This is a genomic window from Pontibacter sp. MBLB2868 (assembly GCF_051904785.1).
In the GTDB taxonomy this organism is placed as follows: domain Bacteria; phylum Bacteroidota; class Bacteroidia; order Cytophagales; family Hymenobacteraceae; genus Pontibacter.
In genome coordinates, this window is record NZ_CP196710.1 from 1 (window position 1) to 57,671 (window position 57,671).

At 46.5% G+C, this 57,671-nt stretch carries 42 protein-coding genes and 1 pseudogene (1 of these 43 running past the window's edge); 38 read left to right on the forward strand and 5 right to left on the reverse strand.

Annotation, left to right across the window (positions count from 1 at the left end; all coding sequences use genetic code 11):
* On the forward strand, positions 1-1,425 hold the full coding sequence (dnaA, locus tag ACSX1A_RS00005; RefSeq protein WP_439881547.1) for a chromosomal replication initiator protein DnaA: 1,425 nt from the start codon (positions 1-3) through the stop codon (positions 1,423-1,425).
* A gap of 90 nt (positions 1,426-1,515) precedes the next feature.
* On the opposite strand, the gene ACSX1A_RS00010 is transcribed toward dnaA, so the two are convergent.
* Entirely contained in the window at positions 1,516-2,025 is a 510-nt protein-coding gene (locus ACSX1A_RS00010; RefSeq protein WP_439883573.1) for a hypothetical protein, read from the reverse strand.
* Between the two features lie 299 nt (positions 2,026-2,324).
* On the opposite strand from ACSX1A_RS00010, the gene ACSX1A_RS00015 reads away from it, so the two are divergent.
* The 4 genes from ACSX1A_RS00015 (at position 2,325) to ACSX1A_RS00030 (ending at position 7,099) form a co-directional block, all read left to right on the forward strand.
* Positions 2,325-3,836, forward strand: coding sequence for a GH3 auxin-responsive promoter family protein (locus tag ACSX1A_RS00015; protein ID WP_439881548.1), 1,512 nt, complete (start codon positions 2,325-2,327; stop codon positions 3,834-3,836).
* Between the two features lie 40 nt (positions 3,837-3,876).
* On the forward strand, positions 3,877-5,028 hold the full coding sequence (locus ACSX1A_RS00020) for a 1-deoxy-D-xylulose-5-phosphate reductoisomerase (protein WP_439881549.1): 1,152 nt from the start codon (positions 3,877-3,879) through the stop codon (positions 5,026-5,028).
* Between the two features lie 56 nt (positions 5,029-5,084).
* The gene (gene rseP / locus ACSX1A_RS00025; protein WP_439881550.1) at positions 5,085-6,398 is read left to right on the forward strand and encodes an RIP metalloprotease RseP; all 1,314 of its coding nucleotides are present in this window, start codon (positions 5,085-5,087) and stop codon (positions 6,396-6,398) included.
* A gap of 197 nt (positions 6,399-6,595) precedes the next feature.
* Positions 6,596-7,099 (forward strand): DUF6702 family protein, encoded by a 504-nt coding sequence (locus ACSX1A_RS00030; protein ID WP_439881551.1) that lies wholly within the window; start codon positions 6,596-6,598, stop codon positions 7,097-7,099.
* Between the two features lies 1 nt (position 7,100).
* On the opposite strand, the gene ACSX1A_RS00035 is transcribed toward ACSX1A_RS00030, so the two are convergent.
* Both ACSX1A_RS00035 and ACSX1A_RS00040 read right to left on the reverse strand, forming a co-directional pair.
* The gene (locus ACSX1A_RS00035; protein WP_439881552.1) at positions 7,101-7,844 is read right to left on the reverse strand and encodes a DUF4184 family protein; all 744 of its coding nucleotides are present in this window, start codon (positions 7,842-7,844) and stop codon (positions 7,101-7,103) included.
* 10 nt (positions 7,845-7,854) lie between these two features.
* Positions 7,855-9,840, reverse strand: a complete 1,986-nt coding sequence (locus tag ACSX1A_RS00040; RefSeq protein ID WP_439881553.1) for an OmpA family protein — start codon at positions 9,838-9,840, stop codon at positions 7,855-7,857.
* Positions 9,841-10,061: 221 nt separating this feature from the next.
* Between ACSX1A_RS00040 and lon the strand changes: the two genes are divergently transcribed.
* From lon to ACSX1A_RS00205, 33 genes and pseudogenes are all read left to right on the forward strand, one after another.
* Positions 10,062-12,551, forward strand: coding sequence for an endopeptidase La (lon, locus tag ACSX1A_RS00045; protein WP_439881554.1), 2,490 nt, complete (start codon positions 10,062-10,064; stop codon positions 12,549-12,551).
* Between the two features lie 101 nt (positions 12,552-12,652).
* Positions 12,653-13,696 carry a type IX secretion system protein PorQ gene (gene porQ, locus ACSX1A_RS00050; protein WP_439881555.1) on the forward strand — a complete coding sequence of 348 codons (1,044 nt, stop codon included), beginning with the start codon at positions 12,653-12,655 and terminating at the stop codon, positions 13,694-13,696.
* Positions 13,697-13,758: 62 nt separating this feature from the next.
* A complete protein-coding gene (gene hslU / locus ACSX1A_RS00055; protein WP_439881556.1) occupies positions 13,759-15,153 on the forward strand; it encodes an ATP-dependent protease ATPase subunit HslU in 1,395 nt (464 codons plus the stop codon).
* Positions 15,154-15,640: 487 nt separating this feature from the next.
* Positions 15,641-16,372 (forward strand): SDR family NAD(P)-dependent oxidoreductase, encoded by a 732-nt coding sequence (locus ACSX1A_RS00060; protein ID WP_439881557.1) that lies wholly within the window; start codon positions 15,641-15,643, stop codon positions 16,370-16,372.
* A gap of 197 nt (positions 16,373-16,569) precedes the next feature.
* Positions 16,570-16,989, forward strand: a complete 420-nt coding sequence (locus ACSX1A_RS00065) for a transposase (RefSeq protein ID WP_439881558.1) — start codon at positions 16,570-16,572, stop codon at positions 16,987-16,989.
* Between the two features lie 337 nt (positions 16,990-17,326).
* Positions 17,327-18,664, forward strand: coding sequence for a hypothetical protein (locus tag ACSX1A_RS00070; RefSeq protein ID WP_439881559.1), 1,338 nt, complete (start codon positions 17,327-17,329; stop codon positions 18,662-18,664).
* Positions 18,665-18,696: 32 nt separating this feature from the next.
* Positions 18,697-18,960, forward strand: a complete 264-nt coding sequence (locus tag ACSX1A_RS00075; protein ID WP_439881560.1) for a DUF4212 domain-containing protein — start codon at positions 18,697-18,699, stop codon at positions 18,958-18,960.
* 29 nt (positions 18,961-18,989) lie between these two features.
* Positions 18,990-20,681, forward strand: coding sequence for a sodium:solute symporter family protein (locus tag ACSX1A_RS00080; RefSeq protein ID WP_439881561.1), 1,692 nt, complete (start codon positions 18,990-18,992; stop codon positions 20,679-20,681).
* Between the two features lie 118 nt (positions 20,682-20,799).
* Positions 20,800-21,018, forward strand: coding sequence for a hypothetical protein (locus ACSX1A_RS00085; RefSeq protein WP_439881562.1), 219 nt, complete (start codon positions 20,800-20,802; stop codon positions 21,016-21,018).
* Positions 21,015-23,738 carry an ATP-binding protein gene (locus ACSX1A_RS00090; protein WP_439881563.1) on the forward strand — a complete coding sequence of 908 codons (2,724 nt, stop codon included), beginning with the start codon at positions 21,015-21,017 and terminating at the stop codon, positions 23,736-23,738. The genes ACSX1A_RS00085 and ACSX1A_RS00090 overlap by 4 nt, the downstream gene beginning before the upstream one ends.
* A 4-nt stretch (positions 23,739-23,742) precedes the next feature.
* Complete coding sequence (locus ACSX1A_RS00095) at positions 23,743-24,126, forward strand: response regulator transcription factor (protein ID WP_439881564.1); 384 nt, start codon at positions 23,743-23,745, stop codon at positions 24,124-24,126.
* Between the two features lie 23 nt (positions 24,127-24,149).
* Positions 24,150-26,033 (forward strand): annotated as a pseudogene (locus tag ACSX1A_RS00100) (propionyl-CoA synthetase); the annotation flags it as partial.
* 75 nt (positions 26,034-26,108) lie between these two features.
* The gene (gene acs, locus ACSX1A_RS00105) at positions 26,109-28,007 is read left to right on the forward strand and encodes an acetate--CoA ligase (RefSeq protein ID WP_439883574.1); all 1,899 of its coding nucleotides are present in this window, start codon (positions 26,109-26,111) and stop codon (positions 28,005-28,007) included.
* Between the two features lie 522 nt (positions 28,008-28,529).
* On the forward strand, positions 28,530-30,557 hold the full coding sequence (locus ACSX1A_RS00110) for a DUF294 nucleotidyltransferase-like domain-containing protein (protein ID WP_439881565.1): 2,028 nt from the start codon (positions 28,530-28,532) through the stop codon (positions 30,555-30,557).
* Entirely contained in the window at positions 30,557-31,255 is a 699-nt protein-coding gene (locus ACSX1A_RS00115; RefSeq protein ID WP_439881566.1) for a 3'-5' exonuclease, read from the forward strand. Before ACSX1A_RS00110 ends, ACSX1A_RS00115 begins: the two co-directional genes overlap by 1 nt.
* 101 nt (positions 31,256-31,356) lie before the next feature.
* Positions 31,357-31,911, forward strand: a complete 555-nt coding sequence (locus tag ACSX1A_RS00120) for a hypothetical protein (protein WP_439881567.1) — start codon at positions 31,357-31,359, stop codon at positions 31,909-31,911.
* A 44-nt stretch (positions 31,912-31,955) separates the two neighbouring features.
* A complete protein-coding gene (locus tag ACSX1A_RS00125) occupies positions 31,956-32,471 on the forward strand; it encodes a hypothetical protein (RefSeq protein ID WP_439881568.1) in 516 nt (171 codons plus the stop codon).
* 95 nt (positions 32,472-32,566) lie between these two features.
* The gene (locus ACSX1A_RS00130; RefSeq protein WP_439881569.1) at positions 32,567-33,208 is read left to right on the forward strand and encodes a hypothetical protein; all 642 of its coding nucleotides are present in this window, start codon (positions 32,567-32,569) and stop codon (positions 33,206-33,208) included.
* Between the two features lie 431 nt (positions 33,209-33,639).
* Positions 33,640-34,581, forward strand: coding sequence for a hypothetical protein (locus tag ACSX1A_RS00135; protein ID WP_439881570.1), 942 nt, complete (start codon positions 33,640-33,642; stop codon positions 34,579-34,581).
* Positions 34,582-34,599: 18 nt separating this feature from the next.
* Positions 34,600-37,113: an FAD-binding oxidoreductase gene (locus ACSX1A_RS00140; protein WP_439881571.1), complete on the forward strand. Its 2,514-nt coding sequence runs from the start codon at positions 34,600-34,602 to the stop codon at positions 37,111-37,113.
* 97 nt (positions 37,114-37,210) lie between these two features.
* Complete coding sequence (locus ACSX1A_RS00145) at positions 37,211-37,771, forward strand: NUDIX domain-containing protein (RefSeq protein WP_439881572.1); 561 nt, start codon at positions 37,211-37,213, stop codon at positions 37,769-37,771.
* A 178-nt stretch (positions 37,772-37,949) separates the two neighbouring features.
* A complete protein-coding gene (locus ACSX1A_RS00150; RefSeq protein WP_439881573.1) occupies positions 37,950-38,756 on the forward strand; it encodes a lysophospholipid acyltransferase family protein in 807 nt (268 codons plus the stop codon).
* Positions 38,698-38,985, forward strand: a complete 288-nt coding sequence (gatC, locus tag ACSX1A_RS00155) for an Asp-tRNA(Asn)/Glu-tRNA(Gln) amidotransferase subunit GatC (protein WP_439881574.1) — start codon at positions 38,698-38,700, stop codon at positions 38,983-38,985. The genes ACSX1A_RS00150 and gatC overlap by 59 nt, the downstream gene beginning before the upstream one ends.
* Before the next feature lie 15 nt (positions 38,986-39,000).
* Entirely contained in the window at positions 39,001-42,042 is a 3,042-nt protein-coding gene (locus ACSX1A_RS00160) for a tetratricopeptide repeat protein (RefSeq protein ID WP_439881575.1), read from the forward strand.
* Between the two features lie 11 nt (positions 42,043-42,053).
* Positions 42,054-42,782: an ABC transporter ATP-binding protein gene (locus tag ACSX1A_RS00165; RefSeq protein ID WP_439881576.1), complete on the forward strand. Its 729-nt coding sequence runs from the start codon at positions 42,054-42,056 to the stop codon at positions 42,780-42,782.
* A complete protein-coding gene (locus ACSX1A_RS00170) occupies positions 42,783-43,331 on the forward strand; it encodes a cob(I)yrinic acid a,c-diamide adenosyltransferase (protein WP_439881577.1) in 549 nt (182 codons plus the stop codon).
* A gap of 32 nt (positions 43,332-43,363) precedes the next feature.
* Positions 43,364-44,437, forward strand: a complete 1,074-nt coding sequence (locus ACSX1A_RS00175; protein WP_439881578.1) for a branched-chain amino acid aminotransferase — start codon at positions 43,364-43,366, stop codon at positions 44,435-44,437.
* A 23-nt stretch (positions 44,438-44,460) separates the two neighbouring features.
* Positions 44,461-45,538 (forward strand): peptide chain release factor 2 gene (gene prfB, locus ACSX1A_RS00180; protein WP_439881579.1). Its coding sequence is split into 2 segments (ribosomal slippage): positions 44,461-44,520 and positions 44,522-45,538, totalling 1,077 coding nucleotides; the frame shifts between segments, so codons are not numbered across the junction.
* Positions 45,539-45,903: 365 nt separating this feature from the next.
* On the forward strand, positions 45,904-49,092 hold the full coding sequence (locus ACSX1A_RS00185; RefSeq protein ID WP_439881580.1) for a SusC/RagA family TonB-linked outer membrane protein: 3,189 nt from the start codon (positions 45,904-45,906) through the stop codon (positions 49,090-49,092).
* A 17-nt stretch (positions 49,093-49,109) separates the two neighbouring features.
* The gene (locus ACSX1A_RS00190; RefSeq protein WP_439881581.1) at positions 49,110-50,543 is read left to right on the forward strand and encodes a SusD/RagB family nutrient-binding outer membrane lipoprotein; all 1,434 of its coding nucleotides are present in this window, start codon (positions 49,110-49,112) and stop codon (positions 50,541-50,543) included.
* 588 nt (positions 50,544-51,131) lie between these two features.
* Positions 51,132-54,293 carry a SusC/RagA family TonB-linked outer membrane protein gene (locus ACSX1A_RS00195; RefSeq protein ID WP_439881582.1) on the forward strand — a complete coding sequence of 1,054 codons (3,162 nt, stop codon included), beginning with the start codon at positions 51,132-51,134 and terminating at the stop codon, positions 54,291-54,293.
* Positions 54,294-54,311: 18 nt separating this feature from the next.
* Complete coding sequence (locus ACSX1A_RS00200; RefSeq protein ID WP_439881583.1) at positions 54,312-55,781, forward strand: RagB/SusD family nutrient uptake outer membrane protein; 1,470 nt, start codon at positions 54,312-54,314, stop codon at positions 55,779-55,781.
* Between the two features lie 85 nt (positions 55,782-55,866).
* The gene (locus ACSX1A_RS00205; protein ID WP_439881584.1) at positions 55,867-56,469 is read left to right on the forward strand and encodes a ribonuclease HII; all 603 of its coding nucleotides are present in this window, start codon (positions 55,867-55,869) and stop codon (positions 56,467-56,469) included.
* Between the two features lie 38 nt (positions 56,470-56,507).
* Here the strand turns inward: ACSX1A_RS00205 and ACSX1A_RS00210 are convergent, their stop codons facing one another.
* Together ACSX1A_RS00210 and ACSX1A_RS00215 are read right to left on the reverse strand one after the other, a co-directional pair.
* Complete coding sequence (locus tag ACSX1A_RS00210) at positions 56,508-56,942, reverse strand: response regulator (RefSeq protein ID WP_439881585.1); 435 nt, start codon at positions 56,940-56,942, stop codon at positions 56,508-56,510.
* Positions 56,943-56,986: 44 nt separating this feature from the next.
* Positions 56,987-57,671, reverse strand: the final stretch of a protein-coding gene (locus ACSX1A_RS00215) for an ATP-binding protein (RefSeq protein ID WP_439881586.1). Its footprint extends 794 nt past the window's final position; the window shows 685 of its 1,479 coding nt (coding positions 795-1,479); its start codon lies off the right edge, out of view — the gene reads right to left on this strand; it ends in the stop codon at positions 56,987-56,989.

Here is a 57,671-nt window from a genome sequence, read left to right on the forward strand (position 1 = left end):
ATGATTAAAGACTGTTCTACTGTATGGAGTAACTGCCTGCAGGTGATTAAGGAGAACATTGGAGAGCAAAGTTTTAAGACTTGGTTCGAGCCAATAAAACCTGTTTCACTGCGCGACAGCGTACTGACAATACAAGTGCCCAGCCAGTTCTTTTACGAATGGCTTGAGGAGCACTATGTGCAGCTTCTAAAGAAGGTCATCTACCAGGAACTCGGTAGCGAGGGCAGACTGGAGTATTCTATTATTGTAGACCGGGGCAATGAGGTGAACAAGCCTCAGACGGTAAACCTGCCAACGAAGAAAATTCCGCAGGCTGTAGTTAACTCTTACAGACCAGAGCAGAACTTTATCAAGAGTCCGTTCGAGTCGAAAACGATTGACCGGAATTTCCTGAACTCGCAGCTCAACCCGGCTTATACTTTCGAGAATTATATTGAAGGTGACTGTAACCGCCTGGCACGCTCTGCTGGATATGCTGTAGCCAACAAGCCCGGTACAACATCCTTTAACCCGCTTATGGTTTATGGTGGCGTAGGACTGGGTAAAACACACCTGGTACAGGCCATTGGTAACCAGATAAAGAATAGCAACCCGGAGAAGTTCGTGCTCTACGTTTCGTCAGAGAAATTCGTGAACCAGTTCATCGAGTCCCTGAAAACGAATAACGTACAGGATTTTGCCAACTTCTACCTGCTGGTGGATATCCTGATCATCGACGATGTGCAGTTTCTGAGCGGAAAAGAGAAAACGCAGGAAATGTTCTTCCACATCTTCAATCACCTTCACCAGTCAGGCAAGCAGATCGTAATGACCTCTGACTGTCCGCCACGTGACTTAAAAGGACTTGAAGAGCGCTTGTTATCACGCTTTAAGTGGGGCTTAACAGCTGACCTGCAGAGCCCGGATTTTGAAACGCGTATGGCCATCATCCAGAAGAAGATGCAAGGCGACGGTATTGACATTCCGGACAATGTGGTAGAGTATCTCGCCTACAGTGTAGACACCAACGTGCGTGAGCTGGAGGGGGTATTGATCTCCCTGATCGCACAGTCTTCCCTGAACAGAAAAGAAATAGACCTGGAGCTTGCCAAGCAGGCCCTGAAACATATCATCGAGGATGTTGAGACAGAGGTTAACCTCGACTTCATCCAGAAAACCGTAGCAGAGTACTTCCAGGTGAGCTTAGACTCCCTGAAGGCAAAGACGCGTAAGAAAGAAATTGTAACGGCGCGGCAGGTGGCTATGTATTTTGCCAAAGAGTTTACCAGCCATTCCTTAAAGTCGATCGGTTACCATTTTGGAGGCCGCGACCACAGTACGGTGATCCACTCCGTGCAAACAGTGTCAGATTTGATCGATACCGACAAAAAATTCAAAGCCAGCATACAGGAGCTTCAGAAAAAGTTTAAGTCTAAGGCAGGTTAAAGCGCTTCTGAAATTTTAGCTGCGGCATAAAAAAGGTAAGGGCCATACTTTCTACAAGTATGGCCCTTACCTTTTTTATAATTACTACTATTAAGGTCTGTTGCTGAGAGACTCTGATAAAGCGAACCCCGCATGTGAGGCTAACTCCTTTATTTTTGTCTTAATCTTGTCCAGGTCACGTTTCTTGCGCACTTGCTTAAGGTCAAGGTAGATCTTTGAGCCATCAGACTGGGTGATGCGTAAGGCAAGCGGCGATATGTGAATTGATTTTACATCCGTAATAGAAATTATGTGCTTCGTTCTAAAAACACCTGATTTCTGAACAATGTATTGTGGCGTGACCTCTATGTAGGATTGAACGCCAAAAACGGATGTATTTTGGAGCACCACATAGAAAAAGAATAACAGTGCAAGTCCGAAAAAGACGTAGTACAGGTAGTTCTGATCGCTGCTTTGATTATCGGTGATCAGCAGCATGCCGGCCCATGCTAACCAGAAAAGAGTTAAAATAATTTGTACGGTAAAAGAGAGTTTTGCACTTCGTGTTGGGCTTAGTTGAACGATTAATGTCGATCGTGCACTACTACCAGATACTGTCATGTTCAAAGAATTTGGTAAAACATAAGCGGTTTACAGAAAACCTTAATGCAATATAATGAATTATTCCATTATTGAGGTTTTCCTTTTGATCGCTGTTAGATTAAATAACATCAAAGTTAAAAGTACAACTCCGAAGGACTGGCTTTGGTTTTAACCACCTTCAGAGTTAAATAACTGATATATTAATTGTTGGCATTGCGTAGTAGCAGAAATTAAATCACTAAACTGGTGAAAATTGGGCATGATATGGCAATGCTGGTTATTCTGGCTATATTTACCATCTTTCAAATGCAAATTATATGGGTGTAAAGGCATTGTTAAGTAAACCGTTAGCTGCTTATGTGCATAAGAAGCACCAGAGTTGGATACAGAACCCGGTGGAGGCGCAGCAGAACGTTTTTAAAAGCATAGTCGATAAAGCACAGCATACCGTTTTTGGCCAGGATCATAACTTCAGCACTATCACTTCGCATGCTGATTTTGTGAAGGCAGTGCCTGTTCGCGATTATGAAGGCCTGTTGCCTTACTTTAATAAGGTAAAAGAAGGAGATAAAAATGTGCTTTGGCCCGGGAAACCACTTTACCTGGCTAAAACATCGGGTACTACCTCTGGCACCAAGTACATTCCTATTACCAAAGATTCCATCCCAAATCATATAAATGGTGCCCGCGACGCACTCTTAGCCTATATCTACGACACGGGTAAAGCGGCATTTCTGGATGGTAAAATGATCTTCCTTTCAGGGAGTCCGGCATTGGAGCAGGTAGGAGGAATACACACAGGACGTTTATCGGGTATTGCCAACCATCATGTGCCTGGGTACCTGCGCACAAATCAGCTACCGAGCTATGAAACCAATTGCATAGAAGATTGGGAGTCGAAACTGGACCAGATCATAGAGGAGACCATTGATCAGAATATGACGCTGATCTCGGGTATACCACCTTGGGTGCAGATGTACTTCGATAAGCTGATCCGGCAGACGGGCAAACCTATTAAAGATATTTTTCCAAACTTTTCTCTGTTCGTGTACGGAGGAGTTAATTTTGAGCCTTACCGGAAAAAACTGTTTGAGTCTATTGGCAAATCAGTTGATTCTATCGAACTCTTCCCGGCTTCTGAAGGCTTTTTTGCTTATCAGAACGAACAAAAGGATAATGGATTGCTTTTATTGCTGGATGCAGGAATTTTTTATGAATTCATTCCGGTGGATGAGTATTTTAATGAGAACCCAAGGCGCCTGACGATCGGTGAGGTAGAAACAGGGGTTAACTATGCTATGGTGATCAGCAGTAATGCCGGCTTATGGGGTTATTCTGTTGGAGATACGGTTAAATTCACTTCTGTTAAGCCTTATAAGCTGGTTGTGAGCGGAAGGATCAAACATTATATTTCTGCATTTGGTGAGCATGTGATCGGGGAGGAAGTAGAGAAAGCTATGAAGCTTACCATGGCAAAATTCCCGAATGTAGAGTTGATCGAGTTCACAGTGGCACCTTATGTAAGCCAGAATCAGGGGCAGTCGTACCATGAGTGGCTTGTTGAGTTTGCCACTGCACCTCATGACCCCGATGCTTTTGCGAAAGAGCTTGACGAGCAGCTGCAAAAGATTAACAGCTACTATGACGACCTGATAAAAGGTAACATTCTTCAAAGCCTGAAACTGATCATACTGCCGCTGGGCACCTTCAGGAATTATATGAAATCGCAGGGTAAACTTGGTGGGCAGAATAAAGTGCCCAGGTTAAGCAATGACCGAAACCTGGCAGATGGTTTGCTGAAGACCGCAAATACAAAGCAGGTAAAATAAAGTATAGCGCAGCGAGTTGCGTCACAGGAAAAACAAAAGCATGAAAAGAATTGCCATACTTGGCTCTACCGGATCGATAGGTACGCAGGCGCTGGAAGTGATCAAAGCAAATCCGGATAGTTTTGAACTAGAGGTAATAACGGCCAATAACAACGCTGACCTGCTCATTACACAGGCACTGGAGTTTAACCCGAACACTGTTGTAATAGCAAATGAAAACCTGTACGATACTGTAAAAGATGCGCTGCAGCATACGGATGTAAAAGTTTATGCCGGAGCTAATGCCCTTTGTTCTGTAGTAGAAATGGGCACCGTTGATATGGTACTTACGGCCATGGTTGGATATGCGGGCCTGCAGCCAACAATACGCGCTATAAAAGCCGGCAAGCAAATTGCACTGGCTAACAAAGAAACACTGGTAGTGGCAGGCAAACTGATTACAGACCTGGCTCGAGAGTACGGTGTGAATATTTATCCTGTAGACTCGGAGCACAGCGCTATATTTCAGTGCCTGGCTGGCGAGTTTCACAACCCGATTGAGAAGATCATACTAACGGCTTCAGGAGGTCCGTTCAGGGGGCGTACTGCCGCTGAACTTGCTCATGTAACCAAGGGGCAGGCATTAAAACATCCTAATTGGGACATGGGTGCTAAGATCACAATTGACTCAGCCTCTCTGATGAACAAAGGTCTGGAGGTAATCGAAGCAAAGTGGTTATTCGGGCTCAGGAATGAGCAGATAGAAGTAGTGGTTCACCCACAGTCTATTATCCACTCACTGGTGCAATTTGAGGATGGCTCCATTAAGGCACAACTTGGTTTGCCTGACATGAAACTGCCAATACAGTATGCTATGGGTTATCCGGAGCGGTTAAAGTCAGATTACCCCCGTTTCAACTTCATGGACTATCCGCAGCTGACATTTGAGCAACCAGACATGAAAACTTTCCGGAACCTGGCCCTTGCTTTTGAGGCAATGGGGAAAGGCGGGAATTTGCCTTGTACACTTAATGCAGCTAACGAAGTGGCAGTCAGTGCCTTCCTGGAAGATAAGGTTGGTTTCCTGGAGATGTCAGACATCATCGAAAGCTGTATGGCAAAAGTTGCGTATATTGCGAATCCTTCTTACGAAGACTATGTTAGTACAGACAAGGAGGCACGCCAGCGCGCTTCTGAATTAATTTTAAAGTAAACATTACCTGTAGTAACATAGCTGCAGGATTCAACAGAGTATATAATTTCTTTTTGATGGATATAGTAGTAATGGTAGGCCAGCTCATCCTGGGCCTTACAATTCTGGTAGGTTTGCATGAGCTTGGGCATATGCTGGCGGCCAAATGGTTTGGAATGCGTGTGGAGAAGTATGCCATAGGTTTTCCGCCTAAGGTTTTTGGTAAAAAAATAGGAGAAACAGAGTATATGCTCGGTATGATACCACTGGGCGGATTTGTAAAGATATCTGGCATGGTGGACGAATCAATGGATACGGAAGCCCTGAAGGAAGAGCCAAAGCCATGGGAGTTTCGTTCGAAACCAGCCTGGCAGCGCCTCATCGTGATGATGGGCGGTATCATTGTGAATGTGATCACTGGTATTGTAATTTACATCGCACTGACCTTTAACTATGGCGAAAGCTATCTACCGGCCAGCGAAGCAAAGTATGGTGTGGTGGCTAATGAAATCGGGAAGGATATTGGTTTCCAGACCGGTGACCGTATTATTGCTGTGAATGGACACCAGCTGGAACGCTTTGAAGATGTGTATTCTATGGATGCACTACTTGGGCGTGATGCTTTTTATACCGTAGAGCGCGATGGGCAGAAGGTAGATATTAAAGTGCCGGCAAACCTGATGGACCGTGTGGCAGACAACAAAGAGCGTATGTTTTTTGTGCAGCCACGACAGCCTTTTAAAGTTGGCCAGGTGGTGGCAGGCAGTGCCGCTTCCAAAGCAGGTTTACAAAAAGGTGACTTCATAAAGAAGGTTAACAATGAGAGCGTTATGTTCTTCCATGAGTTTCAGCAAGCCTTGCAGGCAAATGCCGGCAAAAAAGTGAGCATGATGGTTGAACGTGATGGAAAGCCAATTAAACTGCAGGTAGAGGTAAGCGAAGAAGGTACTATTGGTTTTGCACCTGTTCAGATGCTGCAGTATGCTACCCGCGATTATAGCCTGGGAGAATCAATTCCGCTAGGCACAGAGCAGGCATTTGGAGTGATCACAGCTAACCTGAAGGGCTTTGGAAAAATATTCAGGGGAGAGGTTTCCGCCTCAAAATCATTGAGCGGACCAATAGGAATAGCACAGATATTTGGCGATACCTTCAGCTGGTATAAGTTCTGGAGTATTACTGGTATGCTTTCTATGGTGCTTGCTTTTATGAACTTCCTGCCGATACCGGCACTGGATGGCGGACACGTAGTGTTCCTGACCTATGAAATGATAAGTGGCCGCAAGCCTTCTGACAGTTTCCTGGAGAATGCGCAGAAAGTTGGTATGGTGATCTTGTTGGGTCTTATGGCCTTTGCCATCTTCAATGATGTTTTCAAGATCATCTTCTAAAGAAATAGCAGGAAGTTTTATTCAAAATTCCTGAACAACACTGGCACGCTGTTCTCTTTGAGGGCAGCGTGTTCTGTTTAAAAGCTTGTTCACTTCCGGAATGGTAAAATAAATTATTTCGGAAGTGATTTATAGAAGTTGGCAGGCTACTTGCACTGAAAGTGAAGGTTCGTTACGGTTATAAATAAAACAAACACATGAAGTATAGAATTTTAAGCCTGCTCCTGGCATTTATAGTAATAGTTTCAGTGCCTGCATCAGCTCATGATTTTCACACCAGCATCACAGACATTCAGTATAACCCGCGTACCAAATCGTTGGAGGTAGCCTTAAAGGTATTTACCGATGACCTTGAAAAAGGGCTTTCCAGGTATGCCAAAAGTAAAGTGGTGTACGACAGCAATTCTGAAAAGCAACAGCAGTTATTGGCGGGTTATGTCAAACAAAATTTTACAGTGGCATTAGCCAAAGGTAAACAGCTGAACTACAAAGTACTGGGGTCAGAGGCTGAAACAGACGCTGTTTGGATTTACCTTGAGGTGCCCGTGCAGAATGCTTCGGTACAGCAGCTGTACGTGAAAAATGCAGTGCTTACAGATATGTTCGCCGATCAGATGAACATCGTTAACTTCAACTACAAAGGAAGCACAGAAAGTGTACTGCTCCAACGCGGCGATACGGAGAAGAAGATCAGCTTTTGATCTAGCTTTCCTGCTTTTGCGTTGTAAATTTTGCTAGCACGCCTAAAAGTAGTACTGCTGACAGGCAACCGGTTACAAACCTTACCACCAGCTCGTCAATTGTTTTCATAATCACGATGTCGGGCATGTACGCCTGTAACAGAAGCAGGCCACCAACAAGTACCAGTACCCAATAGCCAACCCAATTGTAAGCGCGTTTTAAAGGATATGCTGGCAGGCGCAGTGTATACAGCAAGATAACGATAAGCCCTACCACAGTGCTGGTATGCTGTATCAGCCTGCTCACCTGCATACCTATTCCGAATACCTCCACATGCTGCAGCAGAAAGGGCATGTGGTTAACTACGTAGCCATCGAGATGGGTAAACGAATCCCAGAAAAGGTGTGATACAATGCCTATCACTGCCGATGTTAAAAAGATGAGCCAGTGGCGGCGCAGATAACCAAACCAAGGCGTGCCTTCGGCAACTTCAGCCCTTTTTCTAAGCAAAGGCGGTAGGTGCCTGATGAGGTTATCTCTGACAAACCCATGAAAAAGTACTGTCAGCAGGACTGTGACCGGCAGGTTGAATATAAAGATGTCTTGTAGGTTGTGGCTGCTTATCCTTTCCTGTAAAAGGAAGCTTAGAAAATAACCAAAGTCAGGCGCAATACTCCCGATCACCAGCCCTGTTGTAGAGAACCAGTTACTTTTTATTTGTTTTAAAGGGAGTACAAGTGCAGGGTGTGCGGCAGTAAAGGGCATAAAATGTGTGTTATCTAAAGCCTCTCTCCGGTTTGGCAGGTTTAATTAATCGGAATTCTACACGCCTGTTGGCACGCCGGTCTTCCTCGGTTTTTTCTTTTCGGAGAGGCTTTGTATTACCATACCCGATCGCTTCTATTCTGCCGGGCTGCAATTTAGCTTTGTTTTCAATATAACGCCTTATCGCATAAGCTCTATCCTGTGATAAACTTAAATTAAAGTCAGGGTCACCGGCGGCATCTGTATGGCCGGCAATTTCTAACCGGAATGTTGGATGGTCTACGAGAAAAAGCGCTACTTCATCAAGTATAGGCTTCATTCCTTCCTTTATATCAGACTGGTTCTGATCAAATTCAATGTTCTCAAATACCATCGGGATGCTGTAGTCAATCAGGGTGGTCATCAATTGAAACGAGGTGTCTTGCTGTAATGATAGCTCCCGTTCGATTGTAAAAAAATCCGGCCCCTGGATAAGGATCATATAGTTAGAGTCCTCTATCAGGTCAAACTCAAATGAGCCGTCCGGACGGATGTATTTAGAAGAGACCTCGATGCCATTATCCAGGTCTATGATAGACACGATGCCAGCCAGAGGTTTGTTACTGATGGAATCCCTCAAGACACCTTCCAGTTTCGTAATAGCCAGCGGGTGTGCTTCCATTGGTAACGGAAAAGAGTAGAGGTTCAGGTTCTGTATGTCGTCGGGCTCGGAACGGGCATAGTATAGGTTTTTTGAATCAGCATCTATGGTAAAATAATATTCACTGCCCCGGCCATTTACCAAAGGGCCAATATTACGTGGCTCCTGCCACTGTCCGTTCACTTTATAGGTTTTATAAATATCAAAGTCGCCGAAGTTATAGAGCTGGCCCCTGGAGCTGAAGTATAGCACCTGGTAATAAGGGTGAAAAAACGGGCTTACCTCACTTTCACGTGTGTTGATTGTTGGGCCCAGGTTTTGTGCAGGAGCCCAGGCACCATTTTTCATTTTGTAAGTGAAGTATAGGTCCGACAGTCCGAAGCCCTCCAGTCTGTCTGATGCAAAGTATAGCGTATCCTCCCTGCTGGTAAGGGTGGGTTGCGAGTCCCAGGCATTGGAGTTTACATTTGGGCCAAGGTTGGTTATTTCTCCCCAGGTTCCGTCCGGCTGCATGGTAGCAACATACAAGTCGCAGTTGCCAAAGCCGTCCGGTGCTTCACAGCGGGCAAAGTATAATGTTTTGCCATCACGGCTAAGGCATCCTGAGCCTTCGTTGTAAATGCTATTGATCGGTTTGCCAAAAGACTTCGCTTGCTGCCAGATTCCATCAACACGCTTAGAGTAGAAGAGGTCCTCATTTTCACGACCGTTCAGGCCTTGCAGGTTTCGTTTGGATGTGAAGATGAAAAGCTCGTTCTCCTCATTCAGGGTGGGGCCATAGTCAGCGTAGGGCGAGTTGATCGCACTACCCATGTTCAGGTAAACTCCTTTGGGAGGCTTAAATGTGGCGATGGATTTCCGGTACTCAACCAACTCATAGTAATAGTCCAGTGGCACATAATAGTCCTTGGTATTCTGCTCCAGCGAGTCGTAGTATGAATAAATGTTGCGAACATCTGTCCGGTGATGTTTTAGTACCAGGCGGTATAGTTCTTTAGCTTCTTCCTGCTTTCCCTCACGCTCCAGCAACTGGCCCAGTCGCCAGAGTAGCTTGGTGTCCTTGTAAAAGTTCTCAACCCCAAACTTACTTACATAGGATTCTAAAAGTGGTAGTGCCTGGTCATACTGTTTCTTACGCTCCAGTTTTTGAATTGCCGCCAGCTCTTTATCATTCCGATAATGCTGTATTTTGTTTAAATTGGGGAAATTGAGATGAACATCTTGGTTAGGTGCCTGTTTTCTGAAATTTACAGGCTCTTCTCCCTCTTTCGCCATATGCCTCGACTGCTCGCAACCAAAGTATGGCAGCAGTATGAGGATAAGAAGAGGAATTAAAAGAAGAGACCTGCGCAGCATTATAGTTTAAACCATGTGTTGTTTTGCACTATTTGTATATAGCTTTGTAACGCTTTTCAATAAGGCTTTGTTCTTTTAAATGTTAACCCTAAATCCTTTTTAAGCAGTTACGACAATTATGCATATTACTTAAGAGTGGCATAGGTCTTGACTACTATAGTACGAATTGGAAATATTGCTTCATGAGCTGTATTTCTGTCATTTTGGCATTGAATTAAATTATGAATTATACCTTAAAAAACTTTTTGCAGAATCTTTTATTAAGCAATCTTTCAGAAGATGACGAGGATGATATGATCCCGGTTATCACCGCGGAGATAGAAGACGACATCCCTGTTGAAAGCTTGCCGGACGAATTGCCGATTCTGGCAGTTCGGAATACGGTATTGTTTCCGGGGGTTGTATTACCTATTACAGTTAGCCGTAAAAAATCGGTTAAGCTGGTACGCAAAGCGCATAAAGGGGATAAGATTATAGGCGTAGTTGCCCAAAAGAATACAAACAGCGATGACCCAACTGCTGAGGATCTTTTCGAGGTGGGTACTGTGGCTAAGATCCTGAAGATGCTGGTGCTGCCTGATGGCAACACAACGATCATCATCCAGGGGCATAGCCGCTTTAAGATTGAAGAGATCACTTCAGAGGACCCATACCTGACTGCCAAGATCAGCCAGTGTGCTGAAACCAAGCTTGATAAGAAGAGCAAAGAGGTAAAAGCCCTGGTGCAGTCCCTGAAGGATGCGGCTGGGAAAATGCTCAAACTCAATCCTGAGATTCCACAGGAGGCACAGGTAGCCCTTGATAATATTGACAGCCCAAGCTTTCTGACTCACTTCCTGTCGAGTAACCTGAATGTGGAGGTAGCCCAGAAGCAGCAGCTTTTAGAGGTAAATGATGGTGTGGAGCGTGGCACACAGCTGTTAGAGCTGATGTTACGCGAGATACAGTTGCTGGAGCTGAAGCAGGAGATACATACCAAAGTGCATACTGACATTGATCAGCAGCAGCGCGATTATTTCCTGAGGCAGCAGATAAAAGTGTTGCAGGATGAGCTTGGCCAGGAAGGCCCGGATCAGGAGATCGAGCGTTTCAGGTCCCGGGCGGCTAAAAAGAAATGGCCGGAGAACGTGGCGCAGCACTTTAAGAAAGAGATCGATAAACTGGCGCGCCTGAACCCACAGGCTGCAGAATATCCGGTTACGGTAAATTACCTTGAGTTTCTGCTGGACCTGCCCTGGAACGAGTTTACGAAAGATAACTTTAATCTGAAACGTACCAAAAAGATCCTTGATGCGGACCATTATGGACTAGAGAAGGTAAAGGAGAGAATTCTGGAGTACCTGGCAGTGCTAAAACTGAAGAAGGATATGAAAGCGCCTATTCTTTGCCTTTACGGACCTCCCGGAGTTGGTAAAACCTCCCTGGGCCGTTCTATAGCAAAAGCACTCGGGCGTAAATATGTCAGGATGTCATTGGGTGGCGTGCGCGATGAGGCTGAGATCAGAGGGCACCGTCGTACATATGTAGGAGCGATGCCAGGCAAGATCATCAGCCAGATAAAGAAGACAGGCTCCTCTAACCCGGTTATTATTCTGGATGAGGTTGATAAGCTTGCTTCTGACTTCCGTGGAGACCCATCTTCTGCGCTTTTAGAGGTGCTGGATCCGGAACAGAACCACACGTTCATGGACAATTACCTGGACGTGGAATACGATCTGTCCAAGGTGCTGTTTATTGCCACTGCTAACTCCCTGGAGACAATTCAGCCAGCACTCCGCGATAGGATGGAGATCATTGAACTCACAGGCTATACCCTGGAAGAGAAAACCGAGATTGCCAAGCGCCACCTGGTGCCGAAGCAGATTGAGGAGCACGGGCTGGAGCCGGATGATGTGAAAGTGCCAAAGCCTACAATTCATAAGCTGATAGAAGACTATACCCGTGAATCTGGCGTTAGAAACCTGGAGCGTAAGATCGGGCAGCTGGTGCGCAACACAGCCAAACAAAAAGCGATGGAAGAGGAGTTTGCCAAAACCATTAAGCCGGAGGATGTGGTGAAAATCATGGGCTCAGAGATATTTGATAAAGAAATCTATCAGGATATCGATACTGCCGGGGTAGTAACAGGCCTGGCCTGGACGTCAGTAGGTGGCGATATTCTTTTTATCGAGTCTATCCTGAGCAAAGGCAAAGGCAAGCTCACTTTATCGGGCCAGCTTGGAGATGTAATGAAAGAGTCTGCCATGACTGCTATTTCATACCTGAAGGCTCATGCGGAACTGTTAGATATTGATTACCGCCTTTTCGACCAGTACGACCTGCACATCCACTTCCCGGAAGGAGCTGTGCCGAAAGACGGTCCATCGGCTGGTATTGCCATATTTACTTCTATTGCCTCCGTGTTTACCCAGCGTAAAGTTAAGTCGAGGTTAGCAATGACAGGCGAGATCACGTTACGTGGTAAAGTGCTGCCAGTAGGTGGTATAAAAGAGAAGATACTGGCGGCGAAGCGTGCCGGTATTACGGATATCATTCTTTGCCAGAAAAACAGAAAAGATATTAACGAGATACCTGAGCAATACATTAAAGGGCTGCACATCCATTATGTTGACCGTGTAGATGATGTAGTGAAAATCGCCCTGCTTAAGGAAAAAGTAAAGCACCCCCTGAAGCTGACCCTAACAGAAGAAAAGGCGACAGTGGAGAACTAGGAAGAAATTTTGAATGAGTGACTGAATTAAATTTATTTCTGCAAAGTATAAGCACTTTCTATTCAGTTACTCCAAATTCAGGCATCCGAAATTAACTACCCATGAACAGAGGCGCTTTTATACTTTGCATGCTACTGGGCCTTACGCTCAGTGTGCAGGCGCAGGTGGGTGGCCAGAGAGGATTTCCTTTTCTGGAGTTACCGGTGAGCGCTAAGCAGGCGGCTTTAGGAGGAGTAAATGTAACGGCAGGTGCCCATGACGTGAACATGGTAGGGGCTAACCCTGCTTTGCTGAATGAAAAAATGGACAACCAGCTTAGCTTAAGTTATGTGGGCTATCTGGCCGATATCAAGCAGAGTTCGGTAGCTTATGCCTTCCACCATGCCCGGTATGGTCGTTGGGCGGCAAGTATAAATTACCTGAACTACGGCGACTTTATACAACGCGACGCCACAGGCATGGAAGAGGGCCGCTTCAATGTAAATGATTATGCCTTTAACCTAAGCCATGCCCGGCAGGTAGATGCTTTTACCATGGGGGCTACTGCCAGGGTAGCAGTGTCAAGCATAGCAGGCAACCAGGCAGTAGGTTTGTTGGCAGATGCCGGTGTAGCATTCAAACATCCTGAAAAGGACTTTACGGTTGGCCTTGCATTTAAAAATGTAGGATACCAGGTAAAGCATTTTGAGGGTGGACAGCGTCAGCAGATGCCCTGGGATGCGCAACTGGGTCTTAGTTATAAGCCGGAACACATGCCAGTAAGGCTGTCACTAACTGCGCATCGCCTTTACCAGTTTGATATCGTTTACCTCGACCCGAATGCATCAGGGCAGTTGGATGAGAATGGTGAAGAAGTAAAAGCAGAGAAAAAGCTGGGAGATAAGATTGCCCGTCACTTTGTGGCAGGTGCTGAGTTTGTTTTCAGTAATAACTTTCAGCTACGGGCTGGCTATAACCACCAGCGCCGTAAAGAGCTGCGCCTCGACAATGCAGGTGGCGGAGCTGGCTTCTCGGTAGGCGCTATGCTGCGGGTACGGGCCTTTGAGCTGAACTACAGCAGCGCCTTTTTCCATCCTACGGGAGCTACACACTATATTACCGTTAGTACCAATACAAGTACTTTCCTGAAAAAGAAGAGTAGTTAAAACTTATAGGCTACAGCCCTTGTATAGTAGCTGAAGCGCATATTTTTTTAAAGAGAAACAACATGTCAGATAATATAGCATCGCTTACACCAGCACAGATCGTTGAAGAGCTGGATAAGTATATCATAGGTCAGAAAGACGCCAAGCGGAATGTGGCTATTGCCCTCCGTAACCGTTGGCGCCGCATGAACGCTGATAAAAGTATTCAGAGCGATATTGTTCCTAATAATATTTTGATGATTGGGGCAACGGGGGTTGGTAAAACCGAGATCGCCCGCCGCCTGGCTAAAATTGCAGATGCGCCTTTCACTAAAGTTGAAGCATCTAAATTCACAGAAGTAGGTTATGTAGGCCGCGATGTGGAAAGTATGGTGCGCGACCTGATGGAGCAGTCTGTGAACATGGTGAAGCAGAAGAAAAAGGAAGAGGTAAAGCAAAAGGCGGCCGAAGTGGTGGAAGACATCATTCTTGATGCCCTTATTCCCCCAATTCAGGGTCGTGGAAGTTCACCTGTCAATGTTACTTCCGATCCGAACGTGATGCCGGAAACGGACCATGAACTGAACGAGCGTACCCGTGAGAAATTCAGGGATAAAATCCGTAACGGTGAGCTGGAAGACCGCAAAATAGAGATACGCGTGCAGCAGAGCGCCATGCCGGGCATGGGCGTAATGGGTCCCGGAATGGATGAGGCATCTATGATGAACATCCAGGAAATGATCAGTGGCATGATGCCTAAGAAAACCAAGAAACGCAAAGTAACGATTGCTGAGGCACGTAAGATCCTGTTGGAAGAAGAAGCATCCAAGTTGATCGATATGGACGAGGTGAAGGAAGAGGCCATTTTTAAGGCGGAGAACTCAGGTATCATTTTCATCGATGAGATTGATAAAGTGGCCAGCTCCAGCAAAAAAGGTGGCGGCGGCCCGGATGTTAGCCGCGAAGGGGTGCAGCGAGACCTTCTGCCTATCGTAGAAGGGTCAACCGTTAGCACCAAGTATGGTATCATCAATACAGATCACATCCTGTTTATTGCTGCCGGTGCGTTCCACGTGGCAAAGCCGTCTGATCTGATCCCGGAGTTACAGGGCCGTTTCCCGATTCGTGTGGAGCTGGATAGCCTGACGAAGGAAGACTTTTACCAAATACTTAAATTTCCAAAGAATGCCCTTACCAAGCAATATGAGGCCTTGCTTTCGGCAGAAGATGTAGAGCTGACTTTCAATGATGAGGCTTTGGATGAAATTGCTTCTATTGCTTTTGAAGTAAACTCAGAGGTGGAGAACATTGGTGCCCGCCGCCTGCACACAGTTATGAGCCGCTTGCTGAACGATATTCTTTTTGATGTTCCGGACAAGATAGGTGCAAACGCTCATATTTTAGTTGACAGAGCCATGGTACAGGATAAGCTGGCGAACATGGTTAAAAATCGTGATCTGAGCCAGTACATTCTTTAATTATCAAAAGATACATTAAGTATAAAAGTACAATGTAATTTCTTTTCCTGGTCCCGCTAGCTGAACAGTTATGTAGGGTGGGCAAGTAGCATAGGTTTATACGTTAGATCATACAAAAAACAGGATCATCGTTGTTGTAAACAGCGATGATCCTGTTTTTTTTTGTGTATGTCGGCAGATGCAGGGTTAGAGTTAATCGCGGAAGATGGGGTAACAGCGCAGGCAGCCACCAATCTGATGAGCATGTCGCATTCACTGTGCCCGCCACTACAGCTGTTTTTCGGGTAACTATTTCTCACCAGTAAACAGAGATAGTGAAATCGTAAAAGATGGTGCTTCTGCTTTAGCGGAGGCGCCATCTTTATTTTTGTAGTTACCGTAGTATTTTATACTTTGATAAATATAACGTGTAGCGCTTTTCCTGACACAAAATTGATTGTCGGGTCCGTTCGTTATTTCTAATTCTGCATTCATAATTCACCTATCTATGAACTACTACATCATAACCGGAGCCAGCAAAGGCATAGGCAGAGCATTAGCCGAGGAGTTGTTGAAAGATGAAAATAACCAGGTAGTCGGCGTTTCCCGCACCTGCAGCATCAAGCACCCTAATTACCGGCACCAGCCCCTGGATTTTTCTGACATAGAGGCCGTGGAGCATAACCTGCAGAAGGTGTTTCTGGCTTACAAAGATGCGTCGCAACTGGTATTGATAAACAATGCAGGTGTGCTGGGAGATATTGGGTATGTAGGGGAGAATGTGCCTAACGAACGGTTTGAGTTTGTTTTTGATGTAAATGTAATAGTACCTGCTATGCTGATGAACACTTTCCTGCAGGTGTACCAACAACACCCGGCGCAGAAAGTTATTGTTAATGTGAGCTCGGGCGCGGGGCAGTACCCGATAGACGGCTGGGCAAGCTACTGCGCTTCCAAAGCCGCCATTGACATGCTGTCACAAGTTGTGCAGTTGGAGCAGGATAAGCGTGGCTCGGGGGTAAAGGTGTATGCGTTGTCGCCGGGCATTGTCGATACAAACATGCAGGGACAGATAAGGGAGAGCGATGCAAGCCGTTTCAGCACAGTAGAGAAGTTCCGTCAGTATAAAGCTAATAACGAGCTGGCACAGCCGGAGGAGGTTGCCCGTAAAATGGTTAATTTCCTGAACAGTACGAACGAGTATAAAGAAGTGCTGGTATCGGTGCGGGACATGCCATAGCCAGTCTGAAAGCAAAACAAAGAGCCTTGCCGCCGTGGCAGGGCTTTTTTGTGAGTATGGCGCATCGCTCGTTTTTGAAACATTGAGACACGCCGGCCGATGCTTGACTTCTTTTTCAAGGGAATGTTGCTAATTTAATATATATATGCTAACTTAATATAGTTAAGTGTTTGCTCACTTTAGAACTATAGCTGCATATGAAGCATCCCATCTGCCCCCGCTGCGACAGCCAGGAAGTTGTAAAGAGCGGTATCGTGAATGAACGGCAGCGTTACCGTTGTAAAAACTGCTCCTATTACTTTACAGTAAACAAAATTGGCAAGAATATCGACAGCTACTATGTTACTAAAGCGCTACAGTTGTACATCGAAGGCATCAGTTACCGCGAGATTGAACGAATTCTGGGGGTAAGCCACGTGTCGGTGATGAACTGGGTGCGGAAGTATAAAATCAAAGCCCCGGAGCAGACAGAGTACCATCCTACCTATAAAGTCCTGAACCACACCGAGCTGGTAGAGTACCTGAAAAACGGTGGCAACCTGAAAGGCGCCGGTATGATGATCACCGAACTGGGTGATAAGTATATGATGATCAAGTGGAAGCGTTTTAGAGACTAGCACTGCAGTTATCCAAGACTATGCAGGCCGCTGGGTCCTTTTTGGCTCCTGTTCCGATCACCTCTGTCCCTCAAAGCTGCTCCGTAAGCCTAGAATTCACGTTCTAGCTTGTCTAAATAAGGGACCAGCATTATTGTCATGAACCCACCCCAAGCCCCGCCGAGGATGGGAATTTTACCTCACCCTGGCCCTCAAGTTAAAGCAGCTACTCTTTAGCTATATTAAATTACCAGAAAAGTACACTTGTTAACACTTTTTATTAACATTTCCATAAAATAGGGTAAAGATTCAGGGAACAGCTGTCCTCTTATTATTAACCTCAAATTCCTGAACATCAATGAAAAAGTTATTACTAAGCGTAGTAGCGGGGCTCGGCCTTTGCTGCTTCGGAGGGAGTGCCATGGCACAGGGCTCCGAGCTCTATGGTGCGGGTCTAAAGGTGCCCCTGAACGAGGACGGCTCAAAGTACTTTCGGCTTATTGCCTGGAACCAGGTGTGGATACGCTACAACGAGAACAACTCGGGCTCCATCCGCAATGGCGAAGCGGTAGATAACACATTTGACATAGGCCTGCGCCGTTCCCGTGTGCTGCTCTACGCCCAGATAAGCCCCCGCTTCCTGATCTTGACGCACTTTGGCATCAACAACCAGAATGCCGTGAGCGGGGGCCTCGCCAGCACCGACGGTAAAAAACCGCAACTCTACATGCACGACGCCTGGACAGAGTATCGGATCTTTGATAAGAGCCTGTCGATAGGTGCCGGTCTGCATTACTGGAACGGTATATCTCGCATGACCAGTGCCAGTACCCTTAACTTCCTGGCTTACGATGCACCCATTTCCAACTGGCCCACCATTGAGGCCATTGACCAGTTTGCGCGCATGATCGGCATGTACGCCAAGGGCAAGGTGGGAAAACTGGACTACCGCATGGCTATAAACGAACCGTTTCTTACAAACACAGGCGGTGCCATAGGTCCTGTTGCCAACTACAACCCCCGCCACAACAACAAAGTGTACCAGGGCTACTTCAACTACCAGTTCTGGGATCAGGAGTCTAACCTGCTGCCATACTTTGTAGGCACCTACCTTGGGAGCAAGAAGGTGTTTAATCTGGGCGCCGGCTTTATGCACAACGGAGATGGCATGTGGCGCGAGGAGGCAACACTTGGTGGAACACGGGTTGTGGAAGAGGATATCGACCTGTTCGGGGTGGATGCTTTTATGGACCTGCCCCTGAACCAGGAGAAGGGTACGGCCATAACGGCCTATGCAGTATACTATAACTATGACTTCGGGCGAAACCACGTGCGTAACATCGGCATTCTGAACCCGGCCACAGAGGGTGGCAGCCTGCGCGGCAATGCCTTCCCAACCGTGGGCACCGGTGATATGGTGTATGCCCAGGCGGGCTTCCTGCTACCCAAAGAAACACTCGGTGAGAAATCGCGCCTGCAGCCTTACGCCGCCTTTAACTACGGTAACTTCGATGGCCTGCAAGACAGTGGAGGCGACAAGGTGCCGGTAAAGGTGCTGGATGTGGGAGCCAACCTGTTTATGGAAGGGCATAATGCCAAGTTTACGCTGAACTACCGCAACCGCCCCGACTTCACCAACATCAACGATATAAAGTACAGGCCCGAGCTTACGCTGCAGGCCATGATATACTTATAACAGCATCAAACTAAACATCTAACCTTTAAGAAATGGAAAATAACAGACAAAAGATGCAGGAGTACTGGAGGCGCAACGTGCGCATCCTGCTCACACTGCTCGGCCTCTGGTTCGCAGTGTCGTACCTGTTCGGGATTCTGCTCGTGGACGAGCTCAACCGGTTCACGCTTGGCGGATTTAAACTGGGCTTCTGGTTTGCCCAGCAAGGCGCTATCTACTGCTTTGTCATCATCATTTTTGTATATGTGGTCTTGATGAACAAGCTGGATAAGGAATTTGACGTGCACGAAGATTAACCGTTTCTCACCATAAAAATCTACATGATATGAGCATTTTAGCTTGGACATACTTGATCGTGGGCATCACGTTTGCCCTCTACATCGGCATCGCCATTTGGTCGCGTGCCGGATCAACCAAAGAATTTTACGTGGCTGGGGGCGGTGTAAGTCCGCTGGCAAACGGCATGGCCACCGCCGCCGACTGGATGAGCGCCGCCTCGTTCATTTCCATGGCCGGCCTCATCTCCTTTATGGGCTACGACGGCTCTGTTTACCTGATGGGCTGGACGGGCGGCTACGTGCTACTGGCTCTGCTGCTGGCGCCCTACCTGCGTAAGTTCGGTAAGTTTACCGTGCCTGATTTCGTGGGCGACCGCTACTACTCCAGAACCGCGCGCCTGGTGGCTGTGGTGTGTGCCATCTTTATCTCCTTTACCTATGTGGCCGGCCAGATGCGCGGTGTGGGTATTGTGTTCTCCCGTTTCCTGGAAGTGGAGATCGAGACCGGTGTGATCATAGGTATGATCATCGTGCTGTTCTATGCGGTGCTGGGCGGTATGAAAGGCATTACTTATACACAGGTAGCGCAGTACTGCGTGCTGATCTTCGCCTACATGGTGCCGGCGGTGTTTATCTCTATTATGCTGACAGGCAACCCGATCCCACAGCTTGGTTTGGGGGGTGATGTGGCAGATGGTACGCCGCTGCTGGCCAAGCTGGACGGCATGCTGACGGAGCTTGGCTTTGCCCCGTACACCAGCGGTACCAAGTCTACCATTGACGTATTCTTTATTACGGCTGCCCTGATGGTGGGAACGGCCGGTCTGCCGCACGTGATCGTGCGCTTCTTTACCGTGCCGAAGGTAAAAGATGCCCGTATGTCGGCTGGTTACGCGCTGGTGTTCATTGCCATACTTTATACTACGGCTCCGGCCATCGGTGCCTTTGGCCGCTATAACATGATCAACAACATCAGCAACCGCCCTATCTCAGAAATGCCGCAGTGGGTGCAGAACTGGCAGAAAACAAAGTTGATCAGCATTGAAGATAAGAACAACGACGGCCGCATACAGTATGTAAAGGATCCGGCCGTGAACGAGCTGACCATTGACAAGGATATCATGGTGCTGGCCAACCCGGAGATCGCCAACCTGCCGAACTGGGTGATTGCCCTGGTGGCGGCCGGTGGCCTGGCGGCGGCGCTCTCTACGGCGGCCGGCCTGTTGCTGGTTATCTCCACCTCTATCTCGCATGACCTGCTCAAGAACTCCTTTATGCCGGATATCTCCGAGAAAAACGAGCTGATCGCGGCACGCATAGCGGCTACCCTGGCAGTAGTGGTGGCTGGTTACTTCGGTATCTATCCTCCTGGCTTCGTGGCCGAGGTGGTGGCCTTTGCCTTCGGACTGGCGGCAGCCTCCTTTTTCCCGGTTATTATCATGGGCATCTTCTCGACGCGTATGAACAAACAAGGGGCTATCTGGGGTATGGTGATCGGCCTGCTCTTTACTGTCACTTATATCTCATACTTTAAGTTCGTGAACCCGGAGGCCAATCTGCCGGAAAACTGGTGGTTCGGCATCTCTCCTGAAGGGATCGGAACACTTGGTATGGTATTGAATTTTATTGTATCTTTTGTGATATCAAGAATGACCCCTCCACCACCAGCGCACATTCAGGAGCTGGTAGAGGATATCCGTATCCCACGTGGAGCGGTGGCTGCTGCAGCACATCATTAACCAATACGGTTGATGGATTTTGAACAAGGTGAGAAATCCGGAGTGCGAGAAAGTCCCTGTAGTTGATCGTATCTCTTGATCTCACTTTGTTTTAAATAACCGATTAAGTTACCCCAATATGCGTGACAGAGTAAAAGGCAGGCGACTCTTCTTCATCAGCATTCTGTTTCTGGTGCTGCTGAGTTTCCCGGTGCTCTCCATTTTTAACCAGGGGGGCACAGTAGCGGGCGTACCTGTACTGTACCTGTACCTGATGGTGATGTGGCTGCTTTGTATTGTGGCGATTGGCTTGTTTGTAGAGCGTAAGCGTATCCGGAAACCAAAGCAGAAGGCATGAACTACTGGCTCGTTATCGGAATCTCGTTTCTGTACCTGGCTTTGCTGTTCGGGCTGGCCTCCTGGGCGGAGCGCCGTTCCACGGCCGGAAAAAGCTTTGTGAGCAATCCATATGTTTATGCGCTTTCTATGGCTGTGTACTGCACCGCCTGGACCTATTACGGAAGCGTGGGCCGTGCTGCCACCTCAGGCCTGGAGTACCTGGCCATTTATATCGGGCCAACGCTGATGGCACCGCTGTGGTGGGTCGTGCTGCGCAAGATCATCCGCATCTGCAAAGTGCAGCGTATTACCACCATCGCCGATTTCATCGCCTCCCGTTATGGCAAAAGCATTACGTTGGGTAGCATCGTAACCGTGGTCTGCGTGCTGGGGATCATTCCCTACATCTCTATTCAACTCAAAGCCATCGCCAGCAGCCTGAGCATACTTACAGGCACAGCCATACAGCAGGAACTGTTCCCGGACACCTCTTTCTTTATCGCCATAGGCCTGGGCCTGTTTACAATCGTGTATGGTACGCGGCATGTGGAGGCGACGGAGCGGCACGAGGGTATGGTAACGGCAATTGCCTTTGAGTCAGTGCTGAAGCTGGTGGTGTTTCTGGTGGCCGGCGTATTCGTGACCTATACGGTTTTCAACGGGTTTGATGACGTGATGTCACGGGCGCAAACACTGCCAAATTTTGATAAGCTGATGACCTTCAGCAGCGAAGGCGGTTACGGGGAGTGGTTCTGGATGCTGTTCCTGTCGATGCTGGCAATCCTTTTTCTGCCGCGCCAGTTTCAGGTGGCAGTGGTGGAGAACGTGAACGAGCAGCACCTGAACAAAGCCATGTGGCTGTTCCCGCTGTACCTGTTCGCCATTAACATCTTCGTGTTGCCGATTGCCTTTGGCGGTGATCTGCTCTTTACGCGTGGCACCGTAGATGCCGACATGTTTGTACTGGCCATCCCGCTGAGCGAGGGGAAAAGTATACTGGCGCTGCTGGTGTACCTGGGCGGTTATTCGGCAGCAACAAGTATGGTGATCGTGTCCACCATCGCCCTGAGCGTGATGATGAGCAACAACCTCGTGATGCCGTTCATGATAAACACGCCCTACTTCAAGAAGGCAAAGCAGGAGCGACTCTCGAACATATTGCTCAACAGCCGCCGCTTCTGCATTATGCTGGTGCTTTTGCTGGCTTACCTGTACTATAAAGGTGTGGCGGAGTTTTACTCTCTGGTAGAGGTGGGGCTGGTATCTTTTGCGGCTGTGGCGCAGTTTGCCCCAGCTATCATTGGGGGTATCTTCTGGAAAGAGGGCACAAAAAGCGGCGCGCTGGGCGGTGTTGTAGTAGGTTCGCTGGTGTGGTTCTATACCCTGGTTGTGCCTTCTATGGTGGGCGTAGGTATGCTGCCAACCAGTATTATGCTGGAAGGGCCTTTGGGCATCGAGTGGCTGAAACCGTTTGAGCTTTTCGGCTTGCAGGGTATGGGCTATATCTCAAACGCCATGTTTTGGACCATGTTCCTAAACACGGGCTTGTACATTGGCCTGTCATTGCTTAGCCAGCAGACCTCGCAGGAGCGGAACCAGGCAGAGGTGTTTGTGGATATCTTCCGGTATTCTACGATATATGAGTCCTCTATCGTTTGGAAAGGCACGGCTTACATACCAGATATAAAGTCGCTGCTGGTAAGTTTTCTGGGGGAGGAGCGTGCCGGGAAGGCGCTCAACACCTTTCGCCGCAAATACCCAACCCCGGAAGATGAAACCGGCAAGGCAGACCCAAAGCTGGTAACCTATGCAGAGAAGCTGCTTTCCGGTGTGATCGGGTCCTCCTCGGCCCACATCATGGTGGCCTCGGTGGTGAAAGAGGAGGAGATAAGTATAGACGAGGTGCTCAACATCCTGCGGGAGTCACAGCAGCTGATCAGCATCAACAATGAGCTGAGAAGAAAGTCGATGGAACTGCGCCGGGCAACCGAGCAACTGCGTAGCGCCAACGAGAGGCTAAAGCACCTGGATGAGCTGAAGGACGAGTTCCTGTCCACGGTAACGCACGAGCTGCGTACGCCCCTGACTTCCATCCGGGCCCTGTCGGAGATACTGTACGATAACCCGGAGATGGAGCGCGAGGATCAGGAACACTTCCTGCATACCATTGTGAAGGAGTCGGAGCGGCTGACGCGGCTGATCACGCAGGTGCTGGACCTGGAGCGGTTCGAGAGCGGCCGCCAGAAACTGAACATGGAGCAGGTGCAGCTGAAGGAGGTGGTACAGGAGTCGGTGGAGGCGCTGGAGCAGCTGATTCAGGAGAAGAAGATAGAGCTGGTAGTGGACGTGCAGCAAAGCCTGCCAGGCATAAACGCCGACCGCGACCGCCTGATGCAGGTGCTGGTGAACCTGGTCTCCAACGCCATCAAGTTCTGTAACCCGGAGCACGGCAGGATCATCGTGTCGGCCTACTACATCGACGGTGACGTGAAGGTGAACGTGGTGGACAATGGCAAAGGTATAGACCCGGAAAGCCAGAAGCAGATATTCGATAAGTTTTACCAGGCAAAGCACCAGAACATCCGCAAGCCGGAGGGCAGCGGACTCGGGCTGGCCATCAGCAAAAAGATAATAGAGTCGCACCAGGGGCGGCTGTGGGTAGAGAGTGAACCGGGAAAAGGCGCCAGGTTCTCCTTCACGCTACCGATAAAAGTGCAGGCCCCTGCTGCTAAAGTATAGAATTATGAGTAAGTCAAAAGAAAAACTGAAGGTGTTGGTAGTGGATGATGAACCGAGTATCCTGATGCCGCTGGAGTTCCTGATGCGGAAGAACGGCTTTCAGGTGTTCATCGCCCGAAACGGCACGGAGGCCATCGAGAGTGTGAACAGGGAGTTGCCGGAGGTGGTGGTGCTGGATATTATGATGCCCGACGTGGATGGCTACGAAGTATGCCGCCACATCCGGGGGAAGAAGGAGATGGACGGAGCGAAGGTTATTTTCCTGAGCGCCAAGACCAAAGACGCGGATATTAAGAAAGGGTATGCCGCAGGGGCAGATCTCTACATTCCAAAGCCTTTCTCCACGCGCTTTTTGTTGGAGAAGATCAAAGACCTGACAGCGAGTTGACGGTAAACTGAAAAACTGAAACTATGGAAACTTTAACCCAAACACCAAGAACATATGCCGAGGCATATGCCCAAAGTATATCCGACCCCGAGGCATTCTGGGGCGAGCAGGCCAAGCAACTGGCATGGTACGAAAAGCCGCAGCAGGTACTTAGTACTGACGAAAACGGCTTCTACCGCTGGTTTAAAGGCGGCAAGCTGAACACGGCTTACCTGGCCCTGGACTACCACGTGGAAAACGGCCGCGCCGACCAGACTGCCCTCATCTACGATTCTCCGGTAACAGGCACGGTTAAGAAGTATACTTACGCGGAGCTGCGCGATTTTGTAGCCCGCTTCGCCGGGGCGCTACAGAACGTAGGGGTAGGGAAAGGTGACACCGTGGTGATTTACATGCCGGTGATTCCGGAGGCCCTGGTGGCCATGCTGGCCTGTGCGCGTTTGGGTGCGATTCACTCCGTCGTGTTCGGAGGTTTTGCCCCGCATGAGCTGTGTGTACGCATCGATGATGCCAAGCCAAAGGTGGTGATCTCCGCCTCCTGCGGCATCGAGTTCGATAAAGTAATCCCGTACAAGCCGCTGCTGGACAAGGCCCTTGACGATAGCGCGCATAAACCGGAGCACACCATTGTTTTCCAGCGCCCGCAGATTCAGGCCGACATGCAGGAAGGCCGCGACCTGGATTACATGGAGGTGCTGCAGCAGGCCGAGCCAGCCGACTGTGTGCCTGTAGACGCTACCGATCCGCTTTACATTCTCTATACTTCCGGCACCACCGGCAAGCCTAAAGGCATTGTGCGCGATAATGGCGGCCACGCCGTGGCACTGAAGTATAGCATGAAAGCCGTGTACGATGTGGATCCGGGGGATGTGTTCTGGGCCGCCTCGGATGTGGGCTGGGCTGTAGGCCACTCTTACCTGGTGTATGGTCCGCTGATCCATGGCTGCACCTCCATCCTTTTCGAAGGCAAGCCGGTGCGTACGCCGGATGCCGGCACGTTCTGGCGCATCATACAGCAGCACGAGGTAAAAGTGCTGTTCACGGCCCCAACGGCTTTCCGCGCCATCAAAAAAGAGGACCCGGACGGGCTGTTCAAGAAAAAGTATGACACCCCATCTTTAAAATATTTATTTTTAGCTGGAGAGCGTTGCGACGTGTCCACTTACTACTGGGCCAGCAACCTGCTGCAGGTGCCGGTGATAGACCACTGGTGGCAGACAGAGTCGGGCTGGCCGATGGTTGCCAACATGGCAGGGCTGGAGCTGTTGCCTACAAAGCCAGGCTCCGCAGGCAAACCTGTGTGTGGCTACGATGTACAGATACTGAACGAGGAAGGCAAGCAGCTTATCCCAAATCAGGAGGGCTTTGTAGCCGTAAAGTTACCACTGCCTCCGGGTTGCCTGCCCACGCTGTGGGAGGATGACGAGCGTTTCCGAAAATCATACTTAGAGCGCTTCCCGGGCTACTACATGACCGGCGACGGCGGCTACATCGATGAGGAAGGCTACGTATACATCATGGGCCGCATCGACGATGTGATCAACGTGTCTGGCCACAGGCTTTCCACTGGCGAGATGGAGGAGATGGTGTCCTCGCACCCTGCGGTGGCAGAGTGTGCCGTAATCGGTATTGCAGACGACCTGCGCGGGCAGCGCCCTGTGGGCCTGGTGGTGCTCAAAGACGGACAGACGATTGGAGAGCAGCAGCTGGAGCAGGAACTGGTGGCCCTGCTACGGGAGAAGATCGGGGCAGTGGCCTATTTCAAAACAGTGGCCCTGGTTGAGCGCCTGCCGAAAACCCGCTCCGGTAAGATCCTGAGACGCATCCTGCGCCATATTGCCGATGGTACGGCTTATACCGTACCATCTACCATAGACGATCCGGCTATTCTGACAGAAATACACGAACACCTGAAGGAACGGCGCATCGGTAATGCATTTATCAACCTTAAAACGAAATCTAACCAAGAATTACACCTTGCCATGACAAACTATCAAGTAAGCACAAACGAAGAGTACCAGGAAGCATATAAGCGCAGCGTAGAGGACCCGGAAGGGTTCTGGGCTGACGTTGCCGATACCTTTACCTGGCGGAAGAAGTGGGATAAGGTACTGGAGTGGAATTTTGAGGAGCCAAACGTGAAATGGTTCCAGGGCGGTAAAATGAATATCACCGAGAACTGCCTGGACCGCCACCTGAAAACCCGCGGCAACAAACTAGCCCTGATCTGGGAGCCGAACGACCCGAAAGAGCGCTTTATGCGCCTGACCTACCGTGAATTGCACGAGCGTGTGTGCCAGTTTGCCAATGTGCTCAAGAAGAACGGAGCCAGGAAAGGTGACCGCATCTGTATCTACATGCCGATGATCCCGGAGCTGGCGATTGCCGTATTGGCCTGTGCCCGCATCGGCGCCATTCACTCGGTGGTGTTTGCCGGTTTCTCGGCTGTGGCTATGGCTGATCGTATCCAGGATGCGCAGTGTAGTATGGTGCTGACATCCGATGGTCTAAACCGCGGAGCCAAGCAGATCCCGGTGAAGCGTGTGGTGGATGAGGCGCTGGAAACATGTCCATCGGTAGAGAAAGTGATTGTAGTAGAGCGCCTGGGCTGGGCCGTGAACATGGTGGAAGGGCGCGATGTATGGTACCACGAGGAGGTAAAAACTGTAGGAAAAGACTGCCCTGCCGAGGAGATGGATGCCGAGGATATGCTCTTTATACTTTATACCTCAGGATCCACGGGCAAGCCGAAGGGCGTGGTGCATACCTGCGGCGGCTACATGGTGTACGCCCAGTATAGCTTCTGCAACGTGTTCCAGTACCAGGAGAGCGACGTGTACTGGTGTACGGCGGATATTGGCTGGATCACGGGCCATACCTACCTGGTATACGGTCCGCTGCTGGCCGGTGCCACTACTCTAATGTTTGAGGGCGTGCCTACTTACCCGGACATGGGCCGGTTCTGGCAGGTGTGCGATAAGTTTGGTGTAACGATCTTCTACACGGCTCCAACTGCTATCCGCGCACTAATGGCAGGCGATATTGATAACGTACTGTCTTACAGTTTAGACTCGCTGCGGGTGCTGGGCTCTGTGGGAGAACCGATAAACGAGGAGGCCTGGCACTGGTACCACATCCATGTGGGCAAAGAGGATTGTCCGGTAGTAGATACCTGGTGGCAGACGGAGACAGGCGGTATCATGATTTCTACGCTGGCAGGCGTAACGCCAATGAAGCCAAGCCATGCCGGCCTGCCGCTGCCGGGCATACAGCCAATATTGGTCGATAGTGATGGCAAGGAAATAAAAGAAAACGGAGTGGAAGGCTACCTGTGCGTGAAGTTCCCGTGGCCAAGTATGATCCGCACCACCTACGGGGATCATGAGCGTGCCCGCCTCAGCTACTTCTCGACTTACAAGGGCTTATACTTTACAGGCGACGGTGCCAAGCGCGACGAGAATGGCCTGTACCGAATCATTGGCCGTGTGGATGATGTGATCAACGTGTCAGGGCACCGCTTCGGAACAGCAGAGATCGAGGAAGCCATTAACCACAACGAGCACGTAATTGAGTCGGCTGTAGTGGGATATCCGCACGATGTGAAAGGACAGGGCATCTACGCTTTTGTTATTTTGAAAGACAGACCGGAGCGGGAGGATTGGTTGCGCGCCGAAATTATTGAAACAGTAGTGGAGAAGATCGGTAAAATTGCAAAGCCAGACAAGATTCAGATTGTGAGCGGTTTGCCGAAAACCCGATCAGGCAAGATCATGCGCCGCATCCTGCGCAAAGTAGCTGAAGGCGATACCTCCAATCTAGGCGATACTTCCACGCTGCTGGACCCAACCGTAGTAGACGACATAAAAGCCGGAGCCTTATAAACAGAAAGTTAGTTTAGATGTTCTAAAGCCCTGTAGCCACTGCTGCAGGGCTTTTTTGTGCCTGCCAGATGCTTGAATGAAACTTGCATGTTGCAGTCTTGGCAGTACCGGGTCCAACCACCCCTGCCCCTCCTTGTTTAAGGAGGGGAGTCTGTAATAGCCGCTGCTAAAGTTTAAATTGTATAGCTGCCGGTATGGTGCGGACAGGTCGCAAACTGTCGGCGCAGGTTTAAATCCCCTCCTCCTCCGAGGGGGAGCTGAAGTTCCGTCAGTATAGGCTATCGAGCTGATCCCAGTCGTTGGGTTGAGCGCCTTGTGAGATCCGGTGCCGCTTTAGCGGCAGCCGTAGCGCAGCGGAGGCAGGAGGGAACACAGCGCGATGCCCGAGGACGAGCCCTCCCGGGCTTGAGGGAGCCAAGGCAAGAGATGAAACTATGGGTGTATTAGACTGAGGATGAAAGGCAAATATAAAGTATAGCCAAGTGTGAAGCTAGGATCAGCAGTAGCTATAAAGTATAGCCAATGCTTAAGACACTTTTTACAAATCAAAGGATACCAAACCACCACTTGCACTACAACAAGAAAATACTTAACTTCAACAAGCTAAATACAACCCGTATGAAACCTGCCAACGCCATACAAGAGCGTGTATCTGAGTTCCTGAAGCAGTACCCGCCATTCAACCTGATAGCGTCGGAAGAGCTGCGGGGGCTGGCGGGGCAGGTGCGGGTCATGTACCTGGAGCCGGAGCAGGTACTGTTTAAACAAAGTGATACCCCGCACGATGTGTTTTACCTGGTGAGGCAGGGCTCTGTGCGCCTGGAGCAGGGGCCGGAGGAGGCAAAACGGCTGGTGGATGTATGCGACGAAGGCGATGTGTTCGGGGCGCGTGCCCTGATCGCGAAAAAAGACTATTCCTCTACCGCCACTGCCGCAGAAGAGACATTGGTGTACGGCATTCCGATAGATTTATTTGAGCCGATCCTGCATCATAACCCGGAGGTGGCACTCTACTTTGCCGCTGGCTTTGCCGCCGGTTCTCAGGTTCAGCAGGGGAGCATGCAGGAAACAAACCAGGCGCGCCGCGGTCTTGGTTCCTATACTTCAACGCAGGCGCTACACCTCGAGGATGTGCTCACCCTGGATACCAGCCGCAATAAAGTTACCTGCACCGGCCAAACCTCCATCCGGCTGGCAGCGCAGATCATGAGCGACAAAGACTCCAGCTTTATCCTGGTGGTAGATGCGCAGGAGCACCCCATCGGCATCCTGACCGATACAGATCTAAGAAAACAAGTGGTGGCGGGCCATCTGAGTATTGACGATCCGGTAACGGAGGTGATGTCTTCCCCGGTGATCAGTATACAGCCCAATCCGCACATGGCGGAGGCGCTGCTCCTGATGATGCACAAGCGCGTAAAACACCTTTGCGTGACCGCCGACGGCACCATCAATACTCCTGTAGTAGGAGTGCTTACGGAACACCACCTGTTGCTGGCGCAGGGCAATAACCCGGCTGTGCTGGTGCAGGAAATACGGGAGACGCAGAATATTGACAATTTACCCGCCATCCGCAACCGCGCAGAGGAGCTGTTGCAGAAGTACCTGGAGCAGGAGGTGAACATCGCCTTTATCGCCAACATCATCACCGAAGTAAACGATGCGCTGGTGGTGCGGGCGCTGCAGCATGCCGAAAGTATACTAGGCGAACCGCCTTTGCACTACTGCTGGCTCTCAATCGGGAGCGAAGGCCGTGAAGAGCAACTGCTGCGAACCGATCAGGACAATGCGCTGGTGTTTGAGGATGCACATGCCGCCGAGGAGAAAGAAGCACAGGCATACTTTGTGAAGCTGGCGGCGCAGGTAAATGAAGTGCTGGTAAAGTGCGGGTTTGAACGCTGCCCGGCCGACATGATGGCCAGCAACCCGAAATGGTGCCAGCCGCTGCATATCTGGAAGCAATATTTCCACGACTGGATACACGAACCCACCGAAGAGGCATTGCTAAACGCCAGTATTTTCTTTGACTACCGCCCGGTGTACGGCGACTTTAGCCTGGCTGAGAAGCTGACGGATTATATTTACGAGCATATTCAACAGGAACATGTTTTCCTTCCTTACCTGGCCAAACATGCGCTGCAGAGTCCGCCGCCGCTCAGCTTTTTCCGCAACTTTATTGTGGAGCGTGGCGGGGAGCACAAAGACCAGTTCGATATAAAGTTGCGTGCCATGGTTCCGCTTGTGGACGCAGCCCGCGTGCTGACGCTGGACAACCGCGTGACCGGGGAGAACAACACTTTTAAGCGTTTTGAAAAGCTGGCTGTGCTGGAGCCGCAAAATGCCGCACTCTACCGCGATGCTGCCATGGCCTACGAAATCATGATGCGCCACCGCGCCCTCAGCGGCCTGCGAAACAATAACACCGGGCGCTACATCAATCCGTCTGAGCTCAACAAACTGGAGCGGCAGACGCTGCGCAACACCTTCAAGCCTATCAGCGATGTACAGGAACTGCTGCAGGTGCGCTTTCAACTAAACTACCTGGGCTGATGCGGGGCTGGCTCAAAGAACTGCTGTCGGGCAAACCCCTGGCTGAGGCGCATGATCCCCCTTTCTGGAAAGCGTACATCCAGTGCATAAACAGCCAGCCTCCTTCCGAAACTGCCCTAAACGGGGCTGAGTTCGTTGTTTTTGATACCGAAACAACAGGCCTGGATGAGAAACAGGACAAGGTGCTTTCTATTGGGGCCGTGAAGGTGCGGGGCGGGCAGGTGCTGGTGCAGGACAGTTTCGAGTTTGTGGTGCGGCAGGAAATAGCAGCGGGAAACAAAAGCGCAGAGGTGCACGGCTTGCTGCGTCAGGAAGTGGGGCAGGGGGTACCGGAGCCGGAGGTACTCGAGCGTTTTCTCTCTTTCATCGGGAACGCCATTCTGGTCGGCCACCACGTAGCGTTTGATGTGGAGATGGTGAACGGGATGATCCGGAGAAGCGGCATCAGCGGCAAACTGCACAACAAAACGGCAGACACAGCGCACCTGGCCAAACGCCTGGAGCCCCGCCACCACTCCCCGGACAGCTTCAGCCGGTCAGATTATACGTTGGATGCGCTTATCTGCAAGTATAAACTCCCCACAGAGTCCCGCCACACCGCTGCCGGCGATGCCTTTATCACGGCCATACTTCTGCTGAAGCTTTTAGCTCAGGCGAAAAAAAGAGGAATTGAGACGGTGGGGGAGTTGGTGAGGTAGGAAGTATTTTGGTTAAGATGAGCTATTCCGTTTATCTGCCTATATTGGAAGGAATACCGAATAGAATTCCGTTTATACTCTAGTTTTGTGGTGTTTAAATTATGAAGAAGTATAAATTGATAGAAATTAAGGAATATGAAAAAATGCTTGAAGAGATTTCTGTATCTGAGAGCATCGAGCTTAATAACTATGATTTACTTCTCTATGGTGGGGGTGGACAGAGCAAAAAGTTTTACAAAAATCTTCAGCAAAATTTAGATTGTCAAGTTCTTTGGACTGGTTGGTCTGGACCAAATTGGTCTGCCATATTCTCTTTCATACCTGGACAAGCTGGACTTATCAAGATTTTAAATCAGCAAGCCTTTAAAGAGCTTTACTATGAACTGGCAGCATATAGTGTTTCAGAAGTATTATATGTTCCTAAATTATTGACACCTGAAATCATAAATGAAGTAAGAAAGAAGACTTGGAGAACTAAGTTTGAATTGTTCATTGACAAGGCTCCTGAATCATTCCTATTGACTTCTGAAGCTGATGAAGCTCTTGACGAAAAAGGAAAAGGAATGTACTTCTTTGACTATTGCTTCGGTAAGAAAGCTAGTAAAGTTTTGAAAGATATAATAGAGAGAAAAACAAACACACAACAAGACCTTTAGTGCATAAACGCACCATAGCAGAGCCGTTGTGTAGTATTTAAATCATGAAAGAAGTAGACTTTAAAGAGAACATAAACTGTATCAAAGAAACCGCTCAAGGTAGGTATAGGATAGTTCTTGACTTTGCTACAACAGGAATCCTCAAGTACTTGATTCGGGACAGCCATAAGTATATTTGGGTCCATAACCATACAACAGGAAGTGGATTTCAATGGCAGAAGTATAGTCTACCAATTAGAGAAGAAGTGCAGAATCTAAATGTTCTTGCCAAAGGACTAAAGTTTGACTTCATTCTGCCGACCGAAGAATTTAAGCCTTTAATGCCTGATTGGAAAGGTGGAATTAAATTGCTTCAAATAAACAAGCTGCCACCAGATTACTTAGACTTGGATAGGATTAAAGGAAATAGAAGGTATGAATTGCTCGAAAGTGAATGTGAATTTCTTTTTGAAGTGTTCATTCCATCGGCTACTGATTACGGAACATTGTTAAGTCCAGACAGGGCTTATCTTCAGTCGTTACTTGATAATTCAGAAATTGACTCGGAGAATCTTCCATAGGAGAAAGAAAACCACTACATAACCCAGCACATAAGCCAAGCTTTGGTTATACCTTGCTCGCCTTATGTACAAGCCATAGCCAGTAATTGTAAACAATGAAAAAATATTGTCTGATAATTATCTTCACTCTTCTCTACTGCATACATGGATATGCACAGCGAAAGCAAGCATCAGATATACAACGCTCAAAAGAAGACAACATACAGTCAGACAGCATCAATTTATCTCCAAACAGAGATTTTGAGAAAAAGGTGGGGCTAACACCAATTGACAAAACTGCAAACACTACTGAAGTCCGCTTTTATAAGCTGAATGAATTAAGCGGGACAAGGAATCTTATAATAATTGCTGTTAAAGACTCTGTGTGGACAGCAATAGAGTATGCCGAACATAATATGCCGGTTAAAATAAAAAAGTATAAGCTCAAAGCTGAACAAGGTCAGCTAAGTTCATTCATGAGAGTGCTTCTAAATCACAACTTGGCCTATTTGCCCAACCAAAAAGAGCTTGAGCCAAAGATGAAGAAGTATACTAAAACTGTAAGGGGGAGAGCAGAGCAGAAGATAATAGTATCAGATGGAGAAAGCTATACTGTGGAATTCAAGATTGGAGATAACTTCCGAATTTACAGATTTCATAACCCTGAAACCTATTCAGAATTCTACGACGATATGCAGGAATTGAAGGATTATGTCGCAATCGTTAGTTTATTTGGGAATCAACTAAAAAGAGAATAACTTCTGGCAACAAAGTCCCCGCCCTTGTTGGTGTTATCACCAACAAGCCTCTAATATTCCAGAACCTCACACCCGTACTTCAGCAACCCACAAATCTTGTCTTTGTGTCAGCAAAACAACCAGGCTAGTTCTGGACCTAAGTGCACGAAGCACCAGTTGCTGAACTCAAGTGGCGGTGTAGGTTAGAGGAAACAACATTCTTGTATCGTCGAAGTGCGAGCTGCAGGAAGAGGCCTTGCAACACTGCCGGAGCCTGCTGTGGTGAATGAAATATCAGCTGGGGTGTATAGATATAACCCTCCTGCTAAATATGTCACATACATAATTAGCAGGAGGGTTATATTTTCCTGTCAATCACATATCTTCACACATATTCTTTGATTGCTTTTACACAAAGAAAAGTTAAGTTGCTAAACAAATTTAGTACAGTTATGCGGAGACGTTTTTTTCTTAAAGCGCTTGTGTTTGTTGCTATTCCTCTAAAGGCAGTGTCTTTGGAGGTAATAAATTCGTTGGCTGTGGTTAGCGGCAATTTTAGAACTATCTATACCAACAGCAAGCTTAAAGGTGAGTTTTATAAGTTTCTGAAAAACGTTTTTAACTTATTTCCAGAAGATGATTTTCATAAACTAATATCAGAAACTACAAAGCAGAAGGTTTCTGACAAGGAAGTGTACCTTACGACTCAAGCAAAACTTGACGCTATAACCCCTTTTTTTTCTACGTTCAAGTATAAACTGCCGGCCCTCTTCAAACAGAAAGATGAGATGGCCAGACAAACGTCCGACCTGCTGGGAGAAGGTAGTATGTTTAATGGCTACCTTGAAGTAGGTTCCTCTGGAAGATACTTAGATTATCTGGAGGAAACCATGGATATACGGGGCAACAGGTACTATGCTGATGTGAAAGAACCGGGTTACTCTGTTACTGAAATGGTAGATCGGGGTCAGCTTAGCATAGGTGCGACCTACATACCCATGGCTGACTATCGCACTGATTTTGCCAGGGTTATTCCTAATGAAAGTCTTGACTTGGTTACGGTATACATCGGGTTCCATCATTGCCCTGTTGGTTCCAGGACAGCCTATATATCGGCAATCAGAAATACACTTCGTGTGGGTGGGAAGCTTATTTTAAGAGACCACGATTGCGATACAGATAACCAGAAAACATTGGTAGCGCTGGCACACGATGTGTTTAACCTGGGTACCAATGAAACGTGGGAGTATAACAGTAAAGAAGTCAGGAATTTTTACTCATTAGATTTTATCTGCGACTTTGTTGAGAAAGTGGGATTCAAGTTTGAAAAACGTACGCTTTTCCAAAAAGGGGATCCTACCAAAAATGCCCTCATGATGTTTACAAAAGTCTGAATAGCACCCTTATTGTAAATGAAAAGACTTAAACTCTTAACCCTTTTCCTGCTCAGGAAATTGTTAGCTCTTTTAACAGCAATATTCACATACTTAAAACGCGGCTTCAAGTGCATCAACCGTAAAAAGCGGTATGCCATACCGTTCTATAGTTTTATGGGATATGTGCTGTTTGTCTTCATTTTGGTTAAAACATCAGGTGATTCCTCATTTAAGAGGACATTAGAGAATAAAAGAATAAACGATGTTACTTCCATCAATTCTATCCAAGTCAATAAAGTAGTTAAGCCACATACTAACAAGGAGATAATAAAGGCAATTCAAACAACTTCAGGCCCCATCTCAATCGGTGGTGGAAAGTATAGTATGGGAGGGCAGACTAGCTATGAAAATAGTCTGCACATTGACACTAGAGAATTCAATCGGATTATTGCGCTAGATACGGTTAAGAAGCAGGTTACTGTACAGCCGGGTATAACCTGGCGCGATTTGCAGGAAGCCATTGACCCATATAACCTGTCTGTAAAGATTATGCAGACCTATGCCAATTTCACGGTGGGAGGTTCTGTATCGGTTAACTGCCATGGCAGGTATGTGGGGCATGGGCCTATTGTGTCTTCTGTTATTGCCTTAAAACTAATAGCAGCAGATGGCAAGATAATATCTGCAAGTCGTGAGGAAAATGTGGATGTTTTTAAAGCCGTTATTGGTGGCTATGGCGGATTAGGTGTGATAGCTGAGGTTACGCTGCAGTTAGTTGATAATGTAAAAGTGGAGCGTCAAACCGAACTTGTTAAACCGAAGGATTATGCTGCTTTTTTCCGCAAGAATATACTTAATGATGCAGATGTTATTTTTCAGAACGGGGACTTGTATCCACCTGCTTTTGATGTGATAAATAGCGTTGCCTGGAAGAGAACAGATAAGAAGTTAACAGACACAGCTCGTTTTACACCAAGAGATGAGAATTATTGGCTAGAGCGTAATTTGGTTGAGTTTGTGTCTTGGGGAGATTTTGGCAAATGGATGCGTAGCAGTGTTTTAGATCCTTTGTATTATAGTTCCGATAAAGTAACCTGGAGAAACAAGGAGGCCAGTTACAACGTGAATGAACTCGAGCCTAAATCACGGGAGGAGCAGACGTATGTTCTACAGGAATACTTTATACCGGTTGCGAACATAGGTTCTTTCATTCCTAAAATGAAAGCGGTTTTCGAAAAGTACGACGTCAATGTTATCAATGTATCGCTCAGGCATGCTTACCCTGATAAGGAGACCTTTTTGACTTGGGCTCCTGAGGAAGTTTTTGCCTTTGTGATCTACTATAAGCAAGGCACAGATATTACATCAAAGGAGGAGGTTAGGGAATGGACCATTGAGATGACAGATGCTATCCTGAGCGAAAAAGGAGCCTGGTATCTGCCCTATCAGCCACATGCAACCACTGCCCAATTTGAGAAAGCCTATCCCAATTCAGTTAAATACTTTGAGGTTAAAAACACACTCGACCCATCTCATCGATTTACAAATAAGCTGTTGGATAAGTATAATCCCTATGCAAGGAATACGAGTGCCAAAGAAAGAGAGAGAATAAAGGGCTACTACAGAGCCGAAGAGCAAACCATATTAACGGTGCCTGAGTGGTACCTTGTCTTTAACCCAAAGGAATACGCTGACTACTTGGAGGCAGGAAATAATCCTTCGGATTTCCCATTTTATGCATCCATCAATGAATACTGGAAGCTATATGACCGGTCAATGAAGCTGGTATCCCAGGCATATCCAGAAAATGAGGAGTACAAGACAATGCTTCAGGTAATCGGGATAAGTGTAACTATGGAGTACGCCGGCAAGCTGCTTTACGAGAACACTATAGGCAGGGCTTTCGGGTGGTTCTCCAACGGCACAGCATCCGACGAAGAGAAAACTATTATTGAGGCGCAAAGGGCGTACAGCGATTTTATCTATGACACCGCCTGGTATGAATTTGAGTTTATGCCCTGGGTAAATAAAATATGGACCATTTCTGACACATCTGACGCAAGTTTGCTTAGAAAATGGGAGCGTAAATTGTTTTTTACTTTTGAGTTTACTCTAAAAGCAGGCTATTCAAAATTAATTGAGTGGGGTGCAAAGAGTAGTTATGAAGCCCCGGTTGAAGAAATTTATTTAACTGTTGTTAAAGTGGCACCTGTACAAATAAACGGTATTAAGGTTATAAAAGAGCAGCAGCAAAATAAAATAGTAAGTATACCACGCTGGGGAACATTTACCAAAACACTTTTACAGGCAGCTGACAGCGACCTGATAATTAGTGAAATAGGAGGGAATGATGAAATAGCAGTGTCTGTGCTTGCAAGCAAATCAGCAGACATCAATTTTGATCATGCAGATAAGTTATATGTGTCAGAGCTTGTAACAAGCCAGCAGAAACATCGGATTGTGTATCTGCTGCCAGTAAGCGATTTAATGGCTTTTATCAGGTATGGTCAGAATATGGGAATTGAAGTAGAACATATTTATGACTACTAAAGGAGGACATTGGGCTTGTTTATACTTTGTTCATCTGTAGCACCGGTTTCGGGAATAGAATATTATGCTCCTATCTTTGCACAAGAAATAAAAAGCTATGATCGACGAAACACATAACCCCTGGACTACCCTTTCCAGCAAAGATATCTACCAGAACCCGTGGATAAAGGTGCGTGAGGACCAGGTGCTGAACCCGGGAGGCGGCGAGGGTATCTACGGCGTGGTGAGCATGAAAAACAAGGCCATCGGCATTATTCCCATTGATGACGAGGGCTATACTTACCTGATCGGGCAGTACCGCTACCCGCTTAACGAGTATAGCTGGGAGATTCCGATGGGTGGCGGACTGGTAGAAAATGACATACTGGAATCGGCTAAGCGGGAGTTACAGGAGGAAACAGGCTTTACTGCTGCCAAATGGACCAATATCTGCCGCCTGCATACATCCAACTCCGTAACCGACGAAGAAGGATTTGTTTTTCTGGCGCAGGAGCTTACCGCCGGTGATACAGCATTTGAGGAAACGGAGGAGCTGCATATAAAACGTGTGCCCTTTAAAGAAGCTGTACGCATGGCCATGAATAACGAGATAACAGATGCCATTAGCGTTGCAGGCATACTTAAAGCACATCTCATGCTTCAGGGGCAGGGTAAATAATTAATTAAAAAGGCGTACACTTTCGTTCGCTACCAGGTGAAAATAGGGGCAGAAGCCTAACCGGTTATTAAGTTAAAATACTCCCCGGCACCATACCATGTTAAAGTGTTGCGCGTTGTTGAATTATTCTGTTGAAGTGGCAGTTCTACAATAAAGGATAATTCTTACATTTGGATGCATGAAAGCCATTAAATACCTGTATCATAGAATCTATACAACCTGGTGCGTCACGTGGTTTGTTTTACCATTTGTTGTAACGTATCCGGTGCAGGCACTTCTGATCAAGAAAGAGCAGTGGTACAGGCATGTGCATGGTATAAACAGGTTGTGGTCTACCATTTTCCTTCGCATGTTCCTGACGCCTTTGATAGTGGAATGGCGTATGAAATTTGACCCGAGGCAGCGGTATATTTTCACTCCCAACCACAGTTCCTATCTCGATATTCCGATGATGCTGCATACCATCCCCGGATTTCTTAACTTTGTAGGTAAAAGCTCCTTGGCAAAAGTGCCGCTTTGGGGTAAGGTTTATGATAAGCTCTATATTTCCGTTGACCGGAAGAACGCTTTAAGTAGTGCTAAGAGCTATATAAAGTCGGTTAAAACGCTTGAAAAAGGCCGTAACCTGGTTATTTTTCCGGAAGGAACGATACCGCCGACTGCAGGAGAACAATTGCTATCCTTTAAAGATGGCCCCTTTAAACTGGCCATAGAAAAGCAATTGCCCGTAGTGCCTGTTACAATGCCATATAACCAGCACTTTCTGCCGGACCTTAACGGCAAGCTCAAAGTGCGCTGGCATCCGCTCAAGATCGTGATCCATGAGCCGATCCAGACAAAAGGAATGACCTTGGCGGACCTGCCATTATTGAAGGAGCAGGTTTTTAATGTAATACAAACAGAGATAACGAAACATAAAGAGACATATGTCAACGGATATTCAAACTATCAGAAAATTAGCACACTTATCAAGGCTGGAGTTTAACGAGGAGAAGGAGCAGGAAATGCTGCAGGACCTGAACAAAATATTGAATTGGGTAGACAAGCTGCGTGAACTGGACACCGAAAGTATTGAGCCGCTAACGCATATGTCGGAAGAGCTGAACGTATTTCGTGAGGATGTGGCCCGCAATACAGTTACCCACGAAGAAGCATTACTGAACGCTCCTAAAAAAGACTCAGATTATTTCCGGGTACCAAAAGTACTGGAGTAATCCGCTGATTTATATATGAATAAAATCAAATTCTGGAGAAGCTGGGATACTGATATTAAGTATCCCTATCTTTTTTTACTCCTGTTATGCGTCGTGGCGCTTTTGTTGGGCGTATTCCATTACTTTACAGGAGAAGGATATGCTTTTGACTGGGATAAATTAACCGACCTGCAGGTGGTGCCCGTGCCGGTGCATGAGGTAACGCGGCTGTTGGAAAATTTTACCCTTTCAGCCGAAGGGTACCTTATCTTTGAGCAATATGATGTTGCCCTGCCCACAGTAAATACCACAGCTGCCACGCTGCTGATTGGTATACTGGGGCTCTGCGTCGCGTTCTATACAGCTGCCATCAGCACCATGAAGCAGCTGTCCTACTTTGGCGGCATGCTGCTGTTAATGCTTTTCCTGGCTACGTTTAATTTTGACCTGCTTAGTATTTTCGGCAATGGTGCCAGCCAGACCACACTTCTGGTAAGCATTGCGCTGTTAGCAATAAGCAGTTATGCATTTCAGGCTTTCTGGCCCCAGACCCGCTTTGCACTGCGCATAGTAGTAATGATGGGCGTGGTGGCCACGTTAGCCCTGCTGATCTATAGCGAGGCCGAGTTTCCGGCCAGACTCATCACCCTGCATCTGGTAAACTATAGCAGCATTGGTGTGCTTATAGCCACTGTACTGTTTATGCTGTGGGTGTCCTATGAAAACGTAAACGCCCTTCTCTGGATCAATACACAGGCAAAGACACCAGAAAAGCGCTTTGGCTTGTGGCAGTTTGTGCTGGTAAGTACTTTATACCTGGTAAACCTGTTGCTGCTTTACCTGCGCCACATTGGCTACCTGAAGGCAGACCTGTTTTATATAAACGGGTACTTTATTTTCATACTGTCAGTAATAGCAGGCTTTTGGGGGATGCGCCAACGGGAGGCTTATTACAAGCGCCTTTTCCTGTTTAAACCAGCGGGTGCTGTACTATACCTGGTTTTTGCCACTATGGCATTTTTAAGCATCGGGTACGCTTTTGCAACTGCAAACGACCCGCTTACGGTGCTATTTCACGATCTGATCGTATACACCCATCTTGCCTTTGGTTTTGGCTTCTTACTATACATCCTGATCAATTATGCTACACTGCTGCAGCAGCGCCTGCCAGTGTATAAGGTAGTATATGAGCCAAAGCGTTTCTCGCTCTTCTCCTTTTTCCTGATGAGCCTGATGATCTGCACCATACTTGTTATGCGAACCCAGTATCGCTCCTACTTTTATGCGCAGGGTGGCTATTACAACTACTTAGGCGATCTTTACTCCGCATCAGGTAATCCTATACTGGCACAGCGGTTTTATGAGGAAAGCGATCTGTTTGATGTGAATAACGTGAAGGCAAACTACAACCTTGCCTCCATTTACAGGCAGAAAAACCAACGCAATAGCGAGATTCTGCACCTGAAAGAGGCGCTGGAGAAGCGTCCGAGCCCGAAGCTTTACATCAGGTTAGCTAATTTGTATGATGAGAAGCAGTACTTCTTCGAGAAGATGTATGTGCTGCAGGAGGGAATCGCTAAATTTCCGGAGAGCGCCGAGATATATAATAACCTGGCCCTGATGTATGCCGCAACAAGCGTGCAGGACAGTACTGACTATTATTTTAACCTGGCGCAGAAGTATACCTCCGACGAGGATTTTATAGAAAGCAACAGGCTGGCTTTCTACACGCGCCAGGCAATGCTGGACCCCGCGAAGCAGTTGCTTGGCGAGAGCCGCAAAGGGAAGTACAAGACACTCAGAAGTAATGCCGCAGCTCTGCGTCAGTTGCTTGGCCTGGATCCAGGCGATAAGGAAGCCTTTATGCCCGACTCACTGGGCGCTATAGAAGACCTTACGCTGTTTTATAACCAGACCATTAGCAGGCTAAATGAAGGAGATACCTCCAGGCTTGCCCCTATAAACCGTTACCTGTCTAATCCCGGCAATCAGTTGTTTTTCGAGGATCTGCTCTATCTGAAAGGACTGGTGCACCATTATAACGGGCGCGTTAAAGAAGGCAGAACTATACTGGAGAACCTGGCACTGCAGGCTGAATCCCGCGGGGGGTACTATTACAATGTGCTGGGCCAGTGGATGCTGGAAGAAAATAACTATAAAGCTGCCGCTGCTTATTTTAAGCTTGCCAAAGACAGGGGCAACAAGCAGGCATACTTGTCGGAAGGATACGCAATGGCTCTTGCCAACCAGCCACAACAGGCTGTGGAAGCACTGCAGGAAGTAGGCTTTACAGAAAACGAGGCTGCAATTGCTGTGGCTCAGGACCTGATTGCTGTACTGCAGCAGGACGTACAAACGGTGATCACTCAGGCACCTGACAAAGAGAAAGTGCAGTACCTGCTAACCAACCTGCCCCAGCTGAACGAAGAAAACGTGGATGCCCTGGTGCAGGCTGTGCAGGATAAGGAGTTGAAGCGCCGTGCATTACTGGCACGGGTAGATTACATGATGGCTAATAAACGATGGAAGGCTGCTTATGATGCCATTCAGAACGCTTCTTCTAAGTTACAGGCCGAGGGAGAGTTAAGGTCAGCCCTTAACCTGAACCAGCTAAAGGTTTGGCTGTACACCGAAAATTATGATGCCTTACTGAATAAGATGGATCAGCTATACCTTACTGACCGTGATAAACGGCAAAGGTTATACTTTAAAGCCAGAATAGCTGAGGCCAGAGGACGTAACGAAGAGGCAGCTGCCAGGTATGAGCAGGCACTTGCTATGCTGCTCTACGATGAGGAAGTTGTGTTGTCGGCTGCCCGGTTCTTTGACGTATATAAGCCAAAAGAGGAGAAAGCTTATAATATACTTTTGAGCGGCATTACCTATAATCCGTACTCTGCAGAACTATATAAAGCCTATGCGCTTGAGAGCGTGGATCAGGGTTTATACTCGTACGCAGAACAGGCTCAGCAGACACTCCAAAGTTTGCTTCCTGCAACGGAATATAGTATATTTATAAAGAAATTAGACAAAAAGCGCCAGGAGGTTGAGACACGTGCTGACAACTGGCAACTCTGAAAAAAGGCAGTATGAGCGTTATCATTGAAACACACGATATCTCCAAAGTGTACCGTATGGGAGCGGAGACTATCCATGCCCTGAAATCTGTATCTATCAAGATCAGCAAAGGGGAGTATGTAGCCTTTATGGGGCCATCAGGTTCAGGTAAGTCTACTCTCATGAATATTATCGGCTGCCTGGATACACCTACAGGCGGACAGTACATTCTGAATGGCCAGGATGTAAGCAATATGAGCGATAACGAACTGGCAGAGGTACGGAATAAGGAAATCGGGTTTGTGTTTCAGACCTTTAACCTGCTACCGCGGCAATCTTCACTGGATAATGTAGCCTTGCCGCTGATCTATGCGGGCTATAGCAAAAGTGACCGGGAAGAGAAGGCGCAGGGGGTGCTGGAAAGCGTAGGGCTGGGCAACCGTAGCAAACATAAACCGAATGAGCTATCAGGAGGGCAGCGCCAGCGTGTTGCTATTGCACGGGCCCTGGTAAATGACCCAAGTATCATATTGGCCGACGAACCGACAGGTAACCTTGACACCAAGACTTCTTATGAGATCATGGAGCTTTTCGAGAACCTGCACGCCAAAGGGAACACCATTATCATGGTGACTCACGAAGAAGACATTGCCCGCTATGCTCACCGCATCGTGCGGCTGCGCGATGGTCTCATCGAGTCGGATGTGATGAACGATGACATCGTGACAGCTTCCAAACTTCAGTCTGAGCATATTAACTAAATGAAAATCTATACTAAAACAGGCGACAAGGGGAACACTTCACTCATTGGAGGCACCCGTGTGGCTAAATCAGACCTTCGCATCGAGGCTTACGGCACGGTAGATGAACTCAACTCCTACATCGGCCTGGTGCGCGATCAGGAGGTGAATCAGGGGCGGATGGATATTTTAAAGGAGATCCAGGACAGGCTTTTTACTATCGGGGCCTTACTGGCAACTGACCCTGACAAATCTAAAATGAAGACCCCGGACCTGCACGAAGAAGATATCGTGTTGCTGGAAAAAGAAATTGACGACCTAACGGCCGAGGTTCCACCACTCAGGGCATTTATTTTACCGGGCGGACATCAGTCTGTTTCATTTTGCCATGTAGCCCGCTGTGTTTGCCGCAGGGCAGAGCGCCTGGCAATACGGTTGCAACAGGAGTCAGAGGTGGAGGAACTGGTAATAAAATATCTGAACAGACTTTCTGACTACTTGTTTGCACTTTGCCGTAAAATGACACAGGAATTGGGCGCTGAAGAAGTTATTTGGAAACCCCGTGTCTGACCTTTTACTTTTCGAAATCAATTAATCTTACTATGTCAGTGGATATGTTAACTATACCGGCGAAATGTGTTTCCGAATCACGCATTTCGGAGCTGGACTATAACAACATAGAATTCGGTAAAATCTTTTCAGACCACATGTTGGTTGTTGACTATAAGGATGGAGAGTGGCAGCAACCGCAGATCATGCCATATGGCAATATGTCGTTAAGTCCTGCCACGTCTGCCATCCATTATGGGCAATCCATCTTCGAAGGTATGAAAGCCTATAAAGATGCGAATGGCGATATATTGATGTTTCGTCCGCTTGACAACTTCAAGCGACTGAATATTTCAGCTGAGCGTATGTGTATGCCGGAAATACCCGAGGATATCTTTATGCAGGGGCTGGAGCAGCTGCTACGCCTGGATGCAGCATGGGTACCGCCAACTGACGGATGCGCATTATATATTCGTCCGTTCATGTTCGCAACCGATGATTTTATCGGTGTTCGTCCGTCATCAAACTATAGATTTACTGTTTTCACCTGCCCTGTAGGCGCCTATTATGGCATGCCGCTTAAGGTGGCAGTAGAGCCACACTATGTGCGGTCTGCGGAAGGTGGTGCAGGTTATGCCAAAGCAGCCGGGAACTATGGCGCAGCACTTCTTCCTGCCCGTAAAATGCAGGAAAGGGGGTATCACCAGTTAATATGGACGGATGCAAAAGAGCATAAGTACATAGAAGAATCTGGCACCATGAACCTGATGTTTGTGATAGACGGAAAATTAGTAACCCCACCTGCCAGTACAACTATACTTAAAGGCATCACACGTGATAGCGTTCTGACACTGGCCCGCGACATGGGTTATACTGTTGAGGAGCGAAAAATTGCGATTGATGAACTGGTAGAGGCTTACAAAGCAGGTAAACTGCAAGAGGCGTTTGGTACAGGAACTGCAGCCACTATTGCCCAGATAGCAACCATCCATTACGATGGACTAGATATGGAACTACCGGCTATCGAAGACCGTGAAATATCAAACAGGGTAGCGGTAGCGCTGGATAAGATCAAAACAGGTAAGGTGGAAGACATTCATAATTGGGTGTACCGCATCAGTCTGTAAGTATAAAACACTAAACCCCACAAATGACAACTGATCAATTAAAAGATTTAAAGGCCAGAGTAGAGGCTTTGAGGAGGTATCTTTGACTACGATGCCAAGAAAAAACAGGTAGAGGAGACCGAGCTGCAAACAACAGGTCCTCACTTCTGGGATGACCCTAAAGAAGCTGAGAAAATACTGAAAGAGATAAAGTCCGTGAAAGTATGGACGGATCATTACGAAGAAGTAGAAAAAGGCGTTTCTGACTTTGAGGTTCTGTTCGACTTTTATAAAGAAGGCGATGTATCGGAGGAGGATATCCAGAAGGAGTTCAAAAAAGCCGAGGAAGCTGTAGAGGGACTTGAGTTTAAACGTATGCTGAGCGGCGAAGAAGACCAGCTTAGCGCCATACTTGAGATCAACCCCGGTGCCGGTGGTACCGAGAGTCAGGACTGGGCCGAGATGCTGATGCGAATGTATATTATGTGGGCAGAATCGCATAATTACGGTGTAAAGCAACTGAACTATAATGCAGGTGAAGGGGCTGGTATAAAATCAGCGACCTTAGAGATCACAGGCGATTTTGCTTACGGCTACCTTAAATCAGAAATTGGGGTGCATCGTTTGGTGCGTATCTCACCGTTTGACTCCGGTGGTCGACGGCATACTTCATTTGCCTCTGTGTTTGCTTACCCGGTGGTAGATGATACCATACATATTGAGATCAACCCCAGTGATATTGAATGGGACACTTACCGTGCTGGTGGTGCAGGAGGGCAGAACGTAAATAAGGTCGAAACAGCGGTACGTTTACGCCACAAGCCTTCAGGTATTATCATTGAGTGCCAGATAGAACGTTCGCAGTTGATGAACAAAGAACACGCGCTACGTATGTTAAAGTCACGCCTCTACCAGATAGAGATGGAGAAGCAGAATGAGGAGCGGGACCGGATTGAAAGTACTAAAAAGAGAATTGATTTCGGTTCTCAGATACGCAATTACGTGTTGCACCCTTATAAGCTGATTAAAGACATTAGGACAGGTGTGGAGCGTTCAGATGTTCAAAAAGTGCTGGATGGTGACATAGATGAGTATATCAAAGCATTTTTAATGCAGGCATAAAAAACTTTATTACAGTTAAGCAGCAGGGGCTGCCACTATGAGTGGCAGCCCCTGCTGCTTTTAAAGGTTTTTCTATTTTGTACTCTTTAAAGAACATCTTAATGAGTGCATTAAATGAAGCCATTTATTATATCACCTTATTATAAAATTCTAACTGTTTATAAGAAATAAGCCTATAGACTTAAATTGAATTTTTTGTATAAATGGAATATATTAAATATATATAAATACTTGATATAAAGATATTTTAATATGTTTGCTTTGTTTTGATAAATGTAATTTGATTGTTGTTTGTATATAACCTTTTTTGCCAGCCGCATCGTAAAAACGATTTGTAATGTTGTATTATTTAAAAAGCAATTGGTATGAAAAGAGGTCTACTACTAACCTTTTTGTTGGCGATACTACTGTCAATAGAAGGTTTTTCACAAGGAGGCAGAACAGTAACAGGTACAGTTACTGACAAAGACACAGGGCAAGGATTGCCCGGCGTTGCTGTACTTGTGAAAGGAACAACTCAAGGTACAACCACTGGAACAGGTGGAACCTACTCTATAAATGTACCTGCAAATGCAAACACTTTAGTATACCGGTTTATCGGTTATACAACAGTAGAACGAACTATTGGAAATGCTGCAACAATAGATGTTGCACTCGGTGTTGATACAAAACAACTTGAGGAGGTTGTTGTAACTGCATTTGGTATTGAGAAAGAAGAAAAAGCACTAAGTTATTCTGTCCAGCAACTTGAAGGTGAAACTGTGTCAAAAGCAGGTCAGCCAAACGTTACAAACGCTATTCAAGGTAAAGTAGCTGGGGTTATTGTAAGACAGTCCAGTGGATTACCAGGTGCTTCTTCTACAATTACAGTAAGAGGAAACCGTTCTTTTTCTGGAAACAATCAACCGCTCTATGTAGTTGACGGAATGCCTATTGAAAGTAACGCTCCACAGCAGTTAGGTGGTGCGGGCCCAGGTACAGGTGGTGTGAGTGGTGCGGATGCTTCTGCTCGTGCTTTGGATATTAACCCTAACGACATTGAATCAATTTCTGTGTTGAAAGGTGGAGCTGCAGCGGCTCTTTATGGACTTAGAGCATCTAATGGCGTAGTTATTATTACAACAAAAAAAGGTAAGGGCCTGGCTGAAAAGAAAGGGGCAACAGTAACATTTAATACTGATTATACTTTTGACAAAGTTTCTGTTCTTCCTGATCTGCAGGATACTTATGCGCAAGGTAGCGGTGGGGATTATAGCCCAACCACATCACTTTCGTGGGGACCCCCAATAAGTGAACTTGGTACAATAACTGATCCTCTTGGAAATCAGCGACCCGGAAATATTATTTTTGATAACGTAGAACCTTTTTTTCAGACAGGCCATACCTGGAACAACGCTATCAACTTTGCCAATAACAATACGTTTGGCAACTATGCTGTTGGTTTTAGTTTCACTGATCAGGAAGGTGTTGTGCCAACAACTGGTATGCAGCGCTATACAGGTAAGATAGCGGGAGATTTTAGGTTGAATGATAAAGTTAACCTTGGTCTGACTGCAAACTACTCCGATATAGATATTGATAAGATACCAGGAGGTAGTAACCTGTCAAACCCCTTATTTACACTGTATGCAGCACCAAGGACTTTTGACTTGTGGGGGCTGCCATATGCATTTCCTGATGACCCATATAGGCAATTGAACTATCGTAGTGCGATTGATAACCCAAGGTGGTCATTGGCAAATAATGAATTTTCAGAACAAACACGTCGCTTAATAGGAAGTGCAAATGTTAATTACAAACCACTTGAGTGGATTGGAATTAACTATAGATTCGGAGTTGACCATTTTATTACAGATGGTAAAGAGGTTTATGAACTAGGTTCAGGTTTTACAGGTGGTAGAACCAATCCCCCTTCAGGAGGACAAATTACAGACTATGCCATCAATCAAAATCAAATCAACTCTAACATATCTGTTAACTTTAACAGGGATCTTACAGAAGATTTGAACGCTAACCTCTTATTAGGTAATGAAGTTTATGATATTCGTAGCCGTCGAATCTTTAATATCGGTAATGGCATTCCGATAGGTGGATTCCGCAACATTGCAAGCACAACGTCGCAGCTTACAAACGAGGTAATCACCAAAAGAAGGGTTGCGGGTTTCTATAGTAGCCTGGAATTAGGATATAAAAACTACCTGTTCTTAAATGCTACCGCACGTCAGGACTATGTGTCAAACTTACCTAGAGATAACCGAAGTTTCTTTTACCCTTCAGTTGGTATAGGATTCGTCTTTACTGATGCATTTCAACTGGATTATGACTGGTTAAGTTTTGGTAAAATCAGAGCATCATATGCCGAAGTAGGGGCTGCACCAGATGATCCATTTGTGACAAGAAATATCTTTGTTGGGGGTGGTTCCGGTTCCGGCTTTTTGAACGATGGTATTGTTTTCCCTTTTAATGGATTAAATGCCTATTCCTTAAGTGACCTGATTCGTTCAAATCAACTCCGTCCGCAGAATACTAAGACTACTGAATTCGGTGGTGACTTAAGATTCCTTGAAAACCGGATCACAATAGATTATACCTATTACATTCAACGAACTGAAGACCAGATTTTCCAGGTTCCTTTAGCTCCATCTTCTGGTTTTACTGCTGAATTAAGAAATGCAGGTGAGTTAGAGACAAAAGGCCATGAACTTGTTTTGGGACTGTATCCTATAAGAAATACTAATTTCCAGTGGGAGATCATTACTAACTTCTCAACCTATAACAATGAGGTGAAATCTTTGGCAGAGGGTGTTGAGAATATATTCCTAGGCGGTTTCGTAACGCCAAATATACGTGCACAAGCTGGTGCTGCTTATCCTATTATTTTCGGTACCTCCTATGTGAGAGATGATGCTGGCAATATTGTAGTAGATAGCCGGGAATTTGTAGACGGTGAAGATAACCCATACTATGGTATGCCATTGCAGGGGCCAGCCAAAAATATAGGTAATGTTCAGCCTGATTATGAAATGACGTTTACCAATAACTTTTCATTTAAAGGTATAACCTTATCTGCTCAGTTAGACTGGCGTAAAGGAGGTAACGCATACGCAGGTAATACACGCTTATTAAAGTTGTATGGTATGGCAGAACTCACTGAAGACAGGGAGACACCAAAAGTGTTTGGTGGAACAAAGGGCTTTATTGATGATGATGGTAATCTTGTGGTGGAAGGACCAAACGACATTGCAATTTTGCAAGGACAAACCTTCTGGCAGGATGCAATGGATGCGATTACAGAATCCAATGTTTACTCCACAACCTTTGTAAGGCTACGAGAGGTTACCCTTGGCTATACCCTGCCAACTACTCTACTTGAGAAAACACCTTTTGGAACTGCAAGCGTCTTCTTTACAGGCCGTAACCTTTTCCTTATTACAGACTATCCGAACTTTGACCCAGAAACAAGTGTGGGAGGTGCCGGTAACTTTCAAGGTCTGGAATATGTGTCATTACCACAAACGAGAAGTTTTGGCGCGGGCTTAAAAGTATCATTTTAACTGAAAGACCTAGAACCATGAAAATTTATAAATTACTAACATACTTTCTCACTATAGGACTGGTTTTCTCAATTAGTTCTTGTAGCGAAGATACACTCGACGAGATAGATACAAACCCCAACAGTCCAACAGATGTTCCTCTTAACCTATTGTTACCACAAGTAGAGGTGGATGTGTCATTTGCAGTTGCTAACACCGATTTGGCTTGGTATTCATCTGTATTTGTGCAACATACTGCCGGGGTACACGCACAGCTGCAATCAGCTGATCGTCGTTCCAGTTTGAACGACGCAACATTAGTTAATAACACTTGGACAACAATTTACGCCACCACCTTACCTGATTTGAATCTTATCATACAGAAAGGATCAACGGGAGGAGATGAGGAAGGTCGTTGGATTGCAGTAGGTATTGCTAAAATTTTAAAAGCATATACGATAGCGATTGCGACAGATAGCTGGGGCAGAGTGCCATTTTCTGAGGCAGGCCAAGGATCAGAATTGAGAAAACCAGTGTATGATCAGCAGCAGCAGATTTATGCCCAAATGCAGACTTTATTAGATGAAGCTATTGCAGACTTGGCAAAAGGAGGGTCAGGCCCAGGTGCAAGAGATCTGTTTTATAACGGAGATGCAAGCAAATGGACAAAAGCAGCATGGTCGTTAAAAGCCAGATATTATAATCGCTTAAGCAATATTGATCCGACACAGTCAGCTCAGAATGCTATAGATGCAGCTGCAAATGGATTTGCAAGTCCAGCGGACAATTTGGTTTTTGATGACTTTACATCTGATGCAACAGGCCAGAATCCATGGTTTCAGGAGGCAGCTGACCGTGCTCACCTCGCAGTTAGTCAAACGTTTGTTCAAACGTTGCAAGGCTTAAGTGATCCACGCTTACCAGTTATGGTTGCTCCGGCTCCATCAACAAATGAAATTACGGGAGCTCCAAATGGTACACAGACGAATGACCAAGCAAGTACTCTTTTTTCAGATCCAAGTGAAGAAGTTCTGAATGCAACAGCTCCAGTACCTCTAATGACTTATGATGAACTTAAATTTATTGAGGCAGAGGCATATTTGAGACTTAATCAGCCAGCAGAGGCATATACAAGTTTCAGGACTGCTGTAGCTGCTGCTATGAGAAGGCAAGCTAATATTTCGGAAAGTGCTATTGATGCATATTTTGCACAACCAAGTGTTCCTTCCGGACCAGCTGAACTTGATCTACAGGATATCATTCAGCAAAAGTGGATTTCTTTCTGGCTTTTCCAGCCTATAGAAGCTTTTGCCGATTATAGACGAACAGACTTACCAGTTTTAACACACCCAATTAGCAAGGCACCGCTTCGCTTCCCTTATCCACAAAGCGAAATAGATGCTAATTCTGAGAATGTACCAAGCGTACAATTGTCAAATGGGGTATGGTGGGATGATGGAACAGAAGATTAGTTTAAATCTTACTTTACAAAAACACAGAGGGCAACGCAGTACTGCGTTGCCCTCTGTGTTTTTGTAAAACTTAAAAATATAATTCAATGCTTAAACATTGAATTATTAAAGGATAGTTAAACCGGTATGTTAGGAGGCACTGTAAACACATTAAAAAGTGCTTGGGTTAGTTAATAAAGCCTATTTGCAAGTTCGAATAAAAAAACGTCCAGTTCGTCGATAAAATATTTTTTTGTGAATGATTGCTTTTAAATGAAAACCTCAATATTATTGACACAAGGATTGAGGCTAATTAGCATTATAGGACGAATTAAGATCTGAAAGCAGCTAATAAAAATCTCTTCTCCATTCCATTTGTCATGCTGCTGTGTCTGTTGTAGAGCGCAACATCATGAAATTTATATTTTCCTGATAAACTTTTAATAATTACATCCTTTCGGAAAGACTTTTAGCCTTTCTGAATCCGGGTATACACTATTTTTTGCCCCTTTCGAAAGGGGTACAGGCTTTTTATTGCCATAATTTTTAACAGACTCACAAACAATTTTAACTAACCTTTTACCAACTATTCACCTACAATCAAACAAAATGAGAAAGCTACTACTCATGAGTTTTGTTCTAACGTTTGCGCTACTAAATCAGGTAGTTGCACAGAGCAAAACGGTTTCTGGTACTGTTACAGACCAGAGCACATCACAGGGGCTGCCAGGAGTTGCAGTCATTGTTAAAGGTACCTCAGTAGGTACAACAACGGGTACAGACGGAACTTACTCATTAAGTGTTCCGGCAGGTTCTAATACACTTATATTCAGATTTATTGGTTACCAAACAATTGAACGATCTATAGGTAATGCAAGTGCAATCAGTGTTGCGATGCCTCTTGATAACAAGCAATTACAAGAAGTGATTGTAGTTGGATACGGAACGCAAACTAAACAGGAGTTCACTGGTTCCGCTGCTTCTGTTTCAGGGGAAAAGATCAAAGAAATGCCGGTTCAAAGCTTTGATCAGGCATTGGGTGGCAGAGCTGCAGGTGTAAATATTGTTCAGCCAAATGGTGTGCTTAACAACCCGCCAGTGATACGCATCCGAGGTACAAACTCAATTTCTCTTAGCTCTTTTCCGCTTGTAGTAGTGGATGGAATTCCGATCAATACAGGCGACGTTTCAGCAACTTCTGCTGCTAGTAATGCCCTGGGAGACATAAACCCAGCAGACATTGAGTCAATTGATATCTTAAAGGATGCTGCTTCCACAGCTATTTACGGATCAAGGGCTGCAGGTGGTGTTTTATTAATCACTACAAAAAAAGGTAAGTCTGGCAAGCCAAGAGTAAATTATGAGGCTTGGGCTGGTGTTACTACCGCAACCAGGCTACCAGATCTTCTGAATGCGGAAGAGTATATGATGATAAAAAATGAAGCGGTTCTGAACCAGAAGATTTTAAGTGGTAAAGGAAACGATGCGACAGTGGCATCGGCATTATTTTTTCCTTCTTATAACGAAGATGGGTCTCTAGTTGATACTGACTGGTACAGTGAAGTTTACCGCAAGGCTTATTCGCAAAACCATAGCTTGAGTGTTTCTGGTGGTACAGATGCCACAACCTACTTTTTCTCTGCAAACCTTACAGATCAGGATGGTTTTATAAAGCAGAATAATTTTCAAAGAAAGGCAGTTCGTTTTAACATAGATCATAAACTAAATAACTGGCTTAGAATAAACGGTGCTGCAAACTATGTGAATAGCTTCAATGCTGCTCCTAACACGGGTTCTGTGCCTGGTTCATCTTTTAACACCAGTGGCTTAGGGCGTCTTGCTATTGTTACGGCTCCAAACGTTGCGCCAAGAAACCCGGACGGCTCATATAATATCAGAACGGATAACACAATGGGTAGAGGGGCTAACCTTACACAATCTGGTTTCACTAACCCACTCCCACTTCTTGATCTAAGTTCATTTACTTCTGAGACAGATCGCGTGTTTGGTACTTTCGGTGCAAATGTTCAATTAGTAAAAGGTGTAGATTTTAAGACATCTTATGCTATTGACAGAACAACCGTGGAGGGGATTTCTTTCCAGACTCCTTTACATGGTGATGGTTTCTCTAATAAAGGAAATGCAACTAATACCATGCAGCGCCTTGATAACTGGAACTGGATCAATACATTGTCTATACAGAAAACTCTAGGAGATAATCACAGTCTGTCTTTCTTGGCCGGATCTGATATTCAGTCTTTCGAGAACAGAGGCTGGGGTGCTAACCGGTTTGGCGTTGCCGACAATTTCTTTAATGAATACCAAGGCAACTTTACTAACATTGCTCCATCTGGCAACTTTATCACAGAAAGAGCCTTTGTTTCAGGTTTTGCTCGATTCAATTATGACTTTGCAAAGCGCTACTTTATGACCTTAAACTTCCGTAGAGATGGTAATTCCGCTTTAGCTGCTGAAAATAAGTGGGGTAACTTTGGTGGTGTGTCAGGTGGATGGGCTCTTTCTGAGGAAAATTTCTATAAGAATTCAGGATTATCTGATATAGCTAATAGCGTAAAGCTTAGAGCAAGCTGGGGTAGAGTTGGTAATGGTAACCTTCCTAGCGCATATGGCTCTATGTTCTTGTATGGCTCAGGCTTGTATGCTGATGTTCCTACACTGGTGTTTAGCCAAGCGGGTAACTCTGAATTAGGTTGGGAAACTAGTGAGCAGACAAACTTAGGTGTTGACCTGGGCTTCCTGAATGACAGAGTACAGTTTGAGTTTACATACTTCAACAATGATGTAAACGGCCTGATCCTGAGTGCTCCTCAAGCACCATCTAAAGGTATTCCAAATAACCAGATATTAAAGAACGTGGGTTCTATGTATAACCGTGGTTTAGAATTTGCCGTGAATGCAACACCTGTTGACAAAGGTAAATTCTCCTGGAGTACAAACCTGAACTTTACAACTATTAAAAATGAAGTGACTGCTCTGGCAGATGGTAACGCTGATATCTTTGGATTTACCGGTAGTCTTGAAATGACAAACGTTACACGCGTTGGTTATTCTGTTGGTAGTATCTATGGAGTTGAGACTGCAGGTGTAAACCCGGAAAATGGTCGCCGTATATTTGTCGACAAAGATGGTAAAAAAGTGCAGTACAACCATGCGGCTCCTGCTTCTCAGCGCTGGACTTATCTTGATGGTACAACAGCACCTGCCATTACAGCAGCCAAAGATGGTAAGATCTTAGGAAATGCGTTACCAACTTGGTATGGAGGTTTCCAGAACACGTTTAAGTATGGTAACATTGACCTGGGCCTTAACTTTACATATTCTGGTGGTAACTACATCTACAACGGTACAAAGGCAGGTCTGCGTGACCAACGTTTCTGGAATAACCATACCGATGTTTTAGACAGATGGACTCCAGAGAACCCGAATACTTCGTTTCCACGTGTAGTGTTTGGTGATAACGTTTCAAACGGTTCTGCGATGGTAATATCAGAAAACGTAGAAAAAGCGGATTTCCTGAAGCTTCAAACTGCAACGTTAGGTTATAGGATTCCAGCATCGTTAGTAAACAAAGCAGGAATAAGCTCATTAAGAGTGTATGCGCAGGCATTTAATGCTTTTGTTCTTACTAACTACACAGGTGCTGACCCTGAAATTTCAACCAATGGTAACTCGAATACTACACCTGGAGTTGAGCGTAACTCTGTGCCTCAGGGAAGAACATTTACTTTGGGTGTAAACGTTGGTTTCTAATATTTAAATTGAATTATCATGAAAAATCAAAATATAAAAGTACGTAAGCACTACCTGCTTAAAATGGCTTTTCTTGCCCTGCCATTTACTTTTGCTGCATGCGATACAGAAGACATGTTAAACCCGGTTCCGGAAACATCTATATCTGATAAAAACGCATTTGATACTCCTGAGAGGATTATAGGCCAGGTAAACGGCTTATACGATGCCATGAAAGACGGACAGTATTATGGCGGTAGGATTGTTGTGTATAATGAGATCCGGGGGGAAGAATGGATAAACCGCCTTACCAATGGTGTGACAGGTTTGCAGACGTGGCAACAGAACGTACAGTCTGGAACAAATGAAGTGCAAAACCTTTGGGGAGCCGCATATGCAGCTATTAATAGAATAAATGTGTTTTTACAAGGGCTTGAAGATAACAAGGCGAAAATTGACCCTACGCTCTATACCCAGTATCAGGCAGAAGCGAAGTTTCTAAGAGCAGTTGCCTATCATAGCCTTGTTACATTGTATGCAAAACCATACAATGCTGATAACGGCGCATCTCCTGGATTACCGCTGCGTTTACAGGCTGAAACAACTACAGCAAACAATGATCTGGCAAGGAGTACTGTTGCCAAGGTGTATGAGCAGATCTTGAAAGATCTTAATGATGCTGAAGCCGGCCTGCCTTTGACTTATGGAAGTGCAGTTTTGAATACAACCCGTGCTCATAAGAATACTGCTATCGCAATGAAAACGAGAGTATACCTACATATGGGTAACTATGCGAAAGTAGTATCAGAAGCACAGAAAATTGTGTCTGGAACTACTTCATTTACTGCACCTACAGGTGTAGCACATGCTTTACAGGCAGATGTAGCCTTGCCATTTACAAATTATACTACAACTGAGTCTGTGTTCTCTATGCCAATGTCTGACCTGGATGCCCCGGGCACTCAGAACCAACTGGGTTACTATTTTAATGCTGCACCAGTTGGTAACGGAGAGTACTACTTAAATGCTGCGGGTATTGTGAATGATGCTCAATGGCCTGCAACTGATGCCAGAAAAGTTAACTTTATAGTTACAGCAAGCGGTAATAAGTACCTCAAAAAGTTCAGTAAACCATCTCCGTTTACCGATTATGTTCCAGTAATAAGGTATTCTGAAGTGTTATTGAATTATGCTGAGGCTGCTGCAAGGACGAACGATATGCCAAAAGCAATTGCGCTTGTTTCTGCTGTTCGTAAGAGATCAGACGCTGCGTATGTTTTCCCGGCAACGTCATTTGCTACACAGCAAGCACTTGTTGATGCTATTCTAAAGGAAAGACGTATTGAGTTGTTAGGTGAAGGCTTCCGTGCAATGGATATTACAAGAACGCTTCAGACATTCCCTGAGAAAACAGGTAGTGGCTTGAATGCACCAGCTGTAGCACCATCTTCAACCGATTATGTCTGGCCAATGCCAAACTCGGAGTTAGCTACAAATAAAGCCTTGTAATTATTGTTAGCTAAAGTATACACAAAAAAGCCCGCCATTGTTTAATGGCGGGCTTTTTTGTGTATACTTCCTTATCTTTGCAGCTATGTTATTACCAAACTATAGCGGCTATACTTTAGAGGCCGGCATCGACGAGGCTGGAAGAGGGTGCCTGGCTGGGCCAGTAGTGGCAGCTGCTGTTATTCTTCCCGCAGACTATAAACACTCCTTGCTCAACGACTCAAAGCAGCTAAACAGAAAGCAGCGGGAACTGCTGCGCGAAGATGTTTTAAAGGATGCTGTTGCCTGGGCAGTAGGGGAGGCAAGCCCTGCTGAAATTGATGAAGTAAATATATTGAATGCTACTTACCTGGCTATGCACCGGGCTATTCAAGGGCTGTCCTTGCCCCCAGCGTACCTGATCGTGGATGGCAATAGATTTAAGACCACGCTGGCTACACCTTATACCTGTATCGTTAAAGGCGATGGGAAATATTTGTCGATTGCCGCGGCATCGGTGTTGGCAAAAACTTTCAGAGATGACTGCATGTGCCGTCTGGCTGACACCTTTGGCATGTATGGCTGGGAGCAAAACGCTGGCTACCCTACTAAAATGCATAGAGAGGCAATTGCCATACATGGCACCACACCATACCACAGGCAATCCTTTACCCTGTTGCCAAAGCAACCAGAGTTAGTTAATAAATAAACGTACTTTTTCTTGAGTTCCCTTTTCCAAAAAATGACTTACTTCATTTTTATCAGATCCAGGAAAAGTGTGAAACTATCAAGTGACGAAGGGCCTTTTTCAAACGTGTCGAACGTGAGTGGCTTAACGATATAACCCGAAACGTTGAGGCGCTGAGCAGCCATTCGGTCACTTTCCTCGTTGGAGGTTGTCATGATAAAAACAGGGATATGGCTAAACTCCGGCTCCCTACGAAGCTCTGTTAAGAATTCAATCCCGTTCATTTTTGGCATATTAATATCCAGGAGGATTACACTTGGTGCTGGTGAAATCTTCTCTGTTCCATCGCCGCGCAGCATGTTCAGAGCCTCGCGGCCATTGCGTGCCACATGGATAGGGTGCTCAATGTTGATCTTCTTTAGCTCACGCTCTACATTCATAATATCCAGGTAGTCATCTTCTACTAGAAGGATATTTACCTCTTTCTCGCTCATTTTTTATAGGTACAAGTGGTGCGTTAAATACAAAACTACTAAAATTATACTTCTTTTACCTCGTCTTTAGGCCATGTAAAGGTAAAAGTTGACCCTTGGCCAGGGTGAGAGGTTAACCAGATCGTGCCTCCTTGCCATTCTACTATTTTTTTCACGATCGTAAGACCAACACCGGTACTTTCCATGGCATCACGCTCCTGAAGGGTCTGGAATATTACGAAAATTCGCTCATGGTAATCAGGGTCAATGCCGGGGCCGTCATCAGACACAGAGAAAACATGTGAATTATCTGTTTCATGATGGCTGACAGTTATTAAACCAGCCCCCTTGTCGTGGTACTTGATCGCGTTGCTGATCAGGTTGCTGAACACCTGCTGCAGCTGAATACGGATAGTATGGATGACAGGCAAATGGTCCTGAACCTCTATGCGGAAATTGGATGGAGGAGAGATCATGTCAACCACTTCTGTCAGCAGCTCATTTACATCAACGGTCTCCTCAATCTGATTTGTGCGCCCGATGCGTGCCAGGGCAAGTATACCGTTGATAAGGTTTTCCATCCGATGCACACGAACGCGCATCATCACTAAGTATTCCTGTATATTGGGTGGCAGCTTACTGCCCATGTCTTCTTCTACCCAACGCGACGCCACTTCGATGCCCCTGAGTGGAGCCTTCAGGTCATGCGATACCACATATGCAAATTGGTCGAGTTCTTTGTTTTTGCGG

Coding starts and splice junctions, on each gene's coding strand:
- ACSX1A_RS00145 (WP_439881572.1), top strand. CDS start 37,211: ATGATCGACGAAACACATAACCCCTGGACTACCCTTTCCAGCAAAGAT.
- ACSX1A_RS00150 (WP_439881573.1), top strand. CDS start 37,950: ATGAAAGCCATTAAATACCTGTATCATAGAATCTATACAACCTGGTGC.
- dnaA (WP_439881547.1), top strand. CDS start 1: ATGATTAAAGACTGTTCTACTGTATGGAGTAACTGCCTGCAGGTGATT.
- ACSX1A_RS00210 (WP_439881585.1), bottom strand. CDS start 56,942: ATGAGCGAGAAAGAGGTAAATATCCTTCTAGTAGAAGATGACTACCTG.
- ACSX1A_RS00120 (WP_439881567.1), top strand. CDS start 31,357: ATGAAGAAGTATAAATTGATAGAAATTAAGGAATATGAAAAAATGCTT.
- ACSX1A_RS00135 (WP_439881570.1), top strand. CDS start 33,640: ATGCGGAGACGTTTTTTTCTTAAAGCGCTTGTGTTTGTTGCTATTCCT.
- ACSX1A_RS00060 (WP_439881557.1), top strand. CDS start 15,641: ATGAACTACTACATCATAACCGGAGCCAGCAAAGGCATAGGCAGAGCA.
- ACSX1A_RS00200 (WP_439881583.1), top strand. CDS start 54,312: ATGAAAAATCAAAATATAAAAGTACGTAAGCACTACCTGCTTAAAATG.
- ACSX1A_RS00125 (WP_439881568.1), top strand. CDS start 31,956: ATGAAAGAAGTAGACTTTAAAGAGAACATAAACTGTATCAAAGAAACC.
- rseP (WP_439881550.1), top strand. CDS start 5,085: ATGGATATAGTAGTAATGGTAGGCCAGCTCATCCTGGGCCTTACAATT.
- ACSX1A_RS00160 (WP_439881575.1), top strand. CDS start 39,001: ATGAATAAAATCAAATTCTGGAGAAGCTGGGATACTGATATTAAGTAT.
- ACSX1A_RS00080 (WP_439881561.1), top strand. CDS start 18,990: ATGAGCATTTTAGCTTGGACATACTTGATCGTGGGCATCACGTTTGCC.
- gatC (WP_439881574.1), top strand. CDS start 38,698: ATGTCAACGGATATTCAAACTATCAGAAAATTAGCACACTTATCAAGG.
- ACSX1A_RS00130 (WP_439881569.1), top strand. CDS start 32,567: ATGAAAAAATATTGTCTGATAATTATCTTCACTCTTCTCTACTGCATA.
- lon (WP_439881554.1), top strand. CDS start 10,062: ATGAATTATACCTTAAAAAACTTTTTGCAGAATCTTTTATTAAGCAAT.
- ACSX1A_RS00085 (WP_439881562.1), top strand. CDS start 20,800: ATGCGTGACAGAGTAAAAGGCAGGCGACTCTTCTTCATCAGCATTCTG.
- ACSX1A_RS00205 (WP_439881584.1), top strand. CDS start 55,867: ATGTTATTACCAAACTATAGCGGCTATACTTTAGAGGCCGGCATCGAC.
- ACSX1A_RS00070 (WP_439881559.1), top strand. CDS start 17,327: ATGAAAAAGTTATTACTAAGCGTAGTAGCGGGGCTCGGCCTTTGCTGC.
- ACSX1A_RS00020 (WP_439881549.1), top strand. CDS start 3,877: ATGAAAAGAATTGCCATACTTGGCTCTACCGGATCGATAGGTACGCAG.
- ACSX1A_RS00110 (WP_439881565.1), top strand. CDS start 28,530: ATGCTTAAGACACTTTTTACAAATCAAAGGATACCAAACCACCACTTG.
- acs (WP_439883574.1), top strand. CDS start 26,109: ATGACAAACTATCAAGTAAGCACAAACGAAGAGTACCAGGAAGCATAT.
- ACSX1A_RS00090 (WP_439881563.1), top strand. CDS start 21,015: ATGAACTACTGGCTCGTTATCGGAATCTCGTTTCTGTACCTGGCTTTG.
- ACSX1A_RS00115 (WP_439881566.1), top strand. CDS start 30,557: ATGCGGGGCTGGCTCAAAGAACTGCTGTCGGGCAAACCCCTGGCTGAG.
- ACSX1A_RS00140 (WP_439881571.1), top strand. CDS start 34,600: ATGAAAAGACTTAAACTCTTAACCCTTTTCCTGCTCAGGAAATTGTTA.
- ACSX1A_RS00190 (WP_439881581.1), top strand. CDS start 49,110: ATGAAAATTTATAAATTACTAACATACTTTCTCACTATAGGACTGGTT.
- ACSX1A_RS00035 (WP_439881552.1), bottom strand. CDS start 7,844: ATGCCCTTTACTGCCGCACACCCTGCACTTGTACTCCCTTTAAAACAA.
- ACSX1A_RS00030 (WP_439881551.1), top strand. CDS start 6,596: ATGAAGTATAGAATTTTAAGCCTGCTCCTGGCATTTATAGTAATAGTT.
- ACSX1A_RS00165 (WP_439881576.1), top strand. CDS start 42,054: ATGAGCGTTATCATTGAAACACACGATATCTCCAAAGTGTACCGTATG.
- porQ (WP_439881555.1), top strand. CDS start 12,653: ATGAACAGAGGCGCTTTTATACTTTGCATGCTACTGGGCCTTACGCTC.
- hslU (WP_439881556.1), top strand. CDS start 13,759: ATGTCAGATAATATAGCATCGCTTACACCAGCACAGATCGTTGAAGAG.
- ACSX1A_RS00065 (WP_439881558.1), top strand. CDS start 16,570: ATGAAGCATCCCATCTGCCCCCGCTGCGACAGCCAGGAAGTTGTAAAG.
- ACSX1A_RS00195 (WP_439881582.1), top strand. CDS start 51,132: ATGAGAAAGCTACTACTCATGAGTTTTGTTCTAACGTTTGCGCTACTA.
- ACSX1A_RS00010 (WP_439883573.1), bottom strand. CDS start 2,025: ATGACAGTATCTGGTAGTAGTGCACGATCGACATTAATCGTTCAACTA.
- ACSX1A_RS00040 (WP_439881553.1), bottom strand. CDS start 9,840: ATGCTGCGCAGGTCTCTTCTTTTAATTCCTCTTCTTATCCTCATACTG.
- ACSX1A_RS00185 (WP_439881580.1), top strand. CDS start 45,904: ATGAAAAGAGGTCTACTACTAACCTTTTTGTTGGCGATACTACTGTCA.
- ACSX1A_RS00015 (WP_439881548.1), top strand. CDS start 2,325: ATGGGTGTAAAGGCATTGTTAAGTAAACCGTTAGCTGCTTATGTGCAT.
- ACSX1A_RS00175 (WP_439881578.1), top strand. CDS start 43,364: ATGTCAGTGGATATGTTAACTATACCGGCGAAATGTGTTTCCGAATCA.
- ACSX1A_RS00075 (WP_439881560.1), top strand. CDS start 18,697: ATGGAAAATAACAGACAAAAGATGCAGGAGTACTGGAGGCGCAACGTG.
- ACSX1A_RS00170 (WP_439881577.1), top strand. CDS start 42,783: ATGAAAATCTATACTAAAACAGGCGACAAGGGGAACACTTCACTCATT.
- ACSX1A_RS00095 (WP_439881564.1), top strand. CDS start 23,743: ATGAGTAAGTCAAAAGAAAAACTGAAGGTGTTGGTAGTGGATGATGAA.